This is a genomic window from Sporosarcina sp. Y1009 (genome assembly GCF_057669865.1).
This window is the reverse complement of record NZ_JBYHFO010000001.1, coordinates 345,509-403,179: the sequence shown is the minus strand read 5'-3', so window position 1 is coordinate 403,179 and position 57,671 is coordinate 345,509. Positions and strand designations below refer to the sequence as shown.

The window sequence follows — 57,671 nt, the reverse complement described above, 5'->3', positions numbered from 1 at the left end:
ATAGACTTGCCAATTTTAAAGTGCAAACTTATGAAAATAAAGCATATGGCGTATTTGTAAACTCGATTGAAAGTTATTACAGACATAATATGAATTTATTGAATGAAGACAATTACCGCGCATTATTTTATAAACAACCATTCATCCGGACAAAAATAGGCAATCAACCACCAACGAAATACCGAGCTGGCGCGAAAGTTAGAAAATCGATTCTAGGGAATGGTTGTCAAATCGATGGGGATGTAGAAGGTAGTATATTATTTCGAGGGGTATCTGTAGAAGCAGGTGCCACTATTAAAAACTCCATTATCATGCAACGTTGCAAAATTGAAGCGGGTGTTTATTTGGAAAATGTCATTTTGGATAAAGATGTACATGTTACAGCAAATCAAAAATTAATCGGATCTACAGAAAAGCCATATGTCGTCGCAAAAAGTAAAACTTTACGATAGACGCTTCGGGCTACGATAAAGGAGAGATCAACAATGGAAAATATATTATTTGTCGCATCAGAGTGTACACCCTTTGTTAAAACAGGTGGACTTGCGGATGTAATCGGGTCTCTCCCGCAAGCATTGCAAACGACTGAAAAGGTCGATGTACGTGTAATTTTACCGCTTTATGATGAAATCGAAGGGGAATGGCATGAACAAATGACATACCATTCCTCTTTTAACGTGGAATTTGGCTGGCGTAATCAGGAAGTGCGTATTTATACGTTAACCCACCAAAATATTATGTATTATTTTGTTGCGAATGAGTTTTATTTCACGCGAAAAGGAATATATGGCTACTATGATGATGGGGAGCGGTTTGTCTTTTTTAGCCATGCGGTGATAGAGGCACTCCATCATCTAGACTTTAAGCCGGATATCTTGCATGCACATGATTGGCAAGCAGGAATCGCTGTTGCACTTGCTAAAATTAAACAGCCGGTTGAGCATATGAAAACTGTGTTTACCATCCACAACATTAAATACCAAGGTCTCATGAAACTTGATACCTATGGGGACTTCTTCCAGTTACCAGAAGAACATATTGCCGGAATGGAATGGAACGGAATGTTAAATTGCCTGAAAAGCGCACTGTTCCATGCAGATAAAATCACGACAGTTAGCCCGACTTATGCGGAAGAAATCAAAGACCCCTACTTTAGTGAGGGGCTCGAATCGATATTGGTAGAACGAGAAAAAGATTTGGTCGGTATATTAAATGGGATTGATACAAAAGAGTATAATCCATTATCAGATCCAGCCGTTCCTGTTCCTTTTCGTTCTTCAAGAAATAAAAAGAAAGAAAACAAATTAATATTGCAGGAGAAAGTAGGCTTGCCAATTGACGGGGATAAGCCGCTTTATACAATCATTACCCGGCTCGTTGAACAGAAAGGATTGCATCTAGTGGAGCATATTTTAGATGCGTTTCTTGAAAATGATGTTCAATTAATTATTTTAGGGACTGGAGAACCAGAATTTGAACACTTCTTTAGGGAAGCTGTTCACCGCCATCCGACTAAATTAGTGACCATGCTGACATTCGATGAGGCGTTGGCCCGTCAGTTATATGCAGCGTCCGACTTTTTTATTATGCCATCCCTGTTTGAACCTTGTGGCTTGGCTCAGCTTATTGCGTTACAGTATAAATCCGTACCGATTGTTCGTGAAACCGGGGGTCTAAAAGATACCGTTCATGCCTTTAATGAGTCAACGGGTGAAGGAAATGGGTTCAGTTTTACGAATTATAATGCACATGAACTACTGACAGTTTTGAACTACTCATTAACAATATTTCATCAGCCCGAGCAGTGGCTGAAGCTAAGTCAGAATGTGAATAAAAGTCGATTTAGCTGGAAAGAATCAGCACAAGAATATACAACGCTTTACGGAAAATTAATGGAGAGTAGATTTGAAATTTCAGGTACAAGAAATTTAACCGATTATGCGCGATAAGGGAGAGAAGTTTTTTGCCTGAGCTAACAGTTGATGAGTTTATTGATAAAATGGGCCATAAATTAAAAAAAGAAACAGGAAAAAATCTACAGGATGCCCGTAATAGCGATATTTATTATGTAATTGCGGCGATTGTCAATGAAGAAATTTTGCCACAATGGGAAGCGACAAAAAAGAAGTATGAAGAAAAAATGAATAAACAGGTTTACTATTTATCTATGGAGTTTTTAATTGGCAGTTTACTCAAAAGCAATTTGCTTAATTGTGGGATGCTCGATATTTCAAATCAAGCCCTTCAAAAACTCGGTTTCAGTCCAGAAGAAGTATATGGACAGGAGCATGATGCTGGTTTAGGAAACGGTGGATTAGGCCGCTTAGCAGCATGTTTCCTTGATTCGTTAGCTTCCCTGAAATATGCTGGCCATGGTTTTGGGATCCGATACCGATATGGCTTATTTGAGCAGCGAATTATTCATGGAAATCAGATTGAGCTACCTGATAATTGGTTAAAGAACCCATATCCATGGGAAACTAGGCGGGCCGATGAAGCGGTTAGTATCGATTTTTGTGGGGACGTCAGCATGTTTCAAAAATCAGATGGCAATCTTGAATTTAAATATGAAAACACGGACAAAGTAATGGCTGTTCCGTATGATATTCCCATTATTGGTTATCGAAATGGCGCAACGAATACACTAAGACTTTGGAGTGCTGAACCGGTAAATGCACATGAAGGCTTCGCAGATGAGAGTTCAACCTATTACCACGAACTGGATCATCAGCATTCAATTGAACAAATTTCTGGTTACCTCTATCCGGATGATTCCCAATACGAGGGGAAAGAGCTACGCTTAAAGCAACAATACTTTCTAGTTTCTGCTAGTTTGCAACAAATCATAAAAACCTACCAGCAAAATAATCAAAAGTCACTAAAGCACTTAGCTGAAAAAGTTGTCATGCAAATAAATGATACACATCCAACTTTAGCGATCCCAGAACTGATGCGAATTTTGCTGGACGAAGCTAAATTCAGTTGGGATAATGCTTGGGAGGTAACGACAAAAGTCATCGCATACACAAATCATACGACATTAAGTGAAGCATTTGAAAAATGGCCAGTTGAGATGATGAAACAGCTACTGCCAAGAATTTATATGATTATCGATGAAATAAATGAACGATTTTGTAAAGGAATTTGGTTTGATCATAAGGAGCTAAGAGAGGATATTCCGGAGCTAGCAGTTATTGCTGATGGGCAAATTCATATGGCGCGTCTAGCGATTGTAGGTAGTTTCAGTGTAAATGGTGTAGCCAAATTACATACGGAAATATTGAAAAAACAGGAAATGAAACTCTTTTATTCACTTTACCCTGAACGTTTTAATAATAAGACGAATGGAATTACCCACCGTCGCTGGCTGCTACAGGCGAATCCCAAACTATCAGCACTAATCACGGAATCGATTGGTTCACAATGGATTCAGCGTCCAAACCAGCTCATCAACCTTTTAAAGTATTCGAGCGATCGGCCTTTTTTAGAGAAGGTCAATCAAGTTAAACTTGAAAATAAGCAGATTTTGGCTAAGATCATCCATGACCGTACAGGTATTTTAGTGGATGATCAATCGATTTTTGATGTACAAGTAAAACGATTACATGAATATAAGCGGCAATTGCTGAAGGTTTTTCACATTATGTATTTATATGATCAGTTAAAAGCGAGCCCGAATATGGATATCACACCCCGAACATTTATATTCGGCGCAAAAGCGGCACCAAGTTATCACTTAGCAAAAGAGGTTATTAAACTAATTCATAAGGTCGCCACGATTATAAATAACGATCCGGATATCCGTGATAAGCTAAAAGTAGTTTTTATAGAGAATTACAACGTGAGTCTAGCAGAACGCATCATACCTGCAGCCGATGTTAGTGAACAAATTTCAACGGCGGGTAAAGAGGCATCCGGCACAGGGAATATGAAGTTGATGATGAACGGTGCACTAACCGTCGGCACATTGGATGGTGCGAATGTTGAAATTAAACAAGAAGTTGGGGATCAAAATATTTTCATCTTCGGCTTAAAATCCGATGAAGTCATACAATATAATACCCACGGCGGCTATCGTGCAATGGATCTCTATCATAGTGATGACCGTATAAGCAGGATTCTGGATCAATTAAATAATGGATTTGGCACTGATGAAATCGAATTTAAAGATATTTATTATAATATCCTTTATAACAATGATCCTTATTTTGTGTTAAAAGACTTCGAACCTTATTTGGAAATTCAAGAGCATGTGGAGCAAGTATACCGAGATAAATTTAAATGGCTCTCCATGAGCGTGACCAATATCGCTTACTCAGGCAAGTTTTCAAGCGATCGGACAATAAAGGAATATGCGACAGAGATATGGAAGGTGAAGCCGGTATAACATTTTTGAGGTACCACTGTACGAGAAAATACTTAAACAATTCACTACAATTGCATAAGACGAGAAAAGGGATATCGACTAAAGGAAGCTTTGTCGATATCCCTTTGAATTTTTATCCAAAGTCATGAATTGTCATAATTCAACTTTTCAGGTACCTTTCACTTTTACCAGATTCTTCAACCAAGGGGACTTTTGTTCGAGATGGACAATAAGTTCTACATGAATCATCATAAAAGCACCATGCAGCTTACCTTTTCCTTAATAATTTCAAAAACCTAAATTCAAAATTGAAACGTTTCTCCGACAGTACCGTATAAGAGATAACAAGTTTAACTGCAAATGGTTTTGGAATGGGAGGAGTTACAATGAGAAACCTTTATATTAAGCAAAATGTATTTAGTTTGAGTGGTAAATTTTCGGTGAAAGACGAAGAAGAGAACGAAGTGTATTTCGTGGAAGGTAGCTTCCTGCAAGTGCCGAAGACATATTCTATTGTGAATGATGCACGGAATGAAGTAGCTATGATTACGAAAAAGACATTTAGTTTCCTGCCAACCTTTTTTGTCGATGTACAAAACCAGGAAACGATGACGATTAAGAAGGAATTTTCTTTCTTAAAAGCACGCTATACAATTGATGCTGCAGGGATCACAGTACAGGGGAATTGGTGGGATATGGATTTCGAAGTTTCCCAGAACAACAAAGTTATTGGAGTGGTCAGCAAACAATGGTTCACCTGGGGCGATAGTTATCAGTTACAAATTCTAGACGATTCAATGGAACCACTTCTCGTGGCACTGGTTGTAGCGATTGACTGTGCTAAAGCTTCACAGAATGCAGCTGCCTCGTCTGGATAGCAGCGTTTCGCATAACAATTGCATAAAAAAAGGGATATCGACTAGATAATACTTTGTCGATATCCCTTTATTTATTAATACGGATTACACAAGAAGGAGATAACTTAAGTGAGATATATTAAGATTGGTCTAGCATTATTTTTCATTGGTTTGTTCTTAGTAGATGGATTTTTTATCCCGGGTTTTATTGTCCTTGGATTAGGCGTTGTTTTGATGGCTATTGGTGTTAAGAAGAGGGATAGTTTGTTACATTAACTGACGCGTGCGCGAAAAAAATTTACAAAGCCCTGCATACATGAACCCCGACAAGAAATTATTTGTCGGGGTAATTTTAGGTGCATTTTCGCCAGCTTCTTCATAGTGATTTTCATCTATTTTGTAATGTCCAGGATCAAATTAACAATATTTATCTTTGACGAAATAAGTTGCGAGGTGTATAGTTGATTACACGACTAATCAACTGAACTTTCGTTGGAAAGGAGAATTGCAATGAAAGTTAATTTAAATGATCAATCGCCAATATTTATTCAAATAGCTGACATGATAAAAGATAGCCTTGTGGAAGGCGTGATTAAAGAAGGCGAGCAGATTCCTTCTACTACAGAGTTATCGAACTTTTATCAGATTAATAGAGCGACTGCCCAAAAAGGTATTGGGATTTTAGTTGATGAGGGGATTGTTGAAAAAAGACGAGGGATTGGTGTATTCGTTATCCCGCATGCCCGCGCTAAATTAATTAATGAAAGGGTGCAAGGCTTCTCTGAAACGTATATTAAATTATTGGTTGAAGAAGCGAAACGATTAGAGATGTCTAAAGAAGAAGTAATGAAAAGGGTGGAGGAATACTATGACAATCATTGATGTACGAAATGTTAATTTTAAATATAAGGATGAGTTGATTCTAGAAAATATAACCTTCAATGAAGATCATCCTGTTATAACAGGATTATGGGGCAGAAATGGTGCAGGGAAGACAACATTAATGAAATTATTATCTGGCCAAGAGTGTGAAGTTTCGGGCAATGTCTTGGTACTGGATACGCATCCGTATAATAATAGTGCAGTTTCAAAAAAGATTAGTTATTTAAGGGAGGACCACTACTTCGGAAAAAGTTGGACTGTGAAAGATGCGTTGTATTTCGCTTCTCTTTTCAACGAAAATTGGAATCAGGAAGAAGCAGAAGCGCTAGTTGAACAATTTAAGTTACCAAGAAAAAAGAAAATTACTTCCTTCTCCAAGGGAATGCATACGATGGTCCAGCTGATCATTGGTTTAGCAAGTCATTCGAAAGTGACCATCTTTGATGAGCCAACAAACGGTTTAGATGCCCATGCACGTAAACAGTTCTTTCAGGCTTTAAAGGATTCCTATGATAATGATCCGCGCTATATTTTGATTTCTTCACACCATATTAATGAAATTGAACCACTTTGTGAAAAGCTAATGATTATATCAGACCACAGCATTAAATTTCATCAGCCAATTGAATACTTTCAAACACAAGGTGTCAGCATGATGGGGAAAATAGAAGATATAAAAAAAGTCGTTAAGCCTGAACAGATTTTAGAAACAACGCAGATAATGGGGCAATCCAAAGTGATGGCCGATGTTGCGTTAACAAAGGAACTACAAGTACGCTGTGAACAGAATCATATTCAATTAGAAAAAGCATCGATGCAAGATTTTCTTGTGAATATAACGTCCTAGGAGTGTTGACATGAACAATTTAAAAGGTCCAATTTCAATCATATTAAAAGATTTAAAACTGCAGTTTTATATTTTCACTGCGATTACACTTGTGTTAATAACCATCTATAGTATAGTTGGTTACTACGTAAATCCAGATAGTTTTACTCCCTTTATATCTGGACCAATCTACGGCATCCTGCTCATGTTACCGTTTTTTATGTTTGGCGATGCATTTAAATCTACCGTTGGACTTGGAGGTACCCGTACCAATTACTTAAACAGTCTGGTTATCAGTAATTTGTTATTTATCGTTTCGCTTATGCTTGTTCATAATGTGTTATTCCAACTCTCTGAATTCATAACGGATAAGACAATAAGTACAACGCATATTTTTCACTTTGCTAGTTTGTTCGGGGCATCCAACCCAATATCTTATTTCTGGGTGGATGTACTGCTTGGTATCTTTTTCGTTGGAACAGGTACGATTGTTTCAGCAGCTTTATACCGTTTTGGTTATATATGGATACTAGGAACCGCTTTAAGCATAAGTATTATTGGATTTCTTTGGTTTACGCTAGGAGATATGAGTGGTCTATGGAATTGGGTATGGGGAAATATGTATGTGTCACTTCATTTCTTAGGTGTGCTAGGCAGTGTATGTATCGTACTCACATATCCGATTATTAAACGGGTCACTTTGAAAATTTAATCACACGATTGCATAGAACCAGTAAGAGGATATTGACAATACAATATCCTCTTGCTGGTTTTTATTCAAAGTCGTGAATTTTCCTGATTGAACCTGGCACAGATGCTTTTATTATCACCAAACCGCCAAATTGAATATGCTGATATAAAAGATTAGGTAGGAGTGGTAAAGCGTGTATGTAAATAATCCAAATTTTAGGTACCTGTGCCAGACAGTATTCAATTAATTCAATACAATTGTATGAAATAAGAAGGGGATTACGACTATATAACACTTTGTCGATTTCTCCGTGAATTTTTATCCAAACTCTTGAATTGTCATAATTCAATCTCGCAGGTACCTTTCGCTAGTAAATGTGAAAGAAATATCTTGCTATACGATTTTCAACTTCCGATGGAATCATATAGAACCTTCTAAACCATGGCGTTATCCCATCGGAACTTCTCCATCAATCAAAATTTGATATAAATCATGTATAATTCAATCTAGGATTGCTTTTGCGATGGTGTCTCATTTCCTAATTTCAAATGTCATCCACTTGGATCAATCTGCAAACAGAAAATGGTGGAAGCGCCGTCTTGTGATGTGATTCAGTGATTTCTAATAAGATTGCTGCTTCATTTGTCGATAAATTTGTAAGTAACCACTCGTCTTGTAAGATGAGTAAATTTACTTTTGTATATTTCCTAATCAATTTGTGAAAACTTCCATATGTCGAAAACTTAGCAAGTGTAAGTTCGTCTAATAATTCCGGTAAACTTTTCTATTTAACCTCGTTAAATTGTAGGCAGGCTGGATAAGGATTAGATCATGATGAACTCGTTCGCTGGGCTATTGAAATTATTGAGGGTATTTAGAAGATAAAAAGTTTAAACAAGCAGCCATTGGGACGATAGAATTACAATGGCTGTTTATTTATTTTTCCATATAACCAGTGGCCCTTGTTCTCGCACTTACCCGCTATATCGTCCGCAAACAGTAGCTCAAAATTCCACACTGCTGGCTCATTCTGTCTGCAATACTCTCTATGGTTGTAAAAACGCATCAAGCAATCATTACCCCATCAACAAAAAAAAAAAAGTTCATCTCCATTTCTCACACGACTTTAAATAAATATCTTCCCAGGAAAGAAAGTTTCGTGGAATGCTATAAGTCAAATTATATGGCTTAAATGTGTTACTGTGAATATCTATTCAGTTTATTCAAAATTAGTAGTTGAATCTGAATCTATTGTATGTTATTCTTGGACCTAGAACTAATTAGTGAACAGAGTACACTAATAGTGTACTAGATTATCTGCTTATTAGTTTGACTTGAGAAGAAAGGGGGAAGAAGGCTGTACAAAATTGAAATAGCAAGTTTCATCACTACTTTTCGTGTATATAGAATTGAACTACGAGCTGATACAGTGAATCAGAAATTGAGAATCTTAAAATTACAAGGGAGGAAACAATTAAAATGAGTAATCAAAGAACGGATATTATTTCATATTTAGAATTTCTTAAAAGAGCCAACAAAGCAGTGGTACGGCCGGGTCTTTGGAAATGGGATGATGTTCATCCAAAGCTTATGGAATCAGTTAAAAATGAAGATTTAGGAGCTGGACGAGGTGCCGTATCTCTTGTTAACAACGATACACAAGATGGCATTGGTATCACACCAACTTTGAATGCGGTTTTTCAAGTTCTTAAACCAGGTGTGAATGACGGAGCACATCGTCATACAAATATGGCTCTTTTCTTAGTAATAGAGGGACAGGGCTATAGTATTATTGATGGAGAAAAATTGGAATGGAAAAAGGGAGACCTCTGTGTAGCGCCTGCTTGGTCAGAACATGAGCATTGTAATACTTCAGCCACAGAAGATGCGATTTTATTTACAATCCAAGATGTTCCAATGGTTTCCGCAATGGGAGTACTTTTTGTAGAAGAACCGCTTGGATCATCGCCACGCCATATAGTTAAGAAGTGCGACTAAGAAAGTAGAGGTTTCGGGTAATTACAGATATTAACTTTAATTTTACTTTGACACTATTAACTACAATATGCTCATGTTTATGTAAAAGGACAAATTAAAGGGAATATAGTACTAAGTCTAAATTTAAAATTTATAGGTCATGGCATTGTATTTATTGCAAAGTAAATCTAATTACAAAGTTTAATGAAACAGCGTTATATTAAAACATAAAATATACAATATTGAAGGCAGGTGCAAAAACATGTATAAAGATAAAAGTGAATTGATAGAATTAGTCGGTAACAATATCCAAGAAATGATTAATATTGTACAGGATTTAGAGGATGAATTATTTAGATGGAATCCAGCACCACAGGAATGGTCTATTATTCAAATCGTTTCCCATGTTGTTGAGGCAGTTCCTTATTGGATTGAGTTAGCTAAAGGAATTTTAAAGGATCCGAATATCAAAATGGAACGGACATATTTTAGTGAAAGCCGTCTATATGCATTAGCGGAAGAGAACATAAAAGGTATGTTAATAGAAGATACGATTAGCGGCCTAAAAAAGATTCCAGTATCAGTATCTGAATTACTGGAATCCTTGACGGATGAAGAGTTCCAAAAAGAACCTGTCCAATTTATTTTGGATGTGGAAATAGTAAAACATATTGAAGGTCATATACATCAAATCAAACGTAATTTGTCCAATGAAGCAAAATACAAAGCAAAAGAAGAATATAGCTTTTTAAAGTAGATGAAGGGGAGGAAGAAAAGATGAGTAATCAAAGAGCGGAGATTATTTCCTATTTAGAATTTCTTAAAAGAGCCAACAAAGCAATGGTGCGACCAGGGCTTTGGAAGTGGGAGGATGTTCATCCAAGACTTATGGAATCAGTCAAAAATGAAGATTTAGGAGCGGGACGAGGTGCAGTCTCTCTTGTTAATAACGATACACAAGATGGCGTTGGTATTACACCAACTTTGAACGCAGTTTTTCAAGTCCTTAAACCTGGTGTGAATGATGGAGCACATCGTCATACAAATATGGCCCTTTTCTTAGTAATAGAGGGGCAAGGCTATAGTATTATTGACGGAGAAAAACTGGAATGGGAAAAGGGAGACCTCTGTGTGGCACCTGCTTGGTCAGAACATGAGCATTGTAATACGTCAGACACAGAAGATGCAATTCTATTTACAATTCAGGATGTTCCAATGGTTTCCACAATGGGGGCACTTTTTGTAGAAGAGCCACTCGGTTCATCGCCTCGCCATATTGTTAAGAAAAACTACTAAAGGATAGATAAGGACTAAAAACCCTTTCGCAGTTATTTTTTTGTAGAAAATCTATTAGCTATCAATAGTTATTAGGGGGTATGATTTTGACGATTTATGGGACACCCCCTTCTTTTCCAAATTATAACAAAGTGAGTATTACTAGCTGGGGTAAAATGAATACGAGCCACTAATAATGCTCTATAATGAAGAAATAGATTACAAATCAACAATAAATGTAAGCGGATTCAGTTGTTTTTTAGTCAAGAAATAATGAGATATCATGCCGTTTAAAGAGGCAACACGGTGTATTTAGCGATTCACCGTCATGGCCTATTAAACTAAGTTAAGCATATTCAAAAATATTAGTAGGTGAAAATAGTAAACTTGTTTCTGTGGGATCCACTACTCTTAGAGGCTCTGGTAGATTTGTGGTTAAAATAATCATTTGATGAACAATTCAGTAGAATTGAAAGCTCAGTTCAAATACTTTAACGAAATAAAAATACGGAGGACACTTTATATGAAAAAAACTTGGATGAATATAACAAAAGTCTTATTAATTTCATTAAGTATGGGCATGATTATTTTGGTATCGGCCTGTTCTAGTTCGGAGAAAGAAACAAATTCCAAAAAAAGCGAAGAAAGTAATGAGAAAGTGTTTACACTTAAAGCAGCGTCAATCCTAGACGAGACTAATATATTCACAACCCCGCTTATGATATTCAAAGAGCTAGTAGAAGAAAATAGTGATGGGCGTATTGAAATAGATTTTATTGGTGGCCCAGAAGCAATTCCAGCTTTTAATCAAGGAGAAGCAATCCAAAATGGTGCTCTTGATATCTCACTAAACTTTGTCTCTTATTATGCAGAGCTGGTTCCTGAGGCACTTGCAATAAACTTTTCTGAATTAACATATGAAGAGGAACTAGAAAGGGGAAGCTGGGAATATTTAAATGAGCAACATCAAAGTATGAATGCAATCACTTTAGGAAGAGTATTCGACATTCAAGATGGCATTTATACAAAAAAGAAAGTAGAATCTACGAGTGATTTAGATGGTTTAAGAATTCGTGGCACTACAAAATACATTCCAACTCTTGAAGCTTTTGGGGCAGAAGTAATTTCAATTGAAGGCGGAGAAGTATACAGTGCATTAGAAAAAGGAATGGTTGATGGTGTTGCTTGGGCAGAAATTGGTATTACTGATATTGGTATAGCAGAAGAGCTTGACTACCAGATATTCCCTAAATTTAATAGGATTGAGAGTATATGGTTAATGAATTTAGATGCGTATAATGATCTACCTGAAGAACTTCAGAAGATTGTTGAAGAAGCAGCAAAAGAGACTTATTACCAAGCTGAAAAAGAGCTAAAAGTAGCTCTCGAAGAGGAGCAAACGGTTCTCGAAGGTCATGGAGTTGAATCTATTACATTAACTGATAGTGAAGTTTTTTTAGATAAAGCCGCTGAAGCTTCATGGAAATGGATTGAAACAAGAGTTAATGATAGCGAAGAACTTGAAAAGTATTTTAGGAAATAATCCAAAATAGTTTATTAATTATCAGTGTTGTGGTTCTATTTCTCTTTAAATAATGGCAATCACTTTTATTAAAACGAATTCTATGAGTCAATTTCATAATTACTCTTTTTGCAGCACTCTCTGCTAGAATTGTAGTCTGGCTGAAATTACCTGTATATTGTGAATCTTTTTCCCGGGCAGGTTAAGATATTTATATTATGAATAAAGCAATCTACCACTGGGAGAAGGTATGTCTATAAAATGAAGGTGATTTTAAATTTACAGGAATGAAATTTAACTTATACAGATTGTTTAATAACTTTCTTCAATTAAGATTCAAGGAGGCATGAAATGTGGGTAGTAAACAAACAAACTTAAGTTTGTTTCAAAAAGGGTTGAAAAGTGTATTTAAAGCGATTTCTGCTATTGAGATTTTTTTACTCATCATAGCAGGGACAAGTCTGATACTCATACTTAGTAGTATTATGTATGGCGTTATATCCAGATCCTTTTTCAATGCATCGGTCTTATGGGTGAATGATTTGGCTGGCTATTTAGCACTTTATTTAGTGTTTTTATCTGCTCCATGGGTATTAAAACACGGCGGTCATGTTCAAGTTGATCTGATAACTGCGAATCTAAAAGGGATGCAACTAAAAGTGAATACATTTATAATCACTTTGGTTTCTGGAATTAGCTGTGCGTTTTTCTGTTGGTTTAGCTTTAAGATGACCCTTAACTTTTATCAAAGAGAAATTGTGATAATGGAAAGTGTTTCTTGGCCCAAGTACATTTTAATAGCCCCTATTGCCGTAGGAAGTTTATTCTTATTAATACGATTTTGTTTGATCATGATACAACTTTTCTATCGACATGATGTAGATAGCGAAGATATACATGAAAACCCAACGACATAAATTATTTAATAGCAAAAGGAGTTGGACTTTGATATGGAATGGTATTTTGTCATACTGTTGTTTTTTGTCCTGTTATTAGTTTTTATTTTCTTTGGATTCCCAATTGCTTTTGCTTTTTTAACAATCAATATTATTTTAACTACCATTTTTATCGGTTTTACAACAGGGATGTCAAATTTAGTAAACAGCTCATTTGATGCACTTACAAAGTTTTCACTCACGCCAATTCCATTGTTTATTCTTATGGGGGAAGTATTGTTTCACTCCGGGTTGGTGATGAAAGTTTTAGATGGATTATCCAAATTTCTAGGTAAAATTCCAAGTCGTCTAAGTATACTTACATTAGGTACGGGCACTTTACTTTCGGCAATGAGTGGTTCAGCGGTGGCAGATGCTGCAATGCTCGGTTCTACATTAGCCCCCGAGATGAAGAAAAGGGGATACCACTTGAAAATGATCGTGGGTCCTATTGTGGCTGCTGGATCTCTGGCTTTAATCATGCCTCCTAGTACAACAGCAATACTATTAGGAAGTACAGCTAGAATTTCAGTTGGTGATTTATTAATTGCAGGTATTATACCAGCATTACTAATTGCTATCATTACAGTGATATATTATTTGGTTCTTGGATTCATTACTCCTTCTTTGGCTCCTGATTACGAAGTGCCAGCCTCAAGTTGGCGTGAAAAAGTTCGTTCATTGATTGTAGATATTTTGCCGGCATCTACACTAATTATTGTAGTCCTAGGATTTATTTTTTTAGGGATTGTTACGCCAACGGAATCTGCCGCTACTGGGGCACTTGGTGCAATTATTTTGGCCTTATTTTATGGAAGGTTAAATAAATCTGTCATGCAAAATGCTATCTTAGGTACTCTAAAAGTTAGTAGTATGATTTTACTCATTTTAGGTACTTCCGCTGGGTTTAGCCAGTTACTTGCATACACCGGTGCAACAAGAGAGTTAGTAGATTTAGTTCTTGTTTGGGATATATCTCCTATGATAACAGTCATTTTCATGTTGCTTATTATTTTTATTTTAGGGGCATTTATTGATCCAATCTCTATAATGATGATTACTATCCCTTTATTTATACCCGTAGTGATTGCATTTGACTACGATCTAGTGTGGTTCGGTGTATTAATGCTAATTAGTTTAGGGTTAGGAAACATCACACCACCATTTGGTTTGTTACTGTTTGTTATAAGGGGTGTGCTACCCGATTCAGTTCCAATTAAAGAAATCTATAAGGCTGTTATCAGTATTGTTGTCATACAAATAGTTGTAATCATACTTATTATGGTATTTCCAGACATAGCAACTTGGTTACCTTACCTAGGAAGGGACACCTAATGAAGTTTACTAGTATTGGGGACGAATTACCTTTATAAGGTGAGCGAAAGTGTAATAGCTTAAAAAATGAATTAGATTGAGATTATGTAAACGATTTAGAGTGTTTAAAGCACTTATGTTTGAATATCCGGAAATGGGGGCTTCAATTTATATACTGCACGTAAAACATCCGAATATTGAAGGAATTGGTTGACCAATTCAGCTATGGGCATTATTTAAACCGATTATTGTACTTGGTGGAATTCATGCAGGTTTTTTACGCGGCCAGTGTCGTCGACAATAACGATTGCTTATGCTTTTTTAAAGGAGCCTTTATATGTAAGGATTTAAAATGGAATGGTGTATATGCTAGTTTAGTTGAAACCCTTAAAATAAACAGTGTTATACTTGATTTGATTGGCCTATAAACTGCATTTGTTGACGGTTGAACATGTACCCGTTAAGATTGCGCAACATATGTTAGCGATATCGGATAATCCAATTGATATTTTAACGCCTATATTACTGCCTATAGCTGTACAAATCGGACTAGATCCTATTCATTTTGGCGTAATCAAGATTCTTAATTTGACGATTGGATATATTGCATCACCTGTGGGTGTAAGCCTTTTTGCTGCTTCTGCTATTGGAAAGTGTCGTTTGATGAAATCGTAAAAGCTGTTATCCCCATGTTTGTAGCGATAGTTATTTGTTTGTTAATAAAGAGTGATGTGCCACAGCTGTCATTATTTTCCCAGAATTTATTTAAATAAATAATCATGGAGCGTGAGTGATTTGATAAATCATGTATATCAGCCGGAAAAAGTGTTAAGACATTGTGATGATTGGATTAAACAGATCGCTAGAGTTAATTTTGCCATGATAATAATCGACAAGACCCTTAAAGCTTTACATGCTATATCTAAAAATGGACTTGTTAAAGAAAACCTTATAATTGGTCAATACAAAAGTAGGATTATAAAACTATGAACAAAGTTGTTGACGATTCCTCCTCGAAATCACAGGGAGTCCAGTCTATAGAGATTGCCTTTAATATTTTGGGCTGTTTTAAAAATCAAGCTTTATCTGTAACAGAGTTATCTAAGCAAATGAATATGTCCAAAAGTAGAATTCATAAATATCTAACCAGTTTTACAAGGTTAGGTGTGCTTGTGCAAAATAAGAAGGATTCAACTTATTCAATGGGAACAAGATTAATTGAACTTGGACAACATGCACTTCGACAGTATGATATTATTTCGATTGCTGAACCTTTTCTTAGAGAATTAAGTAATCAGTTAAATCAGTCAATTTATATCGCTGTTTGGAGTGAAGAGGGTCCAGTGGTTGTTAAGCATTTGGAAAGTAAAAATCCAATAAATATAAATGTTCGGGAAGGAGTCCCTTATCCATTATTAATGAGTGCAGCAGGAAAATGTTTTGCAGCCTTCATGCCTTCGACACAAGTTGGGTCTTTAATTCAGCAAGAAATTGTACAATATGAACTGAATGAGGAAACAGTAGAGGAAGAGCTAAATAAAATTAGGCAGGATTACCTTTCCGTCCGTAAGACACAATTTTCGGGGGTGCCTGGAAGTACGGCGATTGCAACCCCCATATTTGACTATAACAACAATATTGCGGCAGCTATTTGTATTATTGGGTTTACTGGAGAGTTTGATCATGATGTGAAATCTAAACATGTAGCTAAGTTAAAGGAATCCGCAAAACAAATATCAAAGCAATGAGCTTTAATTTATTTCTTACCTGAACCTGCTAATCTAGTTTCCGTTATAAAGAACTAGGGAGACAAAAGCGATAACAATGGTTAAAATTAAAAATGGATGTTAGGCTAAGTTATTTATTCTGTTGATCAGAGATGCTCAAACAATCATCTTATTGCAAACAAGTTAGTTTAAATCTGCGGTAATTTAACCAGCGCCTATTAGAGACTCTGCTGAATGAAGTTAAAATTCCCTTTTTACGCATGATACAACTGCGTGACTAATGTACGTTTTCAAATAAACCGAGTTATTCGAAAACCATCCTTCAAATAACTCGGTTTGTTGTTCATTTATCGGTTGTCCGAAGAAAAAACCTTGAATACGAATGTGAAAATGTCAAAAGGTTAGGTTGGTAGGTAGGATACAAATATAAGGTCACAGAGAGAAAAATACTCGAAAAGGTTATATCACCAAAACCGAACCGAATTAGGAAGGGATGTTACACATCCCTTTTCATTTAGCCCTAAATTCTTTCAATCCTTGTGGGTTTCGCCTCTGTCTTGAACGAAATCCCAGCAATCGTCCGCGAACTTCTCTCAACTTCCTGAACTCCGCCCAATCCCACCCAACAAAAAAAGAACCAAGGCCGCGGCCTTGGTTCTTTCCTTCTCAATCCTTAAAGCTCTAAATGCTCTTGCAATTCAGCCTTAATACCATCCAACTCAGCATCATTCATCATATAATACCAAACGCTATCTATCGTCTCACCCGTACCTTTTTCGATAATCAGCTGATCGACTTTGCTAGCCGCACTGCGGTAATTCTTTTGGACATCGACCATTTCGTCGAACGTCAGATTCGTTTTGACGTTGTCGCCGATTGCGCCGAAAATGCTCTTGTAATTTACCAAACTACTTACAGATGCGCCTTCACGTAACACGCCTTGGAGTACTTGTTTCTGACGATCTTGACGCCCGAAGTCGCCACGTGGATCTTCTTTACGCATGCGAACGAATGCAAGTGCTTCGTCACCATCCAATGACATACTACCTTTTGGGAACGTGTAATTATCCACTTTGAAATCCAATGCGTTGTTCACATCAACACCGCCGACAGCATTAACGATATCTTTAAAACTATCCATATTCACTTGTGTAACGTAGTCAATTGGAATATCGAGCACGTTCTCGACGGTGGCCATTGACATTTCAATGCCGCCGAATGCATAAGCGTGGTTGATCTTGTCATTAATGCCTTTTCCAACAATCTCCGTATATGTATCACGGGGGATACTGACCATTTTTGTTGAATTTGTTTGAGGATTGACCGTCAAAACGATCATCGTATCGGAACGACCAGCGTCACCTTCACGTGCGTCAACACCAAGTACGAGCATGGAGAAAGGTTCCTGACCCTTGAAATCGACAGGCTCAACACGCATATCCGATATTTCACGGTCAATCGGGTCATGTATGTCCTTTGCCGTTTTCGTCAAGTCCATATAAATCATTACGCCATAACCGACGATACCAAGTACTAGAACGCCGATAACCCAACAATCCACGGCCATACTTTTTTCTTTTTCTTTCTATTAACTCTACTCATCTTCTATTCCTCCATCAGAACTATTAAGCAGTTTTCAGCTTAAATAGTTTATGTCTTCTACTTGGCTATAAAATAATCTATTAGCGTATTTGCCCAAATTTCGGCACCGTCACTATTCGGCATACTATTGTCATCTGTAAAATCGAGTAATTCATCAGAGTCCTTATCTGACCATTCACTCCAGTGATTGATAAACGGAATGCCTTTTGCCACTGTGAAATTTTGCAGCGCACTCACTTGTGTTGGATAATAGGTACGCCTAGTGAATTGGCTGTGGCGGTTGTAGAACGATGACAGCGTCTTCCATATCCGATTGCAATTTTTCGAGGAATAAATTAACATGTTGATGCTCGTCCTCAATGACGACGATTCCGTTGTTATTTAACGTAAATGGTTCAAATAAAACGACATCAAATTCCTGAGCAAAATCAATTTCATCACTTAAGTTTTCTACGAATAAATCAGAAGTCCCATCAATGGCCTCTATCGTTACATTCACAAAATCACCGTACGCCTCTTCAAGAGCAGTCTTAAGTCGTTCGGCATAACCCGGTTCGCCGCTCTCCATCGCGGTTGAACCGACAATTAGAAAGTCAACGCGTTCTTCGGATTCCAATCGACTTCGGAAAACATCCTGAAAATCAGGTACCACTGTGCGAAAAACTATTTCGACAATACACTACAATTGTATAAAGTAAAAAGAGGAAGTCGAATACGACAGCGTCTTTTCGACTTCCTTTTAACTTTTTATTCAAATCCATGAATTGTCATAATTCAACCACGCACAGGTACTTTGATCCTATTCAAAGTCGTGAATTTTCCTGATTGAACCTGGCACAGATGCTTTTATTATCACCAAACCGCCTAATTGAATATGCTGATATAAAAGATTAGGTAGGAGTGGTAAAGCGTGTATGCAAATAATCCAAATCTCGACAGACAACCAATGATTATAAGCGGTGCCTATGGAGATGTGAATGGTGACGGGACAGTGGATTACGTCTATTTGACTGCAGTCAAGTCGGCGGATCCATCCAGTCCCTATTTAGAGCAGATTACCTTAAATATTCAAGACGGTGCAACAAGAAAAGTCTATACCATTGCGCTAGACGAAAATGGGAATTCGGGTTATCAGCCAACAGTGTTTCTAGGAGATTTTACTAGGGACGGCATTATGGATATTTTAGTTTCCATTCAATCAGGCGGATCTGGTGCGTTTACGTATAATTATATTTACTCTTTCGGTAATAATCAGGCTAGGAAATTGTTTGATTATAATCAATATAATGAGGAGAATCAGTATACCGTCACCTATTTGGATTACTATCAATTAAGTGTACAAAGTTTAGCAACAGGTCAAACATTTCTACTTGCGATTGATGGAAGAGGTTCCGAGTATCTATCGCAAATCTATAACCAAAATGGAACTTTAAAGGAACCAATTACAGGTATGGCTGATGGGGTTAGCGGATTCTATCCAGTCGATATGGACCAAGATGGTGTGTTTGAAATACAAGCTTATCAAAAGATTAGCGGGCTTTATCATGCAGATTCATTTGGATATGTCATCAATACATTGCAATGGGATGGTCAAAAGTTCGCCATATGGCAACAATGGTTAGCGATTTATGGGAACGATCCAACCTAACAAAGCTGTTGTAAAAACAATCACTTGCAGGTTTGCATACGCTATCAATAGTATCTGTGCAAAGGAAGTGAACGACATGTCGAACGCCCAGCTGCAAACGCTGCGAACAAAAACGCCAGAAGAAGGATATAAATTAGCAGTTAAGCTCGCAACAAAGGCGATAGAACTTATACAACCTTCAGAGGATATTAGGAAAGTAATACGACCAGTTTATTCTAGAAATGCCGACAATTTGATAGCAGCTTCACAAGTTATCGCCATACATTTTCAAACAGTTGCTTTTGCTAATAACTATTGGCATAAGTAATTACTTATTTATTGAGTGAGGCCATTGCTAATATAAAAGTACACAAAATCCCCTTGTTTGAATCGAAGGGGATTTTGTTCGTCATATTCTAAATGTCTGAGTGATCTACTAAAAGTTATCATTTACACTTCGGAATAGACAAACCGCTTATTAGCGAACTCGTTGCAATTATACTCAATCCACTTTGCCATTTCTCTTTCGACAGCCCTATTTTGCCATTCAAACCAGACCCCTTCACATTCGCTACAATGGCTTTCTACGCCAATATTATTATTTAAATCTCTATGCGTAAAAAGTGTAGTTTTGCGACAGATATAGCAAAATGCTTTTTTATCTTCATAATATTTAATTGACAAGACTATCAGCTCCTAACTGTAAACTCATTATTTCCAAGATTACGTAATTTAATTCAGGAAACTGACAATCTCTTATGCTTTGTGTCAAGCTTTCTATTGGGAAGCATTCAATGATGTTGCGTATATGTGTAGGAAACGATCACGTCATGTTAATCCCGGAATATTCATTTCCACTGGTACATCATAATCCATAAAAGCTTTGTCGATTAATTCTCGGAAAATACCATCGTAATAGTGTGTAGTGTGTGATCGGTTTTTGATTGTAAGGCTGTTTGGTTGCCTTACCCTTGATAGCGTAAGGGCGATAGACGGGTGGACATGTCCGTCTGGTCATATAGACTTTTAAATAAAAATGGGGAACCTGCAAATTAACCAGTTATTTGCAGATTTTTTAATTTTCTGGTTAAAACATATTGATATTTGGGAATGGATGAGAAAGGAGGAGGTGGATTATATGGATACGTTTTTATATTTTCTTTATGCTGCTTTATATGCGGTCTTATTAATCTGGGGAATATCCGGCATTAGAAAAACGGATTTAAGAAAATGGACCAGTGTAATTTATATTGTCATATTGCCGCTTATTTATGATAACTTGATACTGGCCACAGGGAAGTGGATTGGCGAAGGGGAGTTACTAGAAAGCTTGAATTTCGCTCGTTTTTGCTTACACGCTTTAATCACACCTTTACTGGTGATGTATTCGGTAGGTACGTTACGGGAAAGTGGAATTGAATGGGCACAGAAAAAGTGGCTGGTCTTAGTAGGGCTTCTTTATACGGTTGGTTTAATCGTATTCGAATTCACGATAGAAGTTTTCGGGTTGGAACTTGAAGTCGTGAAAGAATACGGCGTCGTCAGCTATTCAAATATAGCAGAAGCGACAGGTCCACCGCTTATGGTGTTACTCGTTACACTGGTTCTCATTATAGCAAGTGCGATCTTATGGAAAAAAACGAAATGGACAGTTTTCTTTATAGGTGCCGTCGTGATGACGATTGGAAGTGCTGTACCTATAAATGTAGAGAGTGGCGCAGTGACAAACGCATTTGAGTTATTTTTGATATTTACATTGATTTGGACGAAAAGAAAGTTGATGACAAAACAGTTATATGTTAAATAGGTACAGTGGAAAATTATACTATTGTCGTGTATTTTCTTGCAAAGACGCCTAAAAAGCCGTCATCAAATTAAAATTGATGATGGCTTTTAGAAATTATAGTCCTGTAAGTTCTTTTATAATCTCTTGCCGATAATCTTCACTGCCGATTAATTTCGATTCGAAGGTATTCAAATTATGACTGATCATTATGCTTTTCCAAATGCTTAAGTCATCTGTCAAAAGAACAATTTCTATTTTATTGCCAGTGTGGTCTTCTGCATACATGGCGTCGTTTAGGATGAATGCAGTGGATCCACCTTTTGCACCTATATGGGCAAAACGTTTATGATTATCTTCATTCATTTCCATTGGCCATTCGAGTAAATCTCTAACCGTTTCGGCGGCTACTGCTGAAAGTTCATCATTAGAAATGACTGCCAATAGCTTTCCATAATCAGTGGCTGAAGCTCCGATTAAACGATCTGACCAGACTCTTTGCAAGTCGAGAGACAGTCCGAAATTATGATTCTCAATATTGATGGTGCCATCTTTTATTTCTGAACTTAATTCTATGGCTAAATCTCGATACGTCTCCATGGGCATTTTTTCAAGCTCTTTTATTAATTCTTTCTCCTTCATTTTTTCATCGTTAATTAGTGTCAGGTACCTGTGCGGGACAGTATTCGGACAATACACAAAAATTGCATAAATATAGAGTGGGAATACCGACTATATAACACTTTGTCGATATCTTTTTGAGTTTTTATCCGAAAACAATGAATATTCTTAATTGAAATTTACACAGGTACCTTTCACTCTTTGTCCATTATAAGGGGGCTGAGCAGGATAACGCTGTCATTGAAAGTATCTTTTCTCACTTCAAAACCGAGTTTGATATTCATTATTCTCTGGATAATTATACACAAGCTAAAATCGACTTACTGGCCTTCCGCGGCTACTTTAGCAATGAGAGAAGCCAAAAACGTTTAGGCTATAAGACACCAAAAGCCTACTTAGAAGCGCACTTAGTGTCTCAAGTTAGTGTTTTAACTGCGTCCGAAATATAGGGGGCAAACCACAGGTACCTAAAATTGGTACCTAAAATTAATGAGAGATTGGTAATAAAAAAGTTGTGCCCTAATCCTAATAAGCACGCACAATTTTTTAGCAACTCCTAAAGTTTACTGACGGGAACACGATTGCATCAATTGACCTAGTATATACAGAAACACTCTCAATATTTTCTTCAGCTAAAGGTCTACGTTCAACTGTAATGCGGTAATTATATGTGCCTGGTACAGCAGGCACATCCGTCCAGGTAAGATTAGGAGTATCAGTAATAAAAGCAGTTTCCCCATTTTGTTTCACCTGACTGGTATTAGTTAAAGAGATACCTGTTAATTGAGTTGTATCTCTAAATAACCTATATACTAGCTCAAAACCATAATTTACACCGGAAAACCCCGATATAATTTGTGTGAAAACCATAGAATCCAGTCTTACTCGTTCATTAGGAGAATCTAAAGTAACGTATACTTGTATAACTTCTATAGTAGAATTTGTTGGTATTTCAACAAATGAAATGTCTTGATTAAAAAAGTATTTAGGACAACATGAGGATGAAGGTCCCTCTTGAGGTATTTGAGATACATCTATTCCTTTTAGTACTTTTGATACTGGAACACCACATGGTTTACAACGGCTGCATGAACAATTCTTTTTACATGAACTCAAAAAAGCACCTCCTTTTTTCACGACGTTTACTAGTAGCTTATTCAAATTAATATTTTTTGCTTGTACGCTAAAAACTTTATCTAAATGTATAGAAAGAAGGAGTAGCATTTGATAAGCCAATTTTTTTATATACAGACAGAACTTAATGTCGAAATAAAAGAGGGTTTCCCGAACGATGTCACGAAAATAATACATAGACCAAGAGGAGGCGCTTATGAAAATACCTATAGCAAAACGTATACCACATATGCATGATTTACATAATGATGTGCGTGAAGATGATTATTATTGGTTAAAGGACCAAAGTAATCCAGAGGTCATTGAATATCTAGAGGCAGAAAATCAGTATTACGATGAAATGATGCGACCATTAACGGGTAAAACTGAAGAAATTTATCAAAGCATGATTGATCGTGTTCCAGATTCAGAAGTAAAAGTGCCGGTGCAGCATGGACCATTCTTTTACTATTCCCGTTTGGACAAAACCAAGCAATATCCTATCTATGCACGTAAGCAGGCGGCAAATCGCGAGCTTCTGACTGAGGCTGCGGAGGAAGTCGTGCTCGATCTAAACGAGATGGTCGAGGAAGATGATTATTTAAGTGTGACACTACAACGAATAAGTACAGATCATAAACGACTCGCTTATTTGGAGAACCGTGACGGTACAGATAGGTATACGATTCATATCAAGAATATGGAAACAGGCGAGCTTCTGCCGGACCAGATTCCGAATGTGTTTTTGTATGGCAGTGTGGAATGGAGCCGATGCGGTGACTATATTTTTTACACGACCGTAGATGAGCACCAACGTCCATACCGTTTATGGCGACACCATTTAGGGAGTGAAGTCGAAAGTGATGCGCTAATCTATGAAGAAGAAGATACGACGTTCACTTTATTCATCAATAAATCGCAAAGCGGAAGATTTATTTTCGTACATTCTGGTTCATCAACGACGAGCGAAATTCGTATGCTAGATGCGGATTCACCGTTATCCGCTTTTCAACTGTTGGAAGCTCGGCAAAGTGGTATCGAATATGATGTTGAACATTGGGGAAATGACTTACTTATCCTGACAAATGAAGGCGCACCGAATTTCCAGTTACTGCGCAGTCCACTGGATGATATTCAGTCACGAGAAAATGTTATTCCGTATAGTGATAACCTTTATCTTCAAAACATGTACCCGTTCCGTGACAAACTCCTTGTCACAGGAAGGGAGAATGGATTAACGCAAATCTGGATCCTGCAAGACGGTAAATTGGAGGAAATTAGTTGGGATGAGCCACTTTATACGGTTTCGGTTTTATCGGATCAAAGCTATGAGACAGCGGAGGTATTGATTCAATATGAGTCTTTGCTGACGCCGAAAACAACTTATGGGCTGGATTTGCAAACTGGAGAGAAGCGCGTTTTACAAATTGCACCTGTTAGTGGCGGCTATGACCGTTCCAAGTTCCGTCAAGAACAATTGTGGGCGGTTGCAGAGGACGGGGTCAAGGTGCCGATGACTGCCGTTTATCTTGAAGGGGCACTTGAAAATGGACCGGCACCGCTGATTTTGTATGGGTATGGATCTTATGGCGCAAACAGTGATCCTAATTTTAGTCCGTATCGCTTCCTGTTACTGGAACAAGGCGTTATATTTGTCACCGCGCAAGTACGTGGGGGTTCCGAAATGGGACGGCATTGGTATGAAGATGGGAAAATGCAGAACAAACGAAACACGTTCACAGATTTTATCGCAGCAGCGAAACACCTAATTGACGAGAACTACACAACGCCAAGTAAAATGGCGGCGAGTGGAGGCAGTGCGGGCGGTTTGCTTGTCGGTGCGGTTGCTAATATGGCCGGCGAACTGTTTCAGGTCATCGTTCCAGCAGTCCCGTTTGTCGATGTTGTCACTACGATGCTTGATACGACGATCCCACTGACTACACTTGAATGGGATGAATGGGGCGACCCACGGGAACCCGAGGATTATTTTTATATGAAGTCCTATAGTCCATACGACAATGTGGAAGCAAAAGACTATCCACATATGTATATCACAACCGGCCTGAATGATCCAAGAGTCGGCTACTGGGAACCAGCCAAGTGGGTTGCACGGTTAAGATCATTAAAAACTGATGAAAACAACATTGTACTTAAAACAAATATGGGGGCAGGCCATTTCGGTGCTTCAGGCCGTTTCAACCACTTAAAAGAAGCCGCAGCTTCCTATGCTTTTATACTTGATAAGCTCGGTGTCGATACAACAGATAAAAAATAAGTTTGAAAAAAGGTTTTACGCAATCTAGGTAAAACCTTTTTTCTGATGTTTATTTAAATGAATGAGGGGGCGTAGTATGTTCTTCGAGAGATTTACAAAGGCGAATATTAAAGGTGTGATCGGTGAGGGCGTTTCACGTCTGTTTTTCATGGGACTAGATACGAATGAATATAAAGTACTGCACAATATTACGTTACAAACTATAGAGGGGAAAACAACGCAAATTGACCATGTGATTGTCTCCATCTATGGGATTTTTGTCGTTGAAACGAAAAATTACCAAGGGTGGATCTATGGGAATGAAATAGACCAGCGGTGGACCCAAGTAATTTATAAAACCAGACAACAATTCTATAATCCGATCAAACAAAATCAAGGTCATATTAAAGCTTTGAAAGATTTGTTACCAAAATATCGGCATATCCCTTTCATTTCAATCATTAACTTTTCCCCTAAAGCCACCCTAAAAGATATTCAAATACATTCTAGTGATGTGTATGTCGTTTATACCCATCGCGTAAATTCTATTATTAAGTCTTTGAAAGTGCCTGTCCTTTCGAATTCGGAGCTATTAAATATTACGGAACGCATTCAAAATCAGAAGACATTAAGTTCTGAACATGTGATCAATTTGCGTAACCAAAAGAGCGAAAGGAAGGCTGCAATTACAAAGAAAGTCTGCCCGAATTGTTCAGGTCAACTAGTGAATCGGACAGGTCCATATGGTAGTTTTCTAGGGTGTAGTAATTATCCGAGGTGCCGGTTTAATAGTAAATAGTGAAGTATAGCAAACAGGAAGCGACTTACTTTACCTGTTGTGTTGTAACGCGATTTAAGCAAGCTCCATTAACGTTAGACTATACAATCATATATAACAATTTAGGGCAAGGAAGTGTCGGAGGAAAAATCCCATTGAAATCTGGAGTTGTAAAATTTTAAGATGTAACTTGTGGAAACTGTGAAATCATTCATAAGGATAATGAAATTGAAGTAGAAATAATGTGGGAAGGAAAAGTAGAAAAATTAATATTAACAACTGACAAATGATGGACTTCAAATAGAAACCAACCCCAACCGAAGTTACGTGTATTACCGAAAATCATAGCGAATTAGTATTTTACTAACGTATCCAGTTATTGAATTAGGATTTTTCCTCAATCGGTCAGGTAGGAGGTTAAAAGATGACGCTTAAATGGAAAAGAGAAAGTATTATATTCGATAGCTTGTTCGAAGCGGATGTTTGGGCCGATTCAATAGGAAATGAAATTTACGCAAAACTGTATGATGGCTATGACACACCAGATTATAAGATAGCTTATTCTTTAGCTTTTAGACTTGCCGAGATAAAAGAATTCAGGGTTATTACAGAACGTTCAATTGATGATAGATATAAAGTTTGGGTAATACCTTATTAGAACTGAATTACTTTTTAATTCTAAAAATGTCATTTGTGGAATAAGAAATTTGAAAAGGCCTAATTGCTAGGTCCTTTTATAACCGATAATGAGTTAGCAAAATACATCACTGTGTTTTCAATCTACAAATTAACAGTGGTTTTAACACATATATTAGCAGAGCTACAATAGTTATTGTAGCTCTGCTACGGCGCATAGCCTGAATTCAACAAACGGACCATGTTGTTTAAAATAAGATTCGATAAGAAAGGAGAAAATATTGAAGAAAAAATTTCTTGTTTTACTATTTTTCGTCACAACTTTGTTTTTGATTGCGTGTGGGGGGTATACGCCTCACAACAATTGGGTGTTGGAAAAGGATAGGTTGAGTGAAGATCCTGAAATTGAAAGATTTGTGACTAGTCTTCAGGATAACCCTGATAAAAGGGGATTTAAAGTATTTACAATATCAGAAGGTAGAAAAATGGTTGTCGTATCGACTGGAGATGCAGAGAAATCATTGGAACTAGATGATGTTAAAGTAGATTCAGGAAATACCAAAGTCATATTAAAAGAGATAGAAAATAAAAACGATGAAGATAATCCGTACATTATGGTTGGCATCAGTGCTATAAAGGGTAAACTTTTCGTTCAGGATACAGATGGGAATAGTTATGACGAGTTTTAGAGAATTCCTAAACAAACGGGCGGGATTGTGGAACAAGCAATAGAATTCATATTAGGAAACAGGGCAAAAACGCACCGGTGTAATAAGCTGTGCGTTTTTGTTTGCTTTTTATACTGTTAATTTGTGTTTAAAGCATATACCAAATGGGTTTTTATTTGACTTGCTATTAGTTTTGTTCTCCCCAACAACCGAACCCGTTAGCTATCTAGGTAAAACTTTTTTATGATGTTTATTCAATGGAATATGCGTAACCAAAAGAGCGGCAGAAAGGCTACGATTACAAAGGAAATCTATCCGAATTGTTCTGGTCAGTTAGTGAATCGAACTGGCCTATTTCCCGTAAAATCACTCCAGGGTTTTTCAAGATGAAATCTGTAGTATAATAAGTGGTATTCCAAGTTTCATAGACGTATATCTCCATATACTTTTAACGAAGAAAGAAATGAATAAAGGAGTAATTTTAATGAACTTTCTAGCAATTGATTTTGAAACAGCAAATAGTTCACGAGCAAGCATTTGTTCAATCGGTATTGTTATCGTTGAGAACGGTTTGATTAAAGAAGAGATCCATACATATATAAATCCGGAAGATGAATTTACTTACTTCAACACGGTCATTCACGGAATTACGGAAGATATGGTACAAGATGCGCCGACTTTTAAGGAGTATTGGCCAGTGTTAAAGGCGATGATTGAGAACAAGATGCTGATTGCGCATAATGCAAGTTTTGATATGAGTGCGATGCGTTATGCATTGGATTTAATCAATCAACCGTACGCTGAGTTTACTTATGGTTGTTCGTATGTGTTTTCTAAAAGAGTTTGGCCTTCGCTTTTTGATCATAAACTTTCAACGGTAGCCGATCACTTAGGCATCAGTTTTAAACATCATGACGCGTTAGAAGATGCCCGGGCAGCTGCGTTGGTGACTTTAGCAGCGTTGGAAAATTGTGAAACTGACTCGCTCGATGAATTATCGGATATGCACAATTTGCAATTAGGTCTTCATCATGCGGACAGATATTCGGCTGCCGGTGTTAGAAAAAGAAAAAAGACTATGACCGTTCCAACGAGAAAAGTAGATAAAACACATCCGTTTTTTAATGCATCCGTTGTATTTACAGGGAAATTGCAGTCGATGACAAGAGGTGAAGCCGCACAACTCGTCTTGAATTGTGGTGGGGTTTGCAAAAGTAATGTGACTCGAAATACAGGCTATTTGGTTATTGGCGATTATGATTTAACCAGTTTCACAGAAGTGTTTGCCAGTGTGAAAATGCAAAAAGTTGAGGAATTGATTAACAAAGGACATCCGATTAAGATTTTAGGTGAAAATGATTTTTTGAAAATAATGACTTGATTCCAACGGATGTTATATTCGCAACCATTAAGTTTGCAAGACTCTGACGGTACAAGAGAAGAGATAAATTATGATAAATCAAATCGAGGAAACCAAAATAGAAATCGCAAACCAATAATCGATTAAATCAATTTGGCGTCCCCGTGTAAGAAATAATCATGTTTCTAACACAGGTGCGCCACAATTTTCTTTATTGATTTACTTACTGACTTGAACAGGTATGATCAATTCATGGAGGTTAGAGCCATCCTTTGCGCTCTCCTCGTAGAGGACAATCCTGTAAAGTCCATCTGTTGCATTAGCAAGATTGATGGTGATTTCAAATTCACCCCATTCCGGTCCACCTTTAGTTGCAGTTGTAAATCCTTTTTCTAGGATGAAATGACCGTCTTCGAATTCATATTGGATTGTTCCTTCGAACACACGAGCAAGTCCTCGTATAACCATTTGGTTTTTCACCTCTGCATTTGGGGCGGGTTCGAAAATTTGAAAGGCTTCATTCTCAGCGACAACTTCACTCGTGTCTGCTTCTTCAGCAGGGTCTGATTCGGTAGGATCCTCCTCATCCGTTGCATCCGGAGTCGTTTCTTTATCAAGATCATTTTCCGCCTGCTCGTCTGCGGTTTGCTTTTCGTTATCGGTGTCTGATTGATTGTCTTCGGTCTTAATGGTAAAGCAAGCGGTTAACACGAGACAAGCGACGATTGCAACCAGCATTTTAATTAAGTTTTTCACCTATTCTCCCTCTCTTCTATCATTTAGATACGATATAACTAGTAAACGCCTTCTAATAATTATAACTGGTGAAGGTTAAATAAGGGTAAAGTTCCTGAGAATTCGCATAAATGATTTTGTATACTTTCGTAAGGAATAATCGTAAAAACCAATCATGATTGGTCTATAGCAGCGAGCTAGGTATTAGATACTTTCTACATTTCTGAAAAAATAAGGAGACAAACTACAGATGATTCAATCAAAGTCAGTTTTGGAGAATTCTATACAACTTCCAAATGGAACAATCATTAAAAACCGAATTTTTAAATCTGCTATGAGTGAAGCGTTAGGAACTACCAATCAAAATCCTAGTCAATCATTGATTACTTTATATAAAACCTGGGCTGATGGGGGTGCTGGTCTTGTCATGACAGGAAACGTTATGATAGATCGAAATGCTTTGGGAGAGTCAAATAATGTTGTCGTAGAAGATGAACGTGATTTAGAGATGTTAATGAAGTGGGCGAAGGCTGGCACTGAAAATCGAACTCATCTTTGGATGCAGCTTAATCATCCAGGAAAGCAATCACCCAAAATGATTTCAAAAGAACCTGTTGCTCCAAGTGCTGTTTCTCTTACAGGCGTTTTAAAACATTTCTTTAACGAACCGCGCGCTCTTCAGGTGTCTGAAATTGAAGATTTGATTGTCCGATTTGGCGAAGCCGCAAGAATTGCTAAAAAAGCTGGCTTTACAGGTGTTCAAATCCACGCAGCACACGGATATCTTTTTAACCAGTTTTTATCTCCATACCATAATCAACGTACAGATGAATGGGGAGGGACCTTAGCGAATCGCATGCGTTTTTTGGAAGAAACATATCATGAAATCCGGAAGCAAGTCGGAAAATCATTTCCAATCGGTATTAAACTGAACTCTGCTGATTTTCAAAAGGGTGGATTTACTGAAGATGAATCCATGGAAGTTCTTCGGAGAATGTCCGAAATAGGGATTGATCTCATTGAAATTTCTGGGGGGAATTACGAGAATCCGAGGATGATGGGTGCAGATGTAAAAGAAACAACAAGAAAACGAGAAGCGTATTTTTTAGACTACGCAAAAAAGGCTCAGAATTTAATCTCTACACCAATCGTAGTGACAGGTGGCTTTCGTTCTCAAATAGGGATGGAAGAAGCTGTTGATAACGGAGAAATAGATATGGTTGGAATTGCAAGACCTTTTGCCTTAGTACCGGACTTGGCGAATCGGATTTTTAATGGCAATTATGAAACCGTTCAAGCAAAACCCATCAAAACGGGCATTAAATTAATCGATAAAAATGCTTCCTTATTAGAAATTATGTGGTATGAACAGCAGATGGCAAGAATTGGAAAATATAAAGCACCCAAACCTAACTATAATGTTTGGCTATCTTTAATCCAAACCCTTCTAGAAAATGGTCGAAGTGTATTTTTCAAAAGGAGAGCATAGCAAAACGGACAACTTGAAGTAATGAAGAGATTATTGTCTTGTATTCGTAAAAGTGCATCAAGATCCTATATAATTAAGAGAGAAGAAGTGCAGCAGTTTGTAGAGGAGTGAAGAACCATGGAAAGTTACATAGTTATGCAAGGGCGTACCTACAATGATGAGAAAGAATTAGGTGTCCTCTGGTCATTGCAACGAGATAGTGTGGGCAATGTCCACCATTTCTGGGAACGTATGAAAGAAGTAGCGGAAGGCGATCGCATCTTTCATTATGTAAGAGGGGATATTGTGGCAATTAGTGTAGCAAAATCAGGATACAGAGAAGCATATAAGCCCTCCGAAATTCCACTTCCAGGCATCGAAAATGCTAAGGGGTACTTAGTGGAGGTAGACTATTATGAACTCGAGCAGCCGTTAACGATTGAAGATTATTTTGATGAAATCCTTCCGTTGTTGCCTATCAAGTATTCCGCATTTCAAGAGAATGCCAATGGTAATCAAGGCTATCTATTTCCATGCAATGAAGAACTGACCATTAAACTGGTAGAGTTGATTGCGGGCTTGAACATTTATGAAATCGATGAAGAACAATTGGAATTCGTGATGGGCACCGTGAAGAAGACAGAACATGATTTCCTCATCCCACTTCTCGCTGAAACTGAATCAGAAACGAAAACTAAATTACGACTAGGGCACCAGAGGTTCAGAAATGAACTCTTGCCACTATGGCATGGTCAATGTGCGCTTTGCGACATCGAGCTGCCAGAACTGCTTCAAGCAAGCTACGCAAAACCATGGAAAGACTGTACGAACAATGAACGCATCGATCCAAACAACGGTATTCTTCTTTGTCGTAACCATGATGCGCTTTACAGTAACGGTCTGATTGCATTTGACGGAACAGGTAAAATCCATATTTCGTCTAGGATCTCTGAAGAGGATTATGATAAGTATGGCCTTCAAATGAAGATGAGCGTGAACAGAACTGAGAAGAACAAGCCGTATCTGAAGTGGCATAAGAAGCATATGTTTAAAGCGTAAATCATAATTGTTTGTCAGACAGATTACTATAAAATAAAACGATTCGCGAACCTTTAAAATGGTTGTGCGGATCGTTTTTTTATAACTTATTCGTCTAGCAAGAATTATATGTCCTAACATTTCTGAGTTTGCAAATCGATGTTGAACAAATATATTAATCATCCATTATTTATTTTTGGTGGAAAAAGGTAAAACGGGTGAATAGGGGGAGGATTGGAATAAGGAGAACTAGAAGAACTTACTACTCTGAATTTTCTTGATGGGGAAATATACCCGGTTTTTCCCGGTGGAAATTAGGTACTTTTATCTGTATATATAAAATATTGAGTTTATATGGAATTTTCGATTTAATAGGATATAATAGGTTTATATAAAAGAATATTTTGGTAAATTAGTAAGGTGTTTACCGAATTATCTGGTGAATATATCGAAAAATTCCTAGTTCAATAAACGAGGAGAGATATCTATCAAAAAATATGGAAGTGGATATTAACGAGCATCTACGATAATCTATGAAAGCGTTTGGTCAAGGAGGAACCATGGACACTAAATAACAGTATAGGGTAGGAAGTAAAGATGACATTAATCACTCGAATTTTAAAGGATTATTCCTTAGAAAAGATACACATTAATGGTAGGTTGATATCTGTTTTTACCTATACCTCTTTAGAGCAAATTGATGATGAAATGTTGGCGATGATGTTTAAAATCATGCCCGTAGATCGTCAAATCAAAGCTAAAGGTTATCGGTATAAAATAGATAAACAACTATGTATTATTTCCTACGCTTTATTTGTATTAGCCATGCAAAAAACATTTAATATCTATGATTCCTACGACTTCACTTTTAATGAAAACAACAAACCATTTCTAAAGTTATTCCCTAAAATACATTTTAATATTAGTCATTGCAAAGTGGGAGTAGCTTGTGCTATTTCTAGTGAAAAGGTAGGGGTAGATATTCAAGATATAATAAACTATGACAAAAAATTAGCAGCGTCTATTTGTTCGCAAAAAGAATTAGAAACAATTAATAACTCGCTTGATAAGGATTTAGAGTTAACAAAAATTTGGACTATGAAAGAAAGCTATTTTAAAATGCTTGGGACTGGACTCATTGAACCTCTTACAGATTTAAATGTTTATGAATTAGACAATTTATATCAAAAAATCAATTCAAAAGAAAAATATGTTTTATCTGTAGCAATATAAACAATACGGGGGTCAGAAACATGAAGATTTTTATGATGTATATTGTGAGGAACATCAAAGAAAATAAGTTAAGAGGCCTTTTAATTTTACTATCTCTCATGATTTCAACATTTATTTTATATATAAACCTTGTTGCTCGAGATGATATTCTTCACCAGTACCAGGAACTATACGAAGAGTCATATAGTGGGTACGACGTCATCGTTAGCTCTAAAGATACTGAGAATCCTTTTTTTGGGACAAGCGAGTTTACTACTAAGGATGTAGGTGTAAAGGAAAATTCATCGGCTCTAATCACCTTTGGTGTAGTTGATAATAAGGATTTATTAACCCTTAAACTATATGGTTGTAGTGAAGAGAATTGTATAGATTCAGGATTATTTTCAATTTCAGAACAAGATAATTTTAATTTAAATCAAAATGAACAAATTTTAATTAGTCCACAACTAGCTGAGAATTATGGGTTTAAATTAGGTGATGAAATTTCAATTCAAACTCAAATAGGCGTGAGGGAATATAAGGTAGGAGCAATAGGGGAAAAGACAGGATTATTCCTGGGAGTTGACAACGAAAATCTTATTGTTATGAATTATTCTGAAGTGGAAACGATAACAGATCAAGAAAACAAGATTAATACACTTCTACTTAGCTTAGAAGATGATGCAAATATAAACGAGAGTATTAAGACAATTAGTAAGAACAATAAAGATTTCGATATACAGCCTTTAGTAGATCAAGATTTAATAGATTTTAATACGAATATGATTAGCCAAGTATTGTTAATAATTTTAGTGCTAGCTATTATCATGAATTATTATGTTATTTCTTCAAATGCAAAGGTTATATTATTATCAAGAATTCCTGTAGTAGGTACATTTAGAAGCTTAGGAGCAACTAAGACAAAAGTGAACCTAATACTAATTGTCGAGAATTTTATATATGGGGTTCTAGGAGGAATTCTCGGAGTAATTTGTGGAATTTACTTTAGAGAAACTATATTAGGAGCTTTAACACAGGGCATATCTGGTGTGTCAATGGAACAGGTATCAGCACCCATGAATTATACTTACGTGATATTCGCACTGTTATTTGCAATAGCTATACAATTATTTAGTGTTTTTCATGTGATTTATCAAATTGGTAGTTATTCCATAAAAGGTTTGATATTTGAAGAGCTCAATTCAATTCAAAGAGTTCCTAGGATACTTACAATTTTAGGATTCGTATTTGTAGTATTATCTTATATTCTTTATAAAATAAACAACGAATATAATATTATCTTATCTATACTTGCTTTAGTAGCAGCTATGGCTGGTGGTATATGGCTTTTACCCTTCATTACCAAATACTTATCCTTGCTCTTTAGTAAGGTTAATCGGTTATTTGGGTCAGCACCATCACTAGGTGCAAGAAATATTGCAGATAGTAAGATTATCAACTCAAATATTAAACTGGTCGTTGTTTCACTTTCTGTGGTTTTAATGATATTCATAACATCTGTATCTCTTGAGAGCTTGTTTGGAAAAGCAAAGGATGCCTTTGAATCTGATATTCAAATATATGGGATGGAAAAACAGGAAAATGACTATCTAAAATTAGTGCAAGTCACTGGTGTAGAAAACCTTAAGTTCTTATATAGTTTTTACGATGATTTAACCATCAATGACAATGAGTTAAATCTTGTTGTCATTGGATTCGATGATGAAAGACTTGGTGTTACGAACATCGAAGGAAAGATAAAGGATCTTAAAGATGGAGAAGTCATGGTAGATGAGTTTTATGGTATAAGAAATGACTTGAAAATAGGAGATCAGTTGGAAATTACCTCAGATAATCTTAAATCAGAAAAGATCAAAGTGGAAATAGTAGGTACTGTAGACTCATCATTATTTTCTACTTCAAGAAATACACTTGTTTTTTCAGAATCACAATTTAAAAAAGATATAAATGATATACCTAGTACCATGTATGTTGCATCTAGTGAAAACTTGGATCAGATGAAAAAAACTTTATATAAAGAACTCTCTGGAGAAGATATTACTGTACAAACCATAAGTGAATTTGTCGAAGAGCAAGATCAAAGAGTAAGCAGCTTACTATCTACAGTTTGGATATTCTTGTTTCTTTCTATATTGCTATCAGCTGTTGGCTTGATAAACAATCAGGTTATTGGTTTTATCCAAAGAAAGAAAGAGTATGCTGTGTTGTATTCAGTATCTATGAGCAGAGCACAATTAAATACAATGATATTTTTTGAAATAATGAATTCCTTTTTAATTGGCTGTGGATTTGGCTTGGTATTAAGCTTGTGGATGAGCAAATTACTACAAGGATTATTAAGTTCAATAGGTATTTATTTGCAGTTCAGTTTCCAGTGGCTAGATGTACTTGGCGTTGTAGGTATAATCTTTATTGTTCTTATATTAACCGCGCTAATTCCAATGTTTAAGATTTTCAAGATGAATGTCGTAGAAGAGATTAAATATGAATAAGGCATATGTATAGACAGCCGATAGACTCAACTATAAAACTCTGGGGGAATAGTATATGGACAAGGTAATAAAAGTAAAAAACCTTTCAAAAGATTTTGGTAATGGAAGTAATCTAACAAAAGTGCTAAAAGACATTTCTTTTGATGTGGATCATGGTCAGTTTGTATCTATTATGGGACCATCAGGTTGTGGAAAGAGCACATTACTCTATCTATTGGGAGGCTTAGATGCGCCTACTTCGGGACAAATCTTAATAAAAGATAAAGACATTCAAGTACTAAAAGATAAAGAATTGAGCAGGATACGAAGATCAGATATTGGATTTGTATTTCAATTTTATAATTTGGTACACAATCTGTCAGTGGAGGAAAACATACTGTTACCCATAGCTATGAGTGGACAAAACGTAAAAGAGTATCGTGACAGGTTAGATGAAATTCTAGAAATAGTTGGTCTTAGTGATAAGCGTAAAGAGATTCCAAGTCGCTTATCAGGTGGGCAACAACAACGAGTAGCCATAGCAAGAGCAGTTATTATTAATCCTAGTATTATACTTGCTGATGAGCCAATAGGTAATCTAGACAGCAAATCAAGTAAAACCATTATGGAATTATTTAAAGAAATTAATACAAAATATGGGATTACGATTATTCAAGTTACTCACGATGAAAGTATGACATTATATGGAAATCGAATAATTCGACTACGTGATGGGGTAATTATCGAAGATAAGCTAATGGAGGTCTTGGATTATGAATATGCAGAACTTAAATAAGAATATTGAAAAGGTATATTCTCTAAGTCCTCTACAACAAGGAATGCTTTATCATCAGATGTTAAATGAAAACTCTGGAAACTACGTTGTGCAGACCAGTTTAAAAATAACGGGTGACTTTTCAGTAGGTTTAGCAAATGAAAGTATACAACTTCTTGCCCTACAACATGAAGCTTTAAGAACAATGATTCCTTTAAATAGATTTAAAAAGCCAGTACAAATCGTGCTAAGAGATAGAATAATAGAATTTAATGAAATGGACTTTCAAGAATATTCTTCTGAGGAACAAGAAATTGAAATAGAGATGTTCCTTGAACAGGACAGTAAGCGAGGCTTTGACTTTGAAAAGTCTCCAAATTTTAGAGTAGCTACCATAAGATTATCACAGGATGAATGGATAATGGTTTGGAGTTTTCATCATATTATTATTGATGGCTGGTGTTTACCTATTCTTTTTGAAGATTATTTGAACTATTATTTTGCATTGAAAAAAGGTGAATCCAAAGAAAGGATTATTTCTGCCATAAAAAATAATGGAAGCACCAAGACTTCTTATGGAGATTATATTAAGTGGTTGGAGAGGAAAGATAAAGAAGAGGACTATAACTATTGGGACGAGCTTCTTCATGGATATGATACAGATGCTAAAATCCAATCATTTGGAAATAAGGAAATTAGTGATCGTACTGTTTTGGAATTTAGTATTCCTTTTACAGAACCTGAATATAAAACCTTAAAGGAAAAGATGGCTTCTTATAATGTAACTGTAAGTACTTTAATAGAGACTGCATGGGGTCTATTATTGCAATCTTATAGTGGTTCCAATGATGTAGTGTTTGGGAAGGTAGTTTCAGGAAGAGATATTTTGCTACCAGGTATAGAAGAAACTGTAGGATTATTTATTAATACAATTCCTTCAAGGGTTGAAATTGATAGTGATATAAGTTGCCTAGAACTTTTACACAAGATGCAAAATCAAGGCGCGAACAGTCTTGATTATCAACACTGTTCCTTAGCTGATATTCAATCAAGATCCTTAAACAAGAGTTTTATTCATTCGGTCTATGCTTTTGAAAACTTTGTAACAAAGGAAGGAATTTTAACGGAACAAGAAGGGTTATCTTTTGAAATTATCAAAGCCAGAGAACAAACGAATTATCCACTTACATTACGTGTTAACCAATTGAAAACATTGCAATTGGATATGCTTTATGATCCTAGTTTGTTTTCAGAAAATGATATTCGTCGCATCCTTCTACAATTAAAGAAAACTTCCCTTCATCTTGCGTTACATCCTGACAGCTTAGTAGAGTCAATAAATAGTATAACTGATGAAGAGAGAGCCATCATTACTGGAATATTCAATAATTTGGAAAGAAATTATGATGAAGTCAATGTGAAGGATATCTTTGAAGAAATGGCTGATAAATTCCCACATAAAACTGCACTAGTATTTGAAGATAAAGAGATGAGTTATGAGGAATTAAATAAGAAGTCTAATGAATTGGCACATAAATTAATAGAAATAGGCGTAAAGGAAGAAGAACCAATTGTAATTTTGGCAGAACGATCTTTAGAATTAATAATTGGGATAGTTGGAGTTTTAAAAGCAGGAGCAAGCTATGTTCCGATTGATCACACGTACCCGAAAGAGCGTATAGATTTTATAGTAGAAGATGTAGGTGCGAAAATCGCCTTACTTGGAGATTTTTATTATGATTTTAAAAACGATTTAACTAAAATTAATTTAAAAGATAATAAAAGTTATAAAAATGATAGTACCAATCCAAACATATCTTTAGCAGGTAATAACCTAGCTTATATCATGTATACCTCAGGAACAAGCGGAAAACCAAAAGGAAGTCTAATTGAGCATAAAAGTATAATTAGACTGGTGAAAGACACCAACTTTGTTTCATTCAATGAAGAAACTAGAATCTTACAAACGGGATCGATAGCCTTTGACGCATCGACGTTTGAGTTCTTTGGTAGTTTATTAAATGGCGGAACATTATATTTAGAGACTCAAGAGACGCTAACAGATGTAAACAAATTATCAAAATCAGTCAAAGAAAACAAAATAAATACGCTATGGATGACATCAAGCCTATTTAATCAAATGCTGGATATAAAAGGCGATATGTTCGAAAACCTAGACAATCTGTTAGTAGGCGGAGAAAAACTCTCTACTAATCATATTAGAAAGTTTAAATCCCTATATCCTGAAATAAAAATCATCAACGGATATGGACCAACAGAGAATACAACATTTACAACGACCTATGAGATCCCAAATGATTTCGAGATAATTCCTATAGGAAAACCTATAAGTGGGACACAGGTTTATATAATGAACGGGGACAAGCTATGTGGCATAGGAGTTCCGGGAGAATTATGTGTAACAGGCTCTGGTGTAAGTAGAGGGTATTTAAATAGAGAAGAACTTACAAAAGAAAAGTTCGTAGACAATCCCTTTGGTGAAGGGGAAATGTATAAAAGTGGAGATTTAGTTAGATGGCTGCCAGACGGGAATATAGAATTTCTAGGCAGAATCGATCACCAAGTAAAAATTAGAGGCTATAGAGTAGAGTTACAAGAAATAGAGGAAGTAATTAACAAACAAGCAGGAATAAAAGAGTCCGTAGTAATTGCAAAGGCATTAGACGAAGGAGATCAAGTCCTTTTAGCTTATGTGGTGATGGACGATAAAGAAGAGCTAGATATAGGGAAATTAAAAGAAGGGGCAAGAAAAGAATTACCTGAATACATGATACCACTCTCTTTTATAGCGATAGATGAGTTCCCTTTAACCGTGAATGGGAAAATGGATATAGGGGCTTTACCAGAAATCCAATTTGAAAGACAAGATGAATATAGAGGACCAAGAAATCTTATTGAAGAAACTATTTGTAAGATATTTGAAGAAGTTTTAGCGATTAAACAAGTTAGTGTAAACGACAATTTCTTTGAATTAGGTGGACATAGTTTAAGAGCTATGAACGTTGTTAACTTAGTAGAAGAAAAACTTAAAAAACGTATCGAAATTAAATCTATATTTGAATATCCGACTCCAGAATCACTTTCCAAACATATCGATGAGTTAGAAGAGGGGAATTACCAACCAATCCCAATGGCTGAGCGTAAGGAATCTTATCCTATGTCATCAGCACAGAAGCGGCTCTTCCTCATAAATCAAATGGATGAAGCTGAATTAAGCTATAATATGCCAGCATGTTTATCCTATACAGGAAAAGTAAATGAGGAAAAGGTTCAACATGTAGTTAACGAATTAATCAAAAGACATGAAGCTTTTAGAACTAGTTTCCATTATGAAGATGAAGAAGCGATCCAAAAGATTGCTGCTGAAAATAGTATCGTAGTAGAAAAAGAGGAAAGGAACGCGAGTCCTTTCCCAGAAGTATATTTAGAGGAGTTTGTACGTCCTTTTAACCTAAGTAAAGCGCCATTACTAAGAGTAAAGATAATAAAGACCGGTGATAACCAAGGTTATCTACTATTTGATATGCATCATATTATTTCTGATGGCACGAGTATGAACATTTTGATCAAGGATTTCTGTGAGCTTTACGAAGGGAAAGAATTAGCTTCTATAGATGTTCAATACAAGGATTATAGTGAATGGATGTTAACTAAAGACTTAAAAAAACAGGAGAAGTACTGGTTAGAAACTCATAAGGAAAAGCCATTAGTGTTAGATTATCCACTGGATGTTAAAAGACCTCAACTGCGGAGCTTTAAAGGGGATAGCGTTAAAAAACAACTAGGAAAAGGCATTACTAAAGAATTGAAATCTTTCGCAAGACGAGAAGGATATACAGACTATATGGTCATGCTAGGAGCTCTAATGGTATGCATAAGTAAATATAGTCGACAAGAAGATATTATCATAGGAAGTCCAATTTCAGGAAGAACGCATCCAGATACTGCCAGTATAGTCGGAATGTTTGTCAACACACTCGCAATGAGAGGATTTCCAGAAGAAGATAAATCAATTAAAGTCTTTTTAGATGAAATAAAAGAACATTCTTTAAGTTCCTACGAAAATCAGGAATATCCCTTTGAAGAATTAGTAGATCAAACAGTAACAAACCGTGACCTAAGTAGAAATCCAGTTTTTGATATTATGTTTACGCTTCAAAACAATGAAGATGTTATTTTTGAAACAAAAGATTTCACACTAGGAAGAATAAGACAAAAACCAGTCGCAAAATTTGATTTAGATTTCCATATGGAATATGGAAATGAAAACTACAACCTAGATTTAATATATAGCACTGCATTATTTAACAAAGAGAGTATGGAAATATTAGTTGAACATTATTTTAGTACACTCAATGAAATGATAGACAACCCAGAAAAAACAATTGGGGAACTTACACTTTCCAAAGAAGCAGAAACATTAGCTATACTAAGTGATTTTAACAATACTGATAAAATAATTGAAAAAGAAAAAACAGTAATAGAACTATTTGAAGAAGCAGTAGGGAGAAACCCTAAGAAGATTGCGATAGTAGATGGAAGTATCGAACTAAGTTACGAAGAACTAAATAATAAGATCAATCATCTTGCAAACAAACTCCGTAGCCTAGGCGTTAAACCGGGAGAAAGGGTAGCTGTACTAACAAATAGAAGTGCCGCAATGATGGTAGGAATCTATGCAGTCATAAAAGCTGGGGGCAGCTATATTCCAATAGATCCGGATTATCCGTTAGAGCGAAAAAAATATGTACTAGAAGACTCTGAACCAAAGATCATCTTATTAGGTGAATCTGAAGTATTGTCAAAAGAAGAACTAGGAAGTGTAGATTCAACAATCCTTAACTTGGACAAAGAATTTGAATTTGATGCATCTGGTCTTCAGGCAGATAACCTTCCGAAAATTCACAATGAAAATGATCTAGTCTATATCATGTACACTTCTGGAACAACCGGCAAACCAAAAGGCGTAATGGTCAAACATACTAACCTATTTAACTATATACAGTATGGGAAAAAATCGTATGTTGAAAACGAAGTTTGTGTCCCATTATTTACAAGTGTGGGATTTGACCTGACAGTGACTACATTATTCCTACCCTTATGTTCTGGCGGAAAATTAGTCATTAAAGAACACGATGTAGAAGAAACCATAAGAGAAATATTTCATGAAGACAAATATAGTTTTGCGAAAATGACACCATCTCATTTAAAAATAGCTATACAGGAAAGACCAAAACGATTGAAAAATCTGAACACATTAATTGTTGGTGGTGAAGAACTAGGGACATTACTCGCACAGGAGATATTAGACAAATTTGGACATCATATAAAAATCCACAATGAATATGGCCCAACAGAAGCTACAGTTGGTAGTTGTGATTTTATCTATCCAGGACTAGACCAAGGACAAACAGTAAAAGGAGTATCAATCGGTAAAGCTATCGACAATACAAAGATTTATATTATGGATCAAGACAAGCTTTGCGCTATAAATGTTCCGGGAGAACTGTGTATTTCAGGAGCTGGCGTAAGTGAGGGATATTTAAATAAAGAAGAACTTACGAAAGAAAAGTTTGTAAAAAACCCTTATGGAGAAGGTTTTATCTATCGTACAGGAGATTTAGCAAGGTGGCTACCAAACGGTCAATTAGAATACCTAGGAAGAATAGATGAACAGTTTAGTATTCGGGGATATAGAATAGAACCGGGAGAAATAGAAGAAGTTTTGAGGCAGCAAGAAGGAATCGAAGACGCAGTCGTAATCGCAAAAGAATCAGACGAAGACAAATTCCTTGCAGCTTATGTCGTACAGGAAATTAAAAAAGAGCTAGATATATCCCTACTAAAAGGTAATTTAAGAAGAAAATTGCCGAGCTATATGATTCCATCTTATATCACGGCAATAGAAGAAATTCCTTTAACAATAAACGGGAAAGTAGATAAAATTGCCTTACCGGACATTGAATACGAAAGACAAGACGAATATATCCCGCCAAGAAATTCTATTGAAGAAATAATTTGTAGTATATTTGAGGAAGTTCTAGGTGTTGAACAGGTTAGTATAAGCGATGATTTCTTTGAGCTTGGTGGCCATAGTTTAAGAGCTATGGGAGTAGTTAATTTACTAGAAGAAAAACTGAAAAAACGAATAGGATTTAAATATATATTTGAAAATCCTACTCCAGAATTATTGTCCAAATATGTACATGAGATTGAGGAGAATAATTATCAGCCGATTCCAAAGGCAGCGATTAGGGAATCGTATCGTATGTCTTCAGTACAAAAGAGATTATTTTTAATACACCAATTGGATAAACTGGATGTAAGTTATAATATGCCATTGTGCTTAACTTACGAAGGGGATATTGATGAAGATAAGGTCCAAAACGCCCTTATTGAGTTAGTGAATAGACATGAGGCATTCCGAACCAGTTTCCATTATGAAGATGAAGAAGCTATTCAAAGGATTAGCATTAAAAGTGAAATTTTGCTAGCAATATCTGATGGTGATAAAGACGTTTCACCGGAAGAATATTTAGGGGACTTTGTCCGTCCTTTTGATTTAAGTGAAGCACCGTTGTTAAGAGCAAAGATCGTTAAGGTCAACCAAAATCAAGGGTATCTCCTATTTGATATGCACCATATTATTTCGGATGGTATGAGTATGAATATTATGGTGAATGATTTTTCTCAATTCTATGGAGGAAAAGAACTTCCTTCCTTAGATATCCACTATAAAGATTACAGTGAATGGATGATAAATAAGGATTTAGAAAAACAGGAAGACTATTGGTTAGCTATTCACACTAAAAAGCCATTGGTATTAGATTTTCCGCTTGACTTTAAAAGGCCTCAGACTCCAAGTTTTGAAGGGAGAAGCTTTAAAAAAGCATTAGGAAAAGAGATGACAAAAGAATTAAAGTCTTTCGCAAGACGAGAAGGTTATACAGACTATATGGTCATGCTAGGGGCCTTGATGGTATGTATAAGTAAATATAGTAGACAAGAAGATATTATTATAGGAAGCCCAATATCTGGGAGGACTCATTCAGACACTGAAAATATAGTTGGAATGTTCGTAAATACATTAGCTATGAGGGGTTATCCAGAAAAAGACAAAGTAACGAAAGATTTTTTAGAAGAAATAAAAGAACATTGTATAGCTGCTTATGAAAATCAAGAATATCCTTTTGAAAAGCTGGTCGAAAATGTGGTCGAAAACCGGGATTTAACCAGGAACCCACTTTTTGATATTATGCTTACACTTCAAAACAATGAAGAGGCGAAGTTTAGTATTGATGATATTACGATCTCAAACTGGACTGAAGGAGAAATATCAGTTAAATGTGATTTAGACATAGATATATATGAACAGAATGGTGAATTTATATTAAATTGCACTTATGGGAAAGAGTTATTTATCCCGGAAAGTATTGATTATTTCCTTGAACATTATCGTTATATGATCAAGGAAATGATAAACAACCCAGACAAGACTATTAGCCGTTTAGACTTAGCGGATGAAAAAGAAAAGGAAAAGATAGTAAAAGAGTTTAACCATAGTACCTCTCTAGATCAGGTCTATTCAGACAAAACGATCATCGAGCATTTTGAAGAGCAAGTTGAGAAAACGCCAGAAAACATTGCGCTGGTGTATGAAGATGAAGAACTTAGTTATCGTGAATTAAATAAAAAAGCCAATTCTCTAGCGCATAAATTGAGGGAATTAGGAGTTGGCAGAAATGATATCGTCGCTCTTCTCACTGATAGAAGTATGGAAATGATGATCGGTATCTATGGAGTTATGAAATCTGGTGGAGCCTACGGACCAATTGATACAAGCTTCCCGAAAGAACGAATAGACTTTATCCTAGAAGATTATTCACCAAAAGTAATTCTTTTGGGTAAGGGGGTAGAGGTTCCGGAGGGAGACTATATTTGCTTAGATCTGTTTTCTGAGGATTCCTATACTGAGAATGAGGAAAACCCAGTAAAGATCAATGAAAAAGAGGACTTAATCTATTTAACTTCCACTTCAGGAACTAGTGGGAAACCAAAAAGTGTCATGATTGAGCACGCCGGTTGTACTTCTTATGTACAATCTTTTGCAGATGAATTTACTATCACTGAAGATACTATAGCACTTCAGCATACAGCATATAATTTTGACACCATTGTTGAAGAAGTATACCCGGCTCATATTCGGGGAGGAAAAGTAGTTCTTTATAATGAAGAAAGAATCTACGATATCGGTAAAGTTCGTGATTATATGGACAAACACAAAGTTAGTTTAATAAGTTGCTCAACTCTATTATTGAAGGAATTTAATCAAGGAAGAATCCCTAAAACAGTCAATCTGTATTTAAATGGTGGAGATACGCTCAAATATAGCTATATTAACAATTTGTTAAAACATGCAAATGTCGGAAACACCTTTGGTTCAACGGAAGAAACGGTATGCGCTGCATTCTATCATGTACCTAAAGAAATAAAAGGGACTATACCAGCAGGAAAACCTATAGTAGGCCGTAATGTGTATGTTTTTCAAGGAGACCAAATCTGTGGCATAGGTATTCCAGGAGAATTATGTATTACAGGCTCTGGCGTAAGTAGAGGCTATTTAAATAATGAAGAACTTACAAGTGAAAAGTTTGTCGACAATCCCTTTGGTGAAGGGAAAATGTATAAAAGTGGAGACTTGGTAAGATGGCTGCCAGACGGAAATATAGAATTTTTAGGCAGAATCGATCAGCAAGTTAAAATTAGAGGCTATAGAGTTGAATTACAAGAAATAGAGGAAGTAATTAACAAACTAACAGGAATAAAAGAGTCCGTTGTAATCGCAAAGGAACTAGACGAAGGGGATCAAGCCCTTTTAGCTTATGTGGTCATGGAAGGTAAAGAAGATTTAGATATAGGGAAATTAAAAGAAGGTATTAGAAAAGAACTGCCTGAATATATGATACCACCCTATATTATGGCAATCGACGAGATCCCTTTAACTGTAAACGGAAAAACGGATAAAGAGGCATTGCCAGAAATCCAATTTGAAAGGCAAGATGAATATATTGCCCCAAGAAATTCTATTGAAGAGGCTCTTTGTAAGATATTTGAAGAAGTCTTATCGATTAAAGAAGTTAGTGTCAGGGACAATTTCTTTGAACTAGGTGGACATAGTTTAAGGGCTATGAGCGTTATTAATTTAGTAGAGGAAAAACTAAAAAAACGTATCGAAATTAAATCTATATTTGAATATCCGACACCAGAACTACTTTCCAAATGCATTGATGAAGTAGATGAGGGGAATTACCAACCAATCCCAAGGGCTGGGCGTAAGGAATCGTATCCTATGTCATCGGCACAGAAGCGGCTCTTCCTCATAAATCAAATGGATGAAGCTGAATTAAGCTACAATATGCCGGTCTGCTTATCCTATACAGGAAAACTAGACGGGGAAAAGGTTCAACATGTAGTTAATGAATTAGTCAAAAGACATGAATCGCTTAGAACTAGTTTCCATTTTGAAGATGAAGAAGCGATCCAAAAGATTGCTGCTGAAAATAGTGTCGTAGTAGAAAATGAGGAAAGAGACGCAAGTTCTTCCCCAGAAGTATATTTAGCGGAGTTTGTACGTCCTTTTAACCTTAGTAAAGCGCCATTATTAAGAGTGAAAATAATAAGGACCACTGATAACGAAGGTTATCTTCTATTTGATATGCATCATATTATTTCTGATGGCATGAGTATGAACATTTTGATCAAGGATTTCTGTGAACTTTACGAAGGGAAAGAATTACCTTCTTTAGCTGTTCAATATAAGGATTATAGCGAATGGATGTTAACTAAAGACTTAGAAAAGCAGGAGAAATATTGGTTAGAAACTCATAAGGAAAAGCCATTAGTATTAGATTTTCCACTGGATGTTAAAAGGCCTCAACTGCAAAGCTTTAAAGGGGATAGTGTTAAAAAACGATTAGGAACAGACATCACAAAAGAACTAAAAACTTTCGCGAGAAAAGAAGGATACACGGACTATATGGTCATGCTAGGGGCATTAATGGTGTGCATGAGTAAATATAGTCGGCAAGAAGATATTACCATAGGAAGTCCAATATCAGGAAGAACACATCCTAATACTGCAAGTATAGTTGGAATGTTTGTCAACACACTCGCAATGAGAGGATTTCCAGAAGAAGACAAATCAATCAAAGCCTTCTTAGAAGAACTAAAAGAACATTCTTTAAGTTCCTATGAAAATCAGGAATATCCTTTTGAGGAATTAGTAGAGAAAACCGTAATAAATCGTGACCTTAGTAGAAATCCACTATTCGATATTATGTTTACGCTTCAAAACAATGAAGATGTAATTTTTGAAACAAAAGATTTCAAACTAGGAAGCATCAGTCAAAAACCAGTCGCAAAATTTGATTTAGATTTCCAAATGGAATATGGAAATGGATACTACAACTTAGATTTAATCTATAGCAATGCATTATTTAACAAAGAGAGCATGGAAATCCTAGTTAAACATTATTTTAATATACTCAATGAAATGATAGACAACCCGGAAAAAACAATTGGGGAAATTAATCTATCCATAGAAGCAGAAACAGTAAAGATACTAACCGATTTTAACAATACCGATATGACAATTGAAAAAGAAAAAACGGTTAAAGAACTATTTGAAGAAGCAGTGAAGCAAAACGCTAATAAAATCGCAATAGTAGATGGAAGTATCGAACTAAGTTACGAAGAACTGAATAATAAGATCAATCATCTAGCAAACAAACTCCGTAGCCTAGGCGTTAAACCAGGAGAAAGAGTAGCCGTACTGACAAAAAGAAGTGCCGCAATGATGGTAGGGATCTATGCAGTAATAAAGGCTGGAGGCAGCTATATTCCAATAGATCCGGATTATCCATTAGAGCGAAAGAAATATGTACTAGACGATTCTGAACCAAAGATCATCTTATTAGGTGAATCTGAAGTATTGTCAAAAGATGAACTAGGAAGTGTAAATTCAACAATCCTTAACTTGGACAAAGAATTTGAATTTGATGCATCTGGTCATCAGGTAGATGATCTACCAAAAATTCATAATGAAAATGACCTAGTTTATATCATGTACACTTCTGGAACTACTGGTAAACCAAAGGGTGTAATGGTCAAACACAGTAACCTATTTAACTATTTACAGTACGGGCAAAAGTCATATATTACAAATGAAGTTTGTGCTCCATTATTTACAAGTGTTGGATTTGACCTGACAGTGACTACATTATTCCTACCCTTATGTTCTGGAGGGAAATTGGTCATTAAAGAACATGATGTGGAAGAAACTATCAGAGAAATATTCCATGAAGACAAGTATAGTTTTGCGAAAATGACGCCATCCCATTTAAAAATGACCATTCAAGAAAAGCCAAAACAATTAAAAAATCTTAACACAATAATTGTTGGTGGAGAGGAACTTGGAACATTACTAGCACAAGAAATTTTAGACAAATTTGGAAATCATATAAAAATCCACAATGAATATGGGCCAACAGAAGCGACAGTCGGTAGTTGTGATTTTATCTATCCAGGATTAGACCAAGGACAAGTAGTAAAAGGAGTATCGATTGGTAATGCAATTGGCAATACAAAGATCTATATTATGGATAAAGACAAGCTTTGCGACATAAATGTTCCAGGAGAACTTTGCATTTCAGGAGCTGGCGTAAGTGAGGGATATTTAAATAAAGAAGAACTTACGAAAGAAAAGTTTGTGAAAAACCCTTATGGAGAAGGTTTTATCTATCGTACTGGAGATTTAGCAAGATGGCTGCCAAACGGTCAATTAGAGTATTTAGGAAGAATAGATGAACAGTTTAGTATTCGAGGATACAGAGTAGAACCAGGAGAAATAGAGGAAGTTTTGAGGCAGCAAAAGGGAATTGAAGACGCAGTCGTAATTGCAAAAGAACTGGAAGAAGACAAAACGCTTTCAGCTTATGTCGTACTGGGGATAGAAGAAGAATTAGATATCTCTCTATTAAAGGGGAATTTAAGAAAAGAATTACCGAGCTACATGGTCCCATCTTATATTACGGCAATAGAAGAAATTCCATTAACGATAAACGGGAAAGTAGATAAAAATGCTTTACCAGACATTGACTATGAAAGACAAGGCGAATATATTGCGCCAAGAAATTCGGTTGAAGAAATACTCTGCACTATATTTGAAGAAGTCCTAGGTGTTGAACAGGTTAGTATAACGGATAATTTCTTTGAGCTTGGTGGCGATTCAATAAAGGCGATTCGAGTAGTGCCGAAAGCGAGAGAATTTGGATATGAAATATCTGTTCGAGATATCATGTTATTACATTGTGTAGAGAACTTAGCCAGGGAAGTAAAGGAAACGACAGTTCATTATGAACAAGGTGAAGTAAATGGAGAAATAGATTTGTCTCCTATCCAGAAAATGTTTATCGATTGGGATCTTACTAACCGCAATCATTATAACCAAGCTGTCATGTTAGAAAGTAAAAACTCACTATCTGAGTCTGTTATAAGAGCTATATTAGATGAATTAGTAGAGACTCATGACATGCTCAGAGTTGTTTTAAAAGATACTAATCCAACAATACTACCAATGGACATAAGTGAAAAATATACTTTTAAAGTATTTGATTGTGAGGATTGGGAAAATCTCGAGAATAAAATTGAAGAGGAAAGTACAAAACTTCAGAGAACTATGAATCTAGAACATGGTCCATTAATGAAAGTAGCATTGTTTAAAACAAAAGACTGTGATTACTTAATGATAGCAATACACCACTTTATTATAGATGGTGTATCCTGGAGGATTTTATTAGAAGACTTTGTATTATCCTATGGCTTAGCTATGGAAAACAAGGAAATAATCTTACCTAATAAAACTGCATCCTATAAGCAATGGACAAATGCTTTAGAAGAATACTCGAAAAGTACAATCTTCGTTGATGAAAGCAAATACTGGAATGAAGTATACAGTCATATTTCGAATCGTCAATTAGAAAGTGAAACAAATCTACCGTTTAAAGGTATCGGATATGAACGTTTTGAAATTGATTCAGAAATTACAAAAGAACTTATTTTTGAATCATTTAAGGCTTACGGTACAGATGTAAATGATATACTCTTGACCTCATTAATGCTGGCAATGAAAAGGTGGAAGGCTATGGATGAAATTACTATAGATTTGGAGAGTCATGGTAGAAATGATTTGTCCAATATCCATCTGGATCGAACACTCGGATGGTTCACCAGTATTTATCCAATTCATTTACAAAGTTTTGAAAGTACAGAGGAAAGCTTAGTAAAAACGAAAGAAATGTTAAGAAGGGTTCCGACCCTTGGAATTGGCTATTCTTTATGGAAATATCAAAATCCGAAAGAGCGAAACCTAAATTCCTCTATAGCTTTTAACTATATGGGTGATATGGATCTAAGTATTAATGAAGAAAATGGATTTGAAATGTCTTCTATAAATCCTGGGGTAACGATTGATGAAAAAAACGAATTGCATTATGACATAAGTATCGATATCCAAAAAAATGATAATAAATTACATGGTTATGTAAATTATAAAGAAAATAAGTTTACTAAAGAAAGTATAGAGGATTTCTGTAGACTTTATACTAAATCATTAATTGAAATTATTAAACATTGTTTAACTCAAGAAGAAACTGTGGCTACACCTTCTGACTTCGATGCCTTAGAGATGGAAATTGAAGAATTAGAAGATATACTGAACGTTTTTAGTTAGAGAATTGTTTAACTTTAACGGTACAAAACCAAAATTTGATCTTGCTATTTTCTAGCCTCTCTCTATGTAGGATTGGAGCGAAAGCGTCCGCCTGAAGTGGAAATCCTTTAGCAGGAACTTTATAGTCAAGCACATGTTTTGGTGAAAACCCACTTTGACATGAAAGGAAAGTGTTGATGAATAGTAAAAAGAATATACAAAGCATCTATCAATTATCTCCACTTCAAGAAGGTATACTATTTGAAAAACTGAGAGATAGCGATAATTCTAGTTACTTTATTCAAAATGCATTTACTTTAAAGGGAAAGATTAATGAGGCGTACATTAGACAAGCTATCTCTCTGCTATCTTTAAAATATGACACCTTAAGAACAGCTATAGTTATAGCAAAGTCCACAGGGAAACCTTGGCAAGTAGTCTTAAAAGATAGGGAGATCGAAGTACAAAAAGAAAACATTAAAGATCTATCTTTAGATAAAAAAGATGAATTGATAATGTCTATTAAAACTGCAGATATTAAAAGAGGTTTTAATTTAGAAAGTGATAGTTTACTCCGTGTAACCCTAATAGAAGTGAGTAGTGATGAATGGATTATACTCTGGAGCTCTCATCATATCCTTATAGATGGTTGGTGTAATTCGATTATCTTAGGTGACTTTTTTAGGCTTTATGAATTTCTTACTGATGGAGTAACTTATAGTGATTTAAAGAAAAAAGTTCTTGTAGAAAAAGAAGAAGTTGGATCTTATGGTGACTTTATTAAATGGTTACAAGTTCAAGATCATAAAAAGGCTGAAGAATATTGGGGAAATCTGTTAGTTGATTATGATACTGTAGCTGGTTTTATTCCCTTGGAAAATAAACCAGCCCCCTCTGAGGGGAACTGTGTAGTTCATTCTATGGCTCTAGAAAGAAGCAAGAAGGTTATAGAATTTGCTAGAAGCCATAATATGACACTAAATAGGATAATCGAAACGGCATGGGGCCTATTGTTACAAAAATATAATAACTGTGATGATGTTGTATTTGGAAAAGTTGTTTCAGGGCGAAGTGGAAGGGTTAAAAATATTGACAATGCAATTGGTTTATTTATAAATACGAATCCAGTTCGCGTACGTTGCACTAAAGACACAACAGTATTAGAGCTATTAAAGGATATGGATAGACAAGCCATAGAAAGCCAAGAGTATGACTATTTTGCCCTAAATGAGATACAAAAACAAAGTGCTATCCAAGGTCAACTTTTTGATACATTATTTGTTTTTGAAAACTATTACATCTCAAATTCAGAGATGGATACATCATTTGATTTTGAGGTTATTGAAGAATCTGGAAGAGAGGAAACAAATTACGATATTTGTATCGCCGTAGATGTACAAGAGAATATAGTTTTGGATATATTATACGACACTGACAAATTTTCGGAAGTAGAGATCAAGCTTATATTAGAAAGACTAGATTATTTACTATTAGAAATGATAAACAACCCAGGTAAGACTATTGGCTGCTTAGACTTAGTGGATGAAAAAGAAAAGGAACAGGTAGTAAAACAGTTTAACCATAGTACATCTCTAGATCAGGTCTATTCAGACAAAACCATAATAGAGCATTTTGAAAATCAAGTTGTTAAAACACCAGAAAACATTGCTCTTGTGTATGAAGATGAAGAACTTAGCTATCGTGAATTAAACAACAAAGCCAATTCTCTAGCGCATAAATTGAGGGAATTAGGAGTTGGCAGAAATGATATCGTCGCTCTTCTCACTGAAAGAAGTATGGAAATGATGATTGGTATCTATGGGATTATGAAATCCGGTGGAGCCTACGGACCAATTGATACAAGCTTCCCGAAAGAACGAATAGACTTTATCCTAGAAGATTATTCACCAAAAGTAATTCTTCTTGGTAAGGGGGTAGAGGTGCCGGAGGGGGACTATATTTTTTTAAATCTGTTTTCCGAAGATACCTATGTGGAAAGTGAAGAAAATCCAGTAAAGATCAATGAAAAAGAGGACTTAATCTATTTAACTTCCACTTCAGGAACTAGTGGGAAACCAAAAAGCGTCATGGTAGAGCACGCCGGTTGTACCTCGTATGTACGATCTTTTGCAGATGAATTTAATATCACTGAGGATACTACAGCACTCCAGCACACAGCATATAACTTTGACACCATAGTTGAAGAAGTTTATCCAGCTCATATTAGGGGTGGAAAAGTAGTTCTTTATAATGAAGAAAGAATCTACGATATAAATAAAGCTTGTGATTATATGGACAAGCATAAAGTTAGTTTAATAAGTTGCTCCACTCTATTATTGAAGGAATTTAATCAAGGAAGAATGCCTAAAACAGTAAATCTCTATTTAAATGGTGGAGATACACTCAAATATAGTTATATTAACAATTTATTAGAATATGCAAACGTCGGGAATACCTTTGGTTCAACGGAAGAAACGGTATGCGCTGCTTTCTATCATGTACCTAAAAAAGTAGAAGGTACTATACCAGCAGGGAAACCTATAGTTGGTCGTAATGTATATATCCTCCAAGGAGACCAAATCTGTGGCATAGGAATTCCAGGGGAATTATGTGTCACAGGCTCTGGCGTAAGTAGAGGCTATTTAAATAGTGAAGAACTTACAAGTGAAAAATTTGTCGACAATCCCTTTGGTGAAGGGAAAATGTATAAAAGTGGAGACTTGGTAAGATGGCTGCCAGGCGGGAATATAGAATTTTTAGGGAGAATCGATCAGCAGGTTAAAATTAGAGGCTATCGAGTAGAGTTACAAGAAATAGAGGAAGTTTTAAACAAACAAGCAGGAATTAAAGACTCAGTTGTAATCGCAAAAGAGCTAGACGAAGGAGATAAAGCGCTTTTAGCTTATGTGGTGATGGAAAAGACAGAAGAGCTAGATATAGGGAAATTAAAAGATGGGGCAAGAAAAGAACTACCTGAGTACATGATACCGCCCTATATTATGGAAATAGAAGAGATTCCTTTAACTGTAAATGGGAAAATAAATAAAAATGCGTTACCTGATATTGGTTATGAAAGACAAGACGAATATATTGCCCCAAGAAATACTATTGAAGAGGATCTTTGTAAGCTATTTGAAGAAATCTTAGGAATGGAACAGGTTGGAATCAAGGACAATTTCTTTGAATTAGGTGGAGATTCCATAAAAGCCATAAGGTTTACTACTCTTTCAAGAAATCAGAATTATGACATATCAATTAAAGGCTTTATGAAAAATGGGACTGTTATTGAATTAGCAAAGTTTTTGAAGGATAAAGAACAAGAAGAAAACTATGAAGATGAGGAATTTACTCGAGTTCCAATGAACCCTCTTTTAAATGAATATGTTTCAACTAAATTTAAAGATGAAAATAACTTCTGCCAAATCAGGCTTTTAGAAATTGAAGATTTAGATGAAACGCTGATTACTGTTTTAGAAGGGATGTTAATAACACATCCGATGCTAAGAGTAAGATATATAAATAAAGAATTAAATATTGTGGAGAATCTTAAATTCGAAATTCCGACATATGATTTGTGCAGATACGAAGAAGGAAATGAGCTTGAAAATCAACTAATAAATGTTTGTACGCGGGTACAAAAATCCTTAATCACTATGTCAGGACTATTATTTGAGATTGTTCATATAAAAACTGAATCAAAGAATTTTATTTTACTCTGTGGACATAAATTAGTTGCGGATTCATGGTCACTAAAATTATTATCAAAGGAAATTACAAGAAATTATGAACTGCTACAAAAAGGTGAAAACAAAACAAATTTCAAAGAAGATAATTATTATTTAAAAAGTATAAAGACATTGGGTGAAATTGATTATTCATCTCAATTGGATTATTGGTCTCAAGCGTCTAACGAAGTGGAAAATGGTCGATTAAAACCAGATGAAAATATAAAAAATGGTGGTTTTTCTAGGACAGAATTTGCTATTCCTGAAAAAGAAGCAACAGTATTACTTAATCTATCAGAAAGTGTCCTAGGGATGGATATCAATGAAGTCCTATTAGCCAATTTTGCGATTGCGGCTAATAAGCTTACAAATCAAGAAAATGTGTCAGTAACCTTTATAGATATAGAGAGAAACAGAGATAAAGGGATTGGATCTTATGAATATAACTATCCAATAGTTTTACCTTCTAATGGGACAAAAATAGTAGAAATACTAAGTGCGATCAAACAGAATTTAGGTAACATTCCAAGCAATGGTGTTGGATATGGATGGTTATCTTTAAAACACAGTTTTACTGAAAACGCTCAACCAAATGTATTGTTTCATGGGCTAAATAAACTAGAACTAGAAGATAGTTTTTCAGATAATTTTCCGGAAATTTTTCAAAAAAATGTCCTAGTTGATAATATAGCATTTTATTCTTTTTATAAAGCTAATAAACTAAGTTTCTATATTGAATATAATGAGTCCAGGTTTTCCAAAGGTATGATGGATAATTTGGCTGACTATTATTTGAAATCCTTAATCAGTATTACAAATGATGTTTTAAAATATGAAAAGAAAAACTTATTACTTTCAACTAATGGAATAGTAGATGCTAAAACCCTTTATAAAGATTTTCTTGAAGATATGGATTCTTATGGTGAATCTATAGTTAAAGAAAACATTGTAGGGGAATATGAACCCTCATTATCCCAACAGGTATTTCTAGACGATACGATTGGTGGAGGTTCCAGTGGGCGCTTTATAGTAGAAGGAGAATATACAATCCACGAAGTTGAAAGGGCAATTCTACGGATTATATCTGAACAGTCTGTTTTGAGGACGAAATATGTAAAGAAAAAGGATCTATTAATTGAAAATGAATTATCAATGGATCACAAGATTCCTGTAATAGATATTAGTAGTAACAAAAACCAAAAAGAGGCTCAACTCTATTCTATTGTTGAAAAAATGGGATTAGACATAAATAGCATATTAGAGGGACCTTTACTAAATAAGATTTGTCTACTAAAGGTAGCTGAAAACAAGTATGTTGTTTACATTTTTATACACCATGCATTATGGGATATGACCTCTTCATCAATATTTGAACGTAGAATAAATCAATTATTAAAAGAACCAGATATACTTCATAAGAAAAAAGACACACATTTATATTCACAGATTATAAAAAATGCCATAAAAGACGAAAAATCAAAGGATATTACGTTCAGTGAATTTATTGATGCAGCTAAAAGTATGGATTTATATTATGAGAACAAAAGCATGATGACTGTATTTAAAAAGAAGTTTGATGAAAGAATCGTCAATAATACGGTCATGAGTAATCAATTATTAGCGACACTTACATTACTTGAAACGATACTATTTCAAGAAGAAAATATGAGTTCAATAAACAAGATACCAGTTATTATTTTACATCATGGTAGAGACTCTACCAATAGGAGGACACTGGGGCTTTTCCAAGAAGCAAAATTATTCACCATAGATCTTAATGATATAAACAGATACGTGAAGATAAGTGAAATACTTGCTGATTCACCAGCATCAAGCTTAGGAATAAAAGATTTAACTAAAGAACAAATCGAATTGCTAAGAGAGAATGGGAGTAAAATACCTAGCATAAATGCTGTGACTAGTTATGGTGATGATTCAGGAATTATGGCAGAAAGTATTTTAGAGAATACTATCAAGGAGACAATTGGTTTATCTAGTAAGCTACCCATAAATGTGAGATGTCAATTTACAGATGATGGTGTAGTACTAGTAGCAACAGGCTTTGAAAATAGAGAACGACAAGTGTTAGATGCTATGGATAAAGTAATACTTGAAGGATATGGGATTGAAAAGAGTATAGAATATGAGGTGTAAAATGCATAAATTGACTGAAAATCAACAGCAAATGATAGATATTGAAAATATATTTGAGAACACTAGTATCAATACCTTGGGAATTGTCGCAGATTTTAAGTCACGGTATTCTTATAAAGAAATAAATGAAGGATTAAATCATGTTATCAAAGATCTAGATGCATTTCAGATAAGATATATCGAAAAGGATAGTATTTTGCACCAAAAATTTGATGATTTTCAATATGATGATATTCCTCAAATAGGACTATCATCTTGGAATGAATACGAAGAATTTAAAGCAACACATATGCGAAAGTGTTATTTCAATAAAGGAGACAAACTGTACGATATCTATATACTCCATAAACCGAATGGTAGGATGGCTTTTGGTCTTTTTATGCATCATTCTATATCTGATGCTTGGTCTTTAGTAGAAATCTTTTCTAAAAAACTACGTCACTATATGCTTAATATTGAGGTGGAAGATGATTCGGACGGGTCTTTTGAAGAATATATTAAAAAGGATCTAGAAGATAGGAACGCTAAAAGAAGTCACAAAAATAAAGAGTATTGGAATAAAGCTTTAGAAAATTATGAAGGAATTAATCAATACCCTAAGGTTTCTTCCGTTGAAGAATTGGAGAGTAAAAGAGAGTCTTTTACATTAGATAGAGAAGAAACAAAATCCATCATAAAAGGAGCGCAAAACTGTGGCATATCATTACCAGTTTTATTTCTTAGTTCCTTAGTTTTACTTAAATCCTATGAAAAACAAACTGAATCCATCTCTGTAGGAGCAGCCATTCTAGGTAGAACGAGAAGGGAAAGAAAGATATTTGGAGAATTTGTTCATATATTACCCCTATTAGTTACGATTAATAAAGGTATGAGTGTCAAAGAGTTTCTGATGACGATTCAACATAAACAAACGAGTGTACTTAAACACTCCGCGTATTCCTATAGCGAGATTAATAATTATATGAATGGACAGTTGAAAAAAGATTTAAATCTGTTGGAAATTGGATACTCCTATCAGAATGCGAATTATGATTCTGAACTAACATCTGTCTTAGACAATATAGAATGGTTAAATAGTAGTCATCAATATAACCCATTAACCGTTCATGTAAGTGATAGGTCAAATGAAAATGCTTTAAATCTAGATTATGATTATAGGATTTCTTTGTTTGATCAAAAGGATATAGAAAGAATGCATAATCGATTAATCTATATAGCTAAGCAGTTAATTGATGCCTATAGCAAATCGATATCCATTGTTGATATAAATATACTGCCACCTTCGGAACAACAGAAGATCTTAGTAGAGTTTAATAAAATACCTAATCAGATTTCGAGAGATGAAACAATGGTTTCGGTATTTGAAAAACAGGTTCGCAACTATCCAAATAAAATAGCGATTGCCTATAAAGATAAGAAGCTTACTTATCGGGAGCTTAATAATAAGGCCAATCAGATAGCATTTA

The 57,671-nt window shown here is 35.6% G+C and carries 39 protein-coding genes and 2 pseudogenes (2 of these 41 running past the window's edge); 33 read left to right on the top strand and 8 right to left on the bottom strand.

The window, feature by feature from the left end:
• The 8 genes from glgD to AC25Y1_RS01885 all read left to right on the top strand — a co-directional run.
• A protein-coding gene (glgD, locus tag AC25Y1_RS01920; protein WP_488146241.1) for a glucose-1-phosphate adenylyltransferase subunit GlgD crosses the window boundary here: on the top strand, window positions 1-452 show its 3' end. The gene continues 658 nt to the left of window position 1, outside the view; 452 of the gene's 1,110 nt are visible here — the last part of the coding sequence; the start codon falls outside the window, past its left edge; it ends in the stop codon at window positions 450-452.
• Between the two features lie 33 nt (window positions 453-485).
• Window positions 486-1,949, top strand: coding sequence for a glycogen synthase (locus AC25Y1_RS01915; protein WP_488146240.1), 1,464 nt, complete (start codon window positions 486-488; stop codon window positions 1,947-1,949).
• A gap of 14 nt (window positions 1,950-1,963) precedes the next feature.
• Window positions 1,964-4,387: a glycogen/starch/alpha-glucan phosphorylase gene (locus AC25Y1_RS01910; RefSeq protein ID WP_488146239.1), complete on the top strand. Its 2,424-nt coding sequence runs from the start codon at window positions 1,964-1,966 to the stop codon at window positions 4,385-4,387.
• Between the two features lie 365 nt (window positions 4,388-4,752).
• Window positions 4,753-5,244: an LURP-one-related/scramblase family protein gene (locus AC25Y1_RS01905; protein WP_488146238.1), complete on the top strand. Its 492-nt coding sequence runs from the start codon at window positions 4,753-4,755 to the stop codon at window positions 5,242-5,244.
• 108 nt (window positions 5,245-5,352) lie between these two features.
• Window positions 5,353-5,499 carry a hypothetical protein gene (locus AC25Y1_RS01900; protein ID WP_488146237.1) on the top strand — a complete coding sequence of 49 codons (147 nt, stop codon included), beginning with the start codon at window positions 5,353-5,355 and terminating at the stop codon, window positions 5,497-5,499.
• 234 nt (window positions 5,500-5,733) lie between these two features.
• Entirely contained in the window at window positions 5,734-6,105 is a 372-nt protein-coding gene (locus tag AC25Y1_RS01895) for a GntR family transcriptional regulator (RefSeq protein WP_488146236.1), read from the top strand.
• The gene (locus AC25Y1_RS01890; protein WP_488146235.1) at window positions 6,092-6,952 is read left to right on the top strand and encodes an ATP-binding cassette domain-containing protein; all 861 of its coding nucleotides are present in this window, start codon (window positions 6,092-6,094) and stop codon (window positions 6,950-6,952) included. Before AC25Y1_RS01895 ends, AC25Y1_RS01890 begins: the two co-directional genes overlap by 14 nt.
• A 10-nt stretch (window positions 6,953-6,962) precedes the next feature.
• A complete protein-coding gene (locus AC25Y1_RS01885) occupies window positions 6,963-7,643 on the top strand; it encodes a hypothetical protein (RefSeq protein ID WP_488146234.1) in 681 nt (226 codons plus the stop codon).
• A gap of 426 nt (window positions 7,644-8,069) precedes the next feature.
• On the opposite strand, the pseudogene AC25Y1_RS01880 reads toward AC25Y1_RS01885, so the two are convergent.
• Window positions 8,070-8,436 (bottom strand): annotated as a pseudogene (locus tag AC25Y1_RS01880) (ATP-binding protein); the annotation flags it as partial.
• A 665-nt stretch (window positions 8,437-9,101) separates the two neighbouring features.
• On the opposite strand from AC25Y1_RS01880, the gene AC25Y1_RS01875 reads away from it, so the two are divergent.
• The 8 genes from AC25Y1_RS01875 to AC25Y1_RS01840 all read left to right on the top strand — a co-directional run bounded on the left by AC25Y1_RS01875 (window position 9,102) and on the right by AC25Y1_RS01840 (window position 16,393).
• Window positions 9,102-9,620 carry a cupin domain-containing protein gene (locus AC25Y1_RS01875; protein WP_488146233.1) on the top strand — a complete coding sequence of 173 codons (519 nt, stop codon included), beginning with the start codon at window positions 9,102-9,104 and terminating at the stop codon, window positions 9,618-9,620.
• A 241-nt stretch (window positions 9,621-9,861) separates the two neighbouring features.
• Window positions 9,862-10,356, top strand: coding sequence for a DinB family protein (locus tag AC25Y1_RS01870; RefSeq protein WP_488146232.1), 495 nt, complete (start codon window positions 9,862-9,864; stop codon window positions 10,354-10,356).
• A 20-nt stretch (window positions 10,357-10,376) separates the two neighbouring features.
• Entirely contained in the window at window positions 10,377-10,895 is a 519-nt protein-coding gene (locus AC25Y1_RS01865; protein ID WP_488146231.1) for a cupin domain-containing protein, read from the top strand.
• A gap of 502 nt (window positions 10,896-11,397) precedes the next feature.
• Window positions 11,398-12,417, top strand: a complete 1,020-nt coding sequence (gene dctP / locus AC25Y1_RS01860) for a TRAP transporter substrate-binding protein DctP (protein ID WP_488146230.1) — start codon at window positions 11,398-11,400, stop codon at window positions 12,415-12,417.
• Between the two features lie 332 nt (window positions 12,418-12,749).
• Window positions 12,750-13,313 (top strand): TRAP transporter small permease, encoded by a 564-nt coding sequence (locus tag AC25Y1_RS01855; protein WP_488146229.1) that lies wholly within the window; start codon window positions 12,750-12,752, stop codon window positions 13,311-13,313.
• 33 nt (window positions 13,314-13,346) lie between these two features.
• The gene (locus AC25Y1_RS01850; RefSeq protein WP_488146228.1) at window positions 13,347-14,666 is read left to right on the top strand and encodes a TRAP transporter large permease; all 1,320 of its coding nucleotides are present in this window, start codon (window positions 13,347-13,349) and stop codon (window positions 14,664-14,666) included.
• A gap of 396 nt (window positions 14,667-15,062) precedes the next feature.
• Window positions 15,063-15,320 carry a TRAP transporter large permease subunit gene (locus AC25Y1_RS01845; RefSeq protein ID WP_488146227.1) on the top strand — a complete coding sequence of 86 codons (258 nt, stop codon included), beginning with the start codon at window positions 15,063-15,065 and terminating at the stop codon, window positions 15,318-15,320.
• A 311-nt stretch (window positions 15,321-15,631) separates the two neighbouring features.
• Entirely contained in the window at window positions 15,632-16,393 is a 762-nt protein-coding gene (locus AC25Y1_RS01840; RefSeq protein WP_488146226.1) for an IclR family transcriptional regulator, read from the top strand.
• Between the two features lie 652 nt (window positions 16,394-17,045).
• On the opposite strand, the gene AC25Y1_RS01835 is transcribed toward AC25Y1_RS01840, so the two are convergent.
• The 3 genes from AC25Y1_RS01835 to AC25Y1_RS01825 form a co-directional block, all read right to left on the bottom strand.
• Complete coding sequence (locus tag AC25Y1_RS01835) at window positions 17,046-17,939, bottom strand: LCP family glycopolymer transferase (protein WP_488146225.1); 894 nt, start codon at window positions 17,937-17,939, stop codon at window positions 17,046-17,048.
• A gap of 92 nt (window positions 17,940-18,031) precedes the next feature.
• Window positions 18,032-18,187, bottom strand: a complete 156-nt coding sequence (locus tag AC25Y1_RS01830; RefSeq protein WP_488146224.1) for a hypothetical protein — start codon at window positions 18,185-18,187, stop codon at window positions 18,032-18,034.
• A 46-nt stretch (window positions 18,188-18,233) separates the two neighbouring features.
• Window positions 18,234-18,626, bottom strand: a complete 393-nt coding sequence (locus AC25Y1_RS01825) for a hypothetical protein (protein ID WP_488146223.1) — start codon at window positions 18,624-18,626, stop codon at window positions 18,234-18,236.
• A 258-nt stretch (window positions 18,627-18,884) separates the two neighbouring features.
• On the opposite strand from AC25Y1_RS01825, the gene AC25Y1_RS01820 reads away from it, so the two are divergent.
• Together AC25Y1_RS01820 and AC25Y1_RS01815 are read left to right on the top strand one after the other, a co-directional pair.
• A complete protein-coding gene (locus AC25Y1_RS01820; protein WP_488146222.1) occupies window positions 18,885-19,622 on the top strand; it encodes an FG-GAP-like repeat-containing protein in 738 nt (245 codons plus the stop codon).
• Window positions 19,623-19,698: 76 nt separating this feature from the next.
• Complete coding sequence (locus AC25Y1_RS01815) at window positions 19,699-19,929, top strand: hexameric tyrosine-coordinated heme protein (protein WP_488146221.1); 231 nt, start codon at window positions 19,699-19,701, stop codon at window positions 19,927-19,929.
• Window positions 19,930-20,051: 122 nt separating this feature from the next.
• On the opposite strand, the gene AC25Y1_RS01810 is transcribed toward AC25Y1_RS01815, so the two are convergent.
• Window positions 20,052-20,285 (bottom strand): hypothetical protein, encoded by a 234-nt coding sequence (locus AC25Y1_RS01810; RefSeq protein ID WP_488146220.1) that lies wholly within the window; start codon window positions 20,283-20,285, stop codon window positions 20,052-20,054.
• 454 nt (window positions 20,286-20,739) lie between these two features.
• On the opposite strand from AC25Y1_RS01810, the gene AC25Y1_RS01805 reads away from it, so the two are divergent.
• A complete protein-coding gene (locus AC25Y1_RS01805; RefSeq protein WP_488146219.1) occupies window positions 20,740-21,408 on the top strand; it encodes a hypothetical protein in 669 nt (222 codons plus the stop codon).
• 93 nt (window positions 21,409-21,501) lie between these two features.
• Here AC25Y1_RS01805 and AC25Y1_RS01800 read toward each other — a convergent pair whose 3' ends face one another.
• On the bottom strand, window positions 21,502-22,026 hold the full coding sequence (locus AC25Y1_RS01800; RefSeq protein WP_488146218.1) for a hypothetical protein: 525 nt from the start codon (window positions 22,024-22,026) through the stop codon (window positions 21,502-21,504).
• 209 nt (window positions 22,027-22,235) lie between these two features.
• Between AC25Y1_RS01800 and AC25Y1_RS01795 the strand changes: the two are divergent.
• A pseudogene (locus tag AC25Y1_RS01795) lies at window positions 22,236-22,454 on the top strand (hypothetical protein); the annotation flags it as partial.
• 97 nt (window positions 22,455-22,551) lie between these two features.
• Here AC25Y1_RS01795 and AC25Y1_RS01790 read toward each other — a convergent pair.
• Window positions 22,552-23,121: a hypothetical protein gene (locus AC25Y1_RS01790; RefSeq protein ID WP_488146217.1), complete on the bottom strand. Its 570-nt coding sequence runs from the start codon at window positions 23,119-23,121 to the stop codon at window positions 22,552-22,554.
• Between the two features lie 214 nt (window positions 23,122-23,335).
• On the opposite strand from AC25Y1_RS01790, the gene AC25Y1_RS01785 reads away from it, so the two are divergent.
• The 5 genes from AC25Y1_RS01785 to AC25Y1_RS01765 all read left to right on the top strand — a co-directional run bounded on the left by AC25Y1_RS01785 (window position 23,336) and on the right by AC25Y1_RS01765 (window position 28,838).
• Window positions 23,336-25,396 carry a S9 family peptidase gene (locus AC25Y1_RS01785; protein ID WP_488146216.1) on the top strand — a complete coding sequence of 687 codons (2,061 nt, stop codon included), beginning with the start codon at window positions 23,336-23,338 and terminating at the stop codon, window positions 25,394-25,396.
• Window positions 25,397-25,472: 76 nt separating this feature from the next.
• A complete protein-coding gene (locus AC25Y1_RS01780) occupies window positions 25,473-26,174 on the top strand; it encodes an NERD domain-containing protein (protein ID WP_488146215.1) in 702 nt (233 codons plus the stop codon).
• Between the two features lie 403 nt (window positions 26,175-26,577).
• Window positions 26,578-26,811, top strand: a complete 234-nt coding sequence (locus AC25Y1_RS01775; RefSeq protein ID WP_488146214.1) for a hypothetical protein — start codon at window positions 26,578-26,580, stop codon at window positions 26,809-26,811.
• A gap of 259 nt (window positions 26,812-27,070) precedes the next feature.
• Window positions 27,071-27,478 (top strand): hypothetical protein, encoded by a 408-nt coding sequence (locus AC25Y1_RS01770; RefSeq protein ID WP_488146213.1) that lies wholly within the window; start codon window positions 27,071-27,073, stop codon window positions 27,476-27,478.
• Window positions 27,479-27,941: 463 nt separating this feature from the next.
• Entirely contained in the window at window positions 27,942-28,838 is an 897-nt protein-coding gene (locus AC25Y1_RS01765; RefSeq protein WP_488146212.1) for an exonuclease domain-containing protein, read from the top strand.
• Between the two features lie 198 nt (window positions 28,839-29,036).
• Here the strand turns inward: AC25Y1_RS01765 and AC25Y1_RS01760 are convergent, their stop codons facing one another.
• Window positions 29,037-29,573, bottom strand: a complete 537-nt coding sequence (locus tag AC25Y1_RS01760) for a Gmad2 immunoglobulin-like domain-containing protein (protein ID WP_488146211.1) — start codon at window positions 29,571-29,573, stop codon at window positions 29,037-29,039.
• Between the two features lie 229 nt (window positions 29,574-29,802).
• Here AC25Y1_RS01760 and AC25Y1_RS01755 point away from each other — a divergent pair, with 229 nt between their 5' ends.
• The 8 genes from AC25Y1_RS01755 to AC25Y1_RS01720 all read left to right on the top strand — a co-directional run.
• Complete coding sequence (locus tag AC25Y1_RS01755; protein WP_488146210.1) at window positions 29,803-31,041, top strand: NADH:flavin oxidoreductase/NADH oxidase family protein; 1,239 nt, start codon at window positions 29,803-29,805, stop codon at window positions 31,039-31,041.
• A gap of 117 nt (window positions 31,042-31,158) precedes the next feature.
• Window positions 31,159-32,079 carry an HNH endonuclease gene (locus tag AC25Y1_RS01750; protein WP_488146209.1) on the top strand — a complete coding sequence of 307 codons (921 nt, stop codon included), beginning with the start codon at window positions 31,159-31,161 and terminating at the stop codon, window positions 32,077-32,079.
• A gap of 576 nt (window positions 32,080-32,655) precedes the next feature.
• A complete protein-coding gene (locus AC25Y1_RS01745; RefSeq protein ID WP_488146208.1) occupies window positions 32,656-33,291 on the top strand; it encodes a 4'-phosphopantetheinyl transferase family protein in 636 nt (211 codons plus the stop codon).
• A 20-nt stretch (window positions 33,292-33,311) separates the two neighbouring features.
• The gene (locus AC25Y1_RS01740) at window positions 33,312-35,783 is read left to right on the top strand and encodes an ABC transporter permease (RefSeq protein WP_488146207.1); all 2,472 of its coding nucleotides are present in this window, start codon (window positions 33,312-33,314) and stop codon (window positions 35,781-35,783) included.
• A gap of 55 nt (window positions 35,784-35,838) precedes the next feature.
• Entirely contained in the window at window positions 35,839-36,558 is a 720-nt protein-coding gene (locus AC25Y1_RS01735; RefSeq protein WP_488146206.1) for an ABC transporter ATP-binding protein, read from the top strand.
• Window positions 36,536-50,347, top strand: a complete 13,812-nt coding sequence (locus tag AC25Y1_RS01730; RefSeq protein WP_488146205.1) for an amino acid adenylation domain-containing protein — start codon at window positions 36,536-36,538, stop codon at window positions 50,345-50,347. The genes AC25Y1_RS01735 and AC25Y1_RS01730 overlap by 23 nt, the downstream gene beginning before the upstream one ends.
• A gap of 176 nt (window positions 50,348-50,523) precedes the next feature.
• Window positions 50,524-56,205, top strand: a complete 5,682-nt coding sequence (locus AC25Y1_RS01725) for an amino acid adenylation domain-containing protein (protein WP_488146204.1) — start codon at window positions 50,524-50,526, stop codon at window positions 56,203-56,205.
• A 1-nt stretch (window position 56,206) separates the two neighbouring features.
• On the top strand, window positions 56,207-57,671 hold the beginning of the coding sequence (locus AC25Y1_RS01720; RefSeq protein WP_488146203.1) for an amino acid adenylation domain-containing protein. It continues 6,080 nt past the right edge of the window; only the first 1,465 of its 7,545 coding nucleotides appear in the window; the start codon lies at window positions 56,207-56,209; its stop codon lies beyond the right edge, outside the window.

What these genes read in the sequence shown, in the direction of transcription:
- AC25Y1_RS01915 (WP_488146240.1), top strand. Translation starts at nt 486, where the DNA reads ATGGAAAATATATTATTTGTCGCATCAGAGTGTACACCCTTTGTTAAA.
- AC25Y1_RS01905 (WP_488146238.1), top strand. Translation starts at nt 4,753, where the DNA reads ATGAGAAACCTTTATATTAAGCAAAATGTATTTAGTTTGAGTGGTAAA.
- AC25Y1_RS01895 (WP_488146236.1), top strand. Translation starts at nt 5,734, where the DNA reads ATGAAAGTTAATTTAAATGATCAATCGCCAATATTTATTCAAATAGCT.
- AC25Y1_RS01890 (WP_488146235.1), top strand. Translation starts at nt 6,092, where the DNA reads ATGACAATCATTGATGTACGAAATGTTAATTTTAAATATAAGGATGAG.
- AC25Y1_RS01885 (WP_488146234.1), top strand. Translation starts at nt 6,963, where the DNA reads ATGAACAATTTAAAAGGTCCAATTTCAATCATATTAAAAGATTTAAAA.
- AC25Y1_RS01875 (WP_488146233.1), top strand. Translation starts at nt 9,102, where the DNA reads ATGAGTAATCAAAGAACGGATATTATTTCATATTTAGAATTTCTTAAA.
- AC25Y1_RS01870 (WP_488146232.1), top strand. Translation starts at nt 9,862, where the DNA reads ATGTATAAAGATAAAAGTGAATTGATAGAATTAGTCGGTAACAATATC.
- AC25Y1_RS01865 (WP_488146231.1), top strand. Translation starts at nt 10,377, where the DNA reads ATGAGTAATCAAAGAGCGGAGATTATTTCCTATTTAGAATTTCTTAAA.
- dctP (WP_488146230.1), top strand. Translation starts at nt 11,398, where the DNA reads ATGAAAAAAACTTGGATGAATATAACAAAAGTCTTATTAATTTCATTA.
- AC25Y1_RS01850 (WP_488146228.1), top strand. Translation starts at nt 13,347, where the DNA reads ATGGAATGGTATTTTGTCATACTGTTGTTTTTTGTCCTGTTATTAGTT.
- AC25Y1_RS01840 (WP_488146226.1), top strand. Translation starts at nt 15,632, where the DNA reads ATGAACAAAGTTGTTGACGATTCCTCCTCGAAATCACAGGGAGTCCAG.
- AC25Y1_RS01835 (WP_488146225.1), bottom strand. Translation starts at nt 17,939, where the DNA reads ATGGCCGTGGATTGTTGGGTTATCGGCGTTCTAGTACTTGGTATCGTC.
- AC25Y1_RS01815 (WP_488146221.1), top strand. Translation starts at nt 19,699, where the DNA reads ATGTCGAACGCCCAGCTGCAAACGCTGCGAACAAAAACGCCAGAAGAA.
- AC25Y1_RS01805 (WP_488146219.1), top strand. Translation starts at nt 20,740, where the DNA reads ATGGATACGTTTTTATATTTTCTTTATGCTGCTTTATATGCGGTCTTA.
- AC25Y1_RS01800 (WP_488146218.1), bottom strand. Translation starts at nt 22,026, where the DNA reads ATGAAGGAGAAAGAATTAATAAAAGAGCTTGAAAAAATGCCCATGGAG.
- AC25Y1_RS01785 (WP_488146216.1), top strand. Translation starts at nt 23,336, where the DNA reads ATGAAAATACCTATAGCAAAACGTATACCACATATGCATGATTTACAT.
- AC25Y1_RS01780 (WP_488146215.1), top strand. Translation starts at nt 25,473, where the DNA reads ATGTTCTTCGAGAGATTTACAAAGGCGAATATTAAAGGTGTGATCGGT.
- AC25Y1_RS01775 (WP_488146214.1), top strand. Translation starts at nt 26,578, where the DNA reads ATGACGCTTAAATGGAAAAGAGAAAGTATTATATTCGATAGCTTGTTC.
- AC25Y1_RS01765 (WP_488146212.1), top strand. Translation starts at nt 27,942, where the DNA reads ATGAACTTTCTAGCAATTGATTTTGAAACAGCAAATAGTTCACGAGCA.
- AC25Y1_RS01755 (WP_488146210.1), top strand. Translation starts at nt 29,803, where the DNA reads ATGATTCAATCAAAGTCAGTTTTGGAGAATTCTATACAACTTCCAAAT.
- AC25Y1_RS01750 (WP_488146209.1), top strand. Translation starts at nt 31,159, where the DNA reads ATGGAAAGTTACATAGTTATGCAAGGGCGTACCTACAATGATGAGAAA.
- AC25Y1_RS01745 (WP_488146208.1), top strand. Translation starts at nt 32,656, where the DNA reads ATGACATTAATCACTCGAATTTTAAAGGATTATTCCTTAGAAAAGATA.
- AC25Y1_RS01740 (WP_488146207.1), top strand. Translation starts at nt 33,312, where the DNA reads ATGAAGATTTTTATGATGTATATTGTGAGGAACATCAAAGAAAATAAG.
- AC25Y1_RS01735 (WP_488146206.1), top strand. Translation starts at nt 35,839, where the DNA reads ATGGACAAGGTAATAAAAGTAAAAAACCTTTCAAAAGATTTTGGTAAT.
- AC25Y1_RS01730 (WP_488146205.1), top strand. Translation starts at nt 36,536, where the DNA reads ATGAATATGCAGAACTTAAATAAGAATATTGAAAAGGTATATTCTCTA.
- AC25Y1_RS01725 (WP_488146204.1), top strand. Translation starts at nt 50,524, where the DNA reads ATGAATAGTAAAAAGAATATACAAAGCATCTATCAATTATCTCCACTT.